The sequence below is a fragment of the Niallia circulans NBRC 13626 genome (genome assembly GCF_001591585.1).
In the GTDB taxonomy this organism is placed as follows: domain Bacteria; phylum Bacillota; class Bacilli; order Bacillales; family Cytobacillaceae; genus Niallia; species Niallia circulans.
Map to the genome: position 1 here is coordinate 1 of NZ_BCVE01000030.1, position 45,309 is coordinate 45,309.

Consider the following 45,309-nt stretch of genomic DNA (forward strand, 5'->3'; position numbering starts at 1 on the left):
TATTGAAAAGGAAGTCCGGATCGGCTTTTTTGTAAGCTTAGCATTTGTCCTAATTATCGCATCAGCAACTTTTTTCATGCGACATAAATTGGGAAAAAACAAGGCGGGTTGTGCAGAGTAAATCAGATTTAAATTTATATAACAGAATAAAACAAGGAAAAGTCAACGTTTAAGCTTTGACTTTTCCTTCTACACTGTCATTGATTCCGTTTGGAATATACCTTTTTTATACTATCACTAAGTTTTTGAACCGTTTTAGCATATGGTGTCTCTTTTACCTCTTGCATTAGGGACATTAATGTACTTTCCATTAAAAAATATCTTGGGTATTTGATCTCTACCTCTTCTTCGATAAATGTTAACAATTGTTCTATTTTCTCTTGACTAGATAGCAATTCTTTATCTTTTTTTAAATCTGCTTTAAACGCATAAAGCATACAAAGAATTTCCTTCTTTCCCACATCATCATCGTTCATGGATTGAAGTGCAATCCAATTATAAAGCGTATCTGGTTTTATAAGGACTTCATTAGATTTAGATAAATGGTTAACCATATCAAGCACCCGATTTACACAGTATTGAACAATTTGATGTATATTTGCGTGGTCTTGATAGATTAATGAATGTACAAAAATACTAGAATGAATCATTCCCATTAACATGATAGAGCAATCTAATAAATACGTTTTATTTTGTGCACCACATACATCAACTAATCGATTATAAATCCAGCTAAGCTCATGTATTCTTCTATTTTTAATATAATTTTTTAATTCTTCATCCTTTGTAAAAAGAATTTCTTCAAATAAAGAAATGATTTTATATTGGTTATTTGTTCGAATCAACATTTCAATTTGTTTGATAAACAGGGTGCTATCTGTTTCGTCTTGACCCATTAGTAATTGTTTTCTTTGCCATTCCAATTCCGTATAAATATTTTTAAAAATTGAAATTAACAATTCATTTTTACTGGAAAAGTAATTATAAAATGTACCTTTTGAAATATTACTTGCAGTTAATATATCTTGGATTGATGTCTGCTGAAATCCTTTTTCAATAAATAATTCATGTGCTTTATCCATTACTTGCTTTTTACGTTTATTCATTTAACCACCTTGAATATAAATTTAGACTACCGGTTCAATTTATATACTAGGTCATTTAGAACAGATTTACAATCATCCCAATAAAAAAGTAATGGTAGATTATTGTAATAGCAAGGTTTCAGCTAAAGAAAAAAAGTAGAATTATTAAGTAATTATTTTTTACTTAGGGATTCTAAACATTTTTATTGCATTATTTATACTACAGGTATATTATTATTTAAGCTTAGATCCAATGGATAAAAAGAACGTAAAGTTCATAGGGAGGAATTGTTTTAATGAACACAAATGCAACATCGAATGAAAAAAAACCGCCATATGGCATTATCGTTATTTTAATGGCAGGTGCCTTTGTCGCATTTTTAAATTCAACGCTTTTAAATATCGCTTTACCATCTATTAGTGCGGATTTCAAAATTGATCCTTCTGTTGGCCAATGGCTAATAACTGGATATATGCTTGTAAATGGAATTATGATTCCAACATCTGCCTTTTTAATTCAAAAATACTCAACAAGAAGATTGTTTATAATAGCAATGTCCTTATTTACAATCGGTACATTAATGGCTGGCATGGCTCATTCTTTCCCAGTACTATTGCTTTCGAGAATGATACAGGCTTCTGGATCATCCATTATGATGCCAGTTTTAATGAACTTCTTACTTACCAGCTTTCCTGTTGAAAAACGTGGAAGTGCTATGGGTGTTTTTGGTCTAATCATGACTTTTGCTCCTGCAATCGGCCCTACATTATCAGGGTATATTGTTGAACATTATGAATGGAGAATGTTGTTCTATGTTGTTTCACCAATTGCTATTATTGTGTTAATATCAGCGATTTTTAAAATTAAAGACAAAAAGGAAAAAGTAGATATTCATATCGATCTTTTATCTGTCATATTGTCTAGTTTAGGTTTCGGCGGATTACTATATGGATTCAGCTCTGCCGGTACAAAAGGCTGGAGTAATATTCATGTTTATGGAACTTTGATTATTGGTGCAATAGCCCTTATTTTCTTTGTTCTTCGTCAATTAAAAATGACTACTCCAATGCTAGAGTTCCGAATCTTTAAGTATCCGTTATTCTCCTTATCAGCAGTAATTACTGTTGTGGTAAACATTGCACTATTCTCTGCGATGTTGTTAATGCCAATGTACATTCAAACCGTGAGAGGCATTTCACCATTCCACTCTGGTCTCTTATTATTGCCTGGTGCTATTATTATGGGGATTATGTCTCCTATTACAGGAAGACTTTTTGATAAATATGGAGCAAGAACACTTGCCTTAGTTGGTTTAACATTGACTGCCATTACAACATATATGTTTAGTCAATTATCCATGACCACTACGACAACTACACTTGTTCTTATCTATTCCTTGCGTATGTTTGGTATGTCCATGGTTATGATGCCGATTATGACGAATGGTTTAAATGAATTACCATCTCGAATGAATCCTCATGGGACAGCTTTAAATAATACATTGTCTCAAGTTTCTGGGGCGATTGGTTCTGCAGTTATGATTACAATCATGTCACAACGTACCAAAACACATGGTGAGGAACTAGCAGCTAATGCAATGCAGCAAATGAGTAATACAACCACTCAGCCAACTCCTGAAGCAATTGCCACTATGAAGGAACAGCTGGGAATGCAGGCAATGCTGGAAGGAATTAATGATGCTTTCCTTATTTCTGTCGGAATTGTCATTGTAGCACTTGTTCTTGCAGCATTTGTAAAGCGGGCTGTTCCGCCAAAAGATACAGAGCAACAAACTAGTCCAGCGAAAATGAAAGAAGCAGTTGAATAAACTTACTTACAGTCAGCGTCAATCGCTGGCTGTTTTTGTATAAAAAAACAAGGATGTTCCTTTAATGGACATCCTTGTTTATGATCATTGCTTTGTTTATTCAGCACTTACTAAAATCTTTACTTGATTTTTTTCAGAAATCAGTGATTGGAAACCTTCCTCGATCACTTCATCTAATTTAATCTTTTTAGTCACCAATTTGTCTGCGGAAAAGTAGCCTTTTCGCATTAAATTCAACACACTTGGAAATACATCTCGATAACCAATAATTCCCTTAATAGTACGTTCTTTAATAACGATATCATTAGGAAGAATTTCCGCTCCTTTTTCCCAAATACTTACAATAACAGTTTCACCAGAAATAGTAGTGGATTGAATGGCTTGTCTTAGAACTACTGGAACGCCAGTTACTTCAAAGGAGACATCTACTCCACCATTTGTGCGGCGAACAAGTTCTGCAACAACATCTTCATAATTAGCTGGATTTACAACGATTGCACCAAGTTCTTCTGCTTTTGCCTGGCGTTCAGGAGAAAGCTCAACTGCATAAATATCTGTCGCCCCTGCTGCTTTTAAAGCTTCTATTACTAACAATCCAATTGGACCACAGCCAAAAACTGCTGCCGTATCCCCTGCCTGTATTTTACTTGATCTTACTGCGTATAAAGCAACAGCAGAAGGTTCTACTAATGCGCCTTGCTCATAGGATAACTCATCCGGCAATTTATGCAGTAATTCTGTATCAACAGAAACATATTCAGAGAAACCTCCTCCGCCTCCTGCTAAACCAAGAAATCCCATATTCTCATCTAAGTTATAAGCGCCTTGGTGACCATGTGTAGCAAAAATAGGTTCCACCACCACACGATCTCCCACTTGATAGTCGGTTACGCCTGCTCCAATTTCTACTATTTCTCCAGAAAATTCATGTCCTAATGTTACAGGAGCCACTTCATTTGTTAAAGGATGTGGCTGATCCACAGGTATAAAGATAGGACCTCCTAAATATTCGTGTAAATCACTCCCGCAAATTCCACACCACTTTACTTTAAGTTTTACCTTTCCTGGTGCTACTTGCGGTTCTTCTATATTTTCTAAGCGAATATCTTTTTGGTTATGCCATCTTAATGCTTTCATTTTTAACAAACATCCCCTTTGACCTTAATAGGTTTATAGCCGTATCCTTTTATTTTGAGCAACTTGTTATTTAAGGCCTTAAAAAACTTAAGTTTCAGAAACAATTTAATTATAGTACTTATATGATTAATTTAAAATTATATTATAATTAACTATAGTTAACGATTACTTAACTATATTCTTCTTTTTAAGAAAGGAACTACTTATGAATATAGAACAATTAAAATATATAGTAGAAATCTCCCATTCCAGCTCTTTAAAGACAGCTGCAACTAAGTTAAATATTTCTTTACCTGCCCTTAGTCAGTCTGTAACAAAACTAGAGAAAGAGTTGAACATTGAAATTTTTCATCGCTCTAGAAAGGGGACCTATCCAACTGAGGAAGGAAAAATACTCATCCAAAAAGCTACTGGTGTACTAGAGAAATTCCAAGAGTTTTTAGACGAAGCTGAAAGCTTTGCCCATATCCTAAAAGGTGAGTTAAAAATTGCCACCTTTCCTGGACCGCTGGATTTATTAGCTGATCAAATTACTTTATACAAAAAAGAGTTCCCTTACATAAAGGCATCTATTGAGGAAGATAACTCACAGCATATAATTGAAAAAGTAAAAAAAGAGGAAATAGATATTGGTTTCATTATTTATACCGAGGAGGATATCAAGAAAAACAGCAGCTTGCATTTCCATAAACTATATGATGGATGCATGGTTGTAGCAGTAAATAAAGACTCTCCTTTAGCAAACAATGAAAATATTACAGAGGAAATGTTAATAAACCAGCCTATTATTTTGTATAATGATCATTCTATTTTAGAATTCGTGCAAAACTTAGATATTGTCGATGATGACATGGAAATATTATTTACAACCAACAATGTGGAAACTATTCGGTATGCCTTAGAAAGAAATACGGCCATTAACATTGGCTATGATTATGCATTTAAAACAATAACTGGGTTAGCAAACAATGATAGCTATGTAACTCTGCCTTTCGTTGATACCATAATAAATTCCTATTACTTCGGATATATTTATCCAATAGATAAAGGTATTTCTAAGGTAGCTAAAGAGTTCTTAAATAGGCTGACATAAAGTTAGCCTATTGCCAGCTGCATTATTTACTATTCCTTCTAATGCCAGAATCTTTCCCTATATGAAAAAGATTCTGGAACATCTTATAAAGACCGAACCCAAACATAATTCCTACGGCATTTAATATAACATCATCAATATCCGTACTTCTCCCTATAAATAATTGAATTATTTCTATCAAAAGAGGAATACAGATAGCTATCCAAAATATGGAGGAAAACGTTCTAAATGCTTTCCATAATAATGGGAGAAAAATACCAAAAGGGACAAAAATAAGAATATTCCCTAATAGATTGAGCAGTGACACTTCATTCCAATTACTTACTTGATCATTTTCTAGGGCAAAATAAGAAATAATCGTGGCAAAAGGGATAAGATTAATGCTTCTTAGTCCCTCAGACCATTGAATATAAAGTTGCTGCTTACCTTCCTCAACTGTTATATACCAATGGGGAATAATAGTCTGGGATGCTACCCCTATGCAGAACATCACAAACAGGAAGAGGAGAGTTTCTTTCATCCAAACTATTGGTTGTGTTTTATATTTAACAGATAAATATCGACTTATCAGATAAATCGGTGCTCCAATCAATATGTAAATAACCATTGACTCAAGATACATTCTAATCATATCGTGCTCCCAAATATTATTGAAAGTTTTTTCTGCGCATAATACTTAAAATAAGACCAATTAATAAAGCATTAATAACGGTTGAAACAAGACCATAGCTTATGAATGGCAAGGATAATGAAATAACCGGTAGAAATCCTACGCACATTCCTAGATTATAAACAACTTGAACACTATACAGCGTAATAGATCCTATTAATAGAAATTTCGCATATGGATTCTTTATTTTTTTGACATTGCCAATCATCTTCAGAATAAGTGCTCCAAATAATAATACAAGAAACACAGCCAACATATATCCAAATTGATAGGTGAGTTGCAGAAAAACTGTGTCTGTATTATTAATAAAAGTTAACACTTCCATATCTGGTGAACCAACCCATTTTAAATCAGCCCACATTTTTTGTCGATATAAATAAAAATAACCAGCTTCTTCGGCATATCTTTCAGGAAATAGAAATGCCATTAGTCTATTTAATTGATAACTTCCTCTTGTAAGAAAAAGAAGCCATAAAAGAAGAATTGTTCCTATTCCATATGTAATAAAGACTTTCCGTTTAGAAAAGCTGCTCCAAAATAGCATGATTGCGACTGTAAAAATATAAATAAAAACAGTAGAAATACTATCAAATCCGAAGAGAAATAAGACACATGAAAAGAAAAATAAACACAAGAAAGAAACATATGTAAATTCTTTCTTACTAAAAAAGGAAGCCCAAGCTAATAAAAAAAAGGGGATGGCCATTATGCCTTGGAGTATAATTGGTCCAATTTTTATATAGTTCGCTCCATTAATCATATGATTGCTAAAGAAAATAATGGATATCAATAACGACGATCCTATTGCATAAAATAAAAATCCAAAATTAGCAAATTTGCGATAGTCCACATACATAAAGCCAATGACTATTACAATCCCCAAGCAAGTCATTAATAACTTAAGAATGATAAAATGATGAGAAGAAGATAACGTTGGCAAAATCCCTATCATTAACAGACTCACTGTTAAGGTAACAATAGCCCAATCAATCGTCGGACGGTAGATTTCACTTAATTCTCGTCCTAATTGGGAAGGACTTCCCATTTCATTAATTGCTTTTTCTTCTGCTTCACTTTCTGACAACCCTTTTTTTATCCATCCTTTTTTTGCAAGTTGAATATGATACTCCATTTCTAATTTAATCGATTCCTTTGCTTCTTTCGATTTCACTTGCTCTGTCACTTTATCTAAAAATAAATGTTTATTATTCATTTACGTACACCCAATCTATCAGTTCTCTAATATTTTTGCTGCGTCCCCCTTCTGCTTCCAACTTTTTTTCGAGCTTTTTTCCTTTGCGATCTATTTGGTAATATTTAACCTTGTTATTGTCCCACTCTGAAGCAATTATATTTCTCTGTTCCAATCGATGCAGAAAAGTATAGATAAATCCTTCTTGATTCTCAAACTTTTGAAAGCCGCGAGCACGTAACAACTCTGTTAATTCAAAACCAGTTTTTCTAGTATGAAGTAATTGCAAAGCTGCTAAAAGAATTTCCTCTTCCTTATTCTTTATTTGAATTTTTTTCATAATTTCTTTGCGATGCTCAGCAGTAAATGAAAGATGATTAAAATAAGTCTTTTTCAAACCAGCTTGTAGTTTTTTTAGTCGTTTTTCCATTTTTCTTCATCTCCAATCATTTTTAATAATTGCTTTGCTCTTCTTAATCGGGTTTTGATCGTATTTTCATTAACCCCTATTATCCTGGCAATCTCCTTTATCGTTAATTCTTCAAAGTAAAAGAGGAAGATAATTTCTCGATACAGAATAGGTAAACTCATCACAGCCTGCACAAGCCATTGTTCTTCCTCTTTTTGAACAATGGCTTGTGCAATATTTTCTTTACTGTCTTCTCCATAAATATATTCGTCATCCACTTTTATGACATTTTTTGTATACCAGCTTTTCAAATAGTCTTTACAGTGGTTAATAGCAATTCTCCAAAGCCATGTTCGAAAACTAGATTTTCCTTTATACTTATGGATGGAATAATATACTTTCACAAAAATATCTTGTGTTAATTCTTCTGCGACCGCTTCATTTTTGACATATGAAAAGACTAAATGTAATAGCTCTTGTCCATATGTAATCATAATTTCATCAAATATTTCTTCTTTATTGTCTATTTCTTTCCAGCATGCTGACAATTCTTCCAAAACAATAAACCTCCTTACCTAACAATTAGACGACACACAGGAGAAAAAGGTTTGGATAAATTCGTGTAAATCAATCTCATTATTAAAATAAAGCCTTTAAAAGAAAAACACCTTCCTAATTAGTTATAAAAATAGCCATTAGGAAAGTGTTATATTAGAAAATGATCAGATTATAAAGCAAACGTCCGAAGCTGGAAATCTCCCATACATTATACCTTTTATACTCCTCATAGTGGTTTCACTGTATTTAACTTTCTTTTTTTCGTTTCAAATTGTTTGAACATCACCTGATAAATGAACGCACTTATTATCGCTAATATAGCAATAATGAAGAATGTCCATTCAAATCCGAACCAGGCACTCATCGGAATGGATAATGGAGCAATCATTTTTGAAAAAGTGAACCGCAGACTTGCTGCAGCAAAATATTTACCACGCTGATCCTCTGGAGCAATCTCAGAAATAAAACTTTGTTGAATTCCTGCTGTCATCAATTCTGCAAAACTAAATAAGAGCATCGCGAACATTAACCCCCAAATTAAACTAGTTTGGCTAAACATGATAACTGCGATCGCATATATAAAGGAGGAAATAATAAAAACATTCTTCTCTTTAAATTTAGACATCCATCTTGTAACAATTATGGTAAATAAGGCTACGACCAATCCATTTTCTGCTAGTATTAATCCAAAAGCTTGTGTACTTTGAATTTCTAGAGACCAATTGCCAAGAGAAAATAAGTTTTGCGTAGCAACCATTTCATCTACATATACTGGTAATAATAAATCTAGCTGCATAAAGGTTTGCCCTATTAATACTCCCGCTAAAATAAACAGTAAAAACGTTCGGTCCCTTACTATCACCTGATAGTCTTTTAACTGTGCCCCAAGCGCCATAGCCCAATTCTTTTTCTTATCATCTAGTTCTTTATATGGCGGAGCTGTTTCAGCAATCCAAGTTTTTAAAACTATACTCAATATAATATTTAATAGTCCAGCTGCTAAAAGGAGGAAAAAACGATAATCTTTATAAAAGAATCCGCCAAGAATCGGACCAATTACTACTGCAATATTGGTAGAAGTATAAAAAATAGCAAAAACACTGCTTCTGTCTTTTTCGTTTACTACATCAGCTACCATCGCTTGGCTTGCTGGCCAATAAATACTAGTAAACAAGCTGATAACAGTGAAACAGATAAAACTAATAGCTGGGGAATCAAGCCACGGAGAGCTAGCAAAAGCAAAGATTAAATAGGCAATTCCTTGGGCAAGACTTGATATTACCATCATTTTCTTTCTACCGAATTTATCAGCATAATAGCCGCCAAGCAAATTAGCAACAACAGAAAAGGCTTGAGAAAGTATTAATAAGAATCCTGCAATTGATTTCCCAAAGGATTCTGTAAAGTATATTGCTAAAAATGGAAAAAACATCCAAAATGTTACATTAACAGTTGATTCACCAGCAAGACGAATCTTTAAATTCCGATCCCAATCTCTAAGTCGCATCGTCATGATAGTTGTCACTCTCTTTCTATTTATTTCCCCTATCATACCTTGATATTTCGGTTTAGGAAAGACTTTCTTCTCTATTATAATGATGTCTCTATATCCTTTTAAATAGATTTTATATTAGTTAGTCTATGGATAAGAGACATGTTTTCAATCCTTTCCTCTTTTTATCGATTATCTAAAACTACTTTTATCTTCCTTAAACTTTTTGTAAACCTGTAACCATGTTTGCGCCATTAGCATATTACCAGCAGAATTCATATGTACTCCATCTGTCGTTAATACTTGATGATTTTGTTTTTGTAAATATTCCATAAATACTTGATGTGTAGGCACAACTACTGCAGCATACTTGGCTGCTATATGATGAATGACTGATACATAATCTTTTAAAAGAATATTGCCTTCTGCTTCAATCGCTTCCTCAATTACGGTTGGCTCCATCAAAAAAATACTAGCATTTGTTTCCTTTTTTACTTTTTCTAATAAACGATTGTAAATAGTGCTAAATTTAGCTGGAGTAACCTGTTCTAGTTGAGGCTGGTCTAACTGTCTCCATACATCATTAATTCCAATTGATATAGAGACTAGATCTGGACGTAAGGAGAGGACATCTGCTTCCCAGCGTTGTTCTAAATCAGTGATTCTATTTCCATTTATCCCTTTATTAACAATACTTGGCAATGCTTCTGGTTGATTAATAGTAAAGTAGTCTTTAATATAACGAACATACCCATAACCAATGCCTTCCCTATCCTCCATTTTTCCCGCATGTGTAATACTATCTCCTATAAATACGAATCGTTGATTTGCCACCATCTCAATTATCCCTCCATAGAACGTTTTCATTTATACAATAGCATGTATTTCTTTCGCAAAGCAACCTTCCATTTCTTCCCATACAAAAAGCCTCAATCGGAAATTAAAAAACTCCAAGAGAGGCTGTAAGAAATTCAATTATTGTTGTGCCTGGACAATTTTTTCTAAATTACGTTCCATTACTTTAATATAATCCATTCCACTTTCTTCATCTTCTTTGCTTAACGCTTCTAAGGTGCTTAGTACTTCTGTTCTTGCCCCAATTTCAGTGGCAAGCGTATCTGCAACTTTTTGCGAAGCCGTTTCTTCAAAATAAATAACGCTAATATCATGTTCTTTTGCAAAATCTTTTAATTCAGCTAATCTTTGTGCATTTGGCTCTTGTTCTGGTGATATCCCAGAGATTGGTACTTGAGTTAGTCCATATTCACTTGCTAAATATCCAAATGCGGCATGTTGTGTAATCATTTCTTTTTTCGCTACTTTGCTTAGTTCATCCTGATATTTTTGGTCAAGTGCAGTTAATTTCGCAATATATTTTTCACTGTTCTTTTGATATGTTTCTTTATTGTCTGGATCCGCTTTAATCATGCTCTCTGTAATTGTTTCTACTTCTTTAATCGCTAGTGCTGGACTTAACCAGACATGGGGATCTTTCTCATGACTATGCTCATGCTCTGCTTCTTCACTTTCATGGTCATGGTCAGCTTCTTCCCCATTATGCTCGTGCTCTCCTTCTTCGCCTTCATGATCATGCTCATCTGTTATTCCCTCTTTTAATGTTATACCTTTACTTGCTTCAACAAACACTGTTTCTTTATTATCAACAGCAGATTTAATTGTATCTACAAAACTTTCCATATATATACTATTAAAAATAAATAAATCTGAAGTTTGCACATTGGCGATATCTTTTGGTGTTGGCTCCCATCCATGTGGTTCTTGATTCGAAGGAATAAGTAAGTTTACATCTGCCTTGTCACCAGCTATATTTTTGGTAAACTCATACATAGGATAAAAGGTAGTCATGATCTTCAGTTTCTCTTTATTTGCCCCGTTGGAAGCATTATTTTCTCCTTTGCCACATGCAGCTATCACCAATATTGCAAGTAACATAATAGTTACTAATGTAAATTTTTTCCCCATTTTTATCACCCTGCCTTTTATTTACTTTCTTTATGCATTTCTTTTAATATTAAACAATATAAGCTCCATTCGATCTGGATTATTCTGTTCTCCTTAATTTTAAATTTTAATTGCGATCTCTGTTTCTGTAAAAACTAGTGTTTTTTTACTCTCATAATGACCAAACCTTTGTTTGTTCATACCCAAGATATAATATAGCCCTGTAAGATCAAAGTTTAAATTATGTATCAAAACAATGGATATCGCATTTGTTCAAAAACTTCTATTCTCACTTTGCCTTACACCTATCCACCGAGCAACCTGAATGTCACTTATTCTCTCAACATGTTTTTTACCACCTGCCGGCGATTCATGCACGTCAAGGATTTACTAGGATTATATAAATTCCATTCCAAACAAACCGAAACTATTACGATTTATAAAATTACATTAAGATTAAAAGATTATTCCATCGACTTTCTTATATTAACCGTAACGATTACGATTTGTAAAGTGTTTTTTTATTTTTTATCCTAACTATTTAAAGAACCTGTAAATTGATTTTAAAAGAAAAAAGGCTATACTAACCCATAATTTGGAAGTAATATAGCCTTTCTTAAATACATCTACTGCTATTATTAGCTTTATTTGGTTTCTACCGTCGATTTAAAGTAAACACGTTCTTTTTTCTTTCCTGATTCATACACGGCACAAATCATTTTTTGGGTTTTTAGCGCTTCTTCCCCCGTGACATCTAAAGGAATTCCTGTTGCTAACGAATCGTAAAAATTATTGATTTGCTTTACATGACTTACTCCCCAATACCCTTTTACTCCATTTTCATAATGAAACGTTTCTTGCGGATTATTATCTGCGATGAATTCTCTTCCATCCATTAATCGAACAGTTGCCCGGTCAGCTACCATTTTGGCGATTCCCTTTTCACAATGCAGCTCAATTTCAACTGGCGCGTCATACGTATAATAATTTATAGCATGAAATGCAGTAACAATGCCATTCTTATATGCTATAACTCCTTCAGCTGCATCTTCCACCTCAATAATTTCATGTGCACGATTACTTATTGATGCATCTACATAGTTAATGTCGGCATTCACAAACCATCTCATCAAATCCATTGTATGAATTGCTTGATCAATTATAACTCCGCCACCTTCTTTCTCCCATGTCCCTTTCCAATCACTTTTTTGATAATACTCATCAGAACGGTCCCATGTAACAGATAGTTTTCCTGATTTGATTTTGCCAAGTTCTCCATTATCCAACATTTTCTTTATGAGCTGGGAGCCAGGATTATAACGATTTTGAAAAATTACACCAAGGGTAACCTTATTTTCCTTCGCTGTTTCCACCATTTCAACAGCATCATCATAATGAATAGACATTGGTTTTTCTGTTAATATATGAATCTGTTTTTTCGCAGCTTCAATTGTCACTGGTGCATGCAAATGATGTGGCAGACAAATATGCAACACATCTAAACTTTCCTGTTCAAACATTTCCTTATAGTCTGTATAAGCGGCACAGCCATAAATTTTGGCTTTTTCTTCTGCTCGTTCAGGCTTTAAATCACAAACTGCTACTAACTCTGCATCCTCTCTTGAGACAATTGATTGGGCGTGCATAGGAAAAATATTACCACAACCAATAATCGCTACCTTTAATTTGGACATGTTTCTCTCCCCCGTTTCCACTATTTAATGAATGTCTATTTATTCAAGTATTTCTTTATACTTAATAAACCTAAACCCACCACATTTGAGAAGGAACATCTTCAATTAAAACGGATTTCAAATTAGTAACCGCTCTTGTTAATCCTTCCCTAATAGACATAATTGGATCCTCATGTTCAATGCTGACAACATAATCGTACCCATATGTTCTTAAAGCACTCATCATATCTGACCATTCACTTACACTATGTCCACATCCAACGGAACGAAATGTCCAGGCCCTTGTCTGAACTTCACCGTATGGCTGCATATCTGTTAAGCCATACATATTAACATTATCCTGGTCAATATACGTATCTTTTGCATGAAAATGATGAATGGCTTTTTCCTTTGCTAAAATTTTAATCGCAGCAACCGGATTAATACCTTGCCACCATAAATGACTTGGATCCAAGTTTGCGCCAATCGCATCACAAGTTTCCTCTCGTAATTTTAATAAAGTATATGGAGTATGCACTAGGAATCCGCCGTGCAGCTCTAATCCAATCTTCACACCACTTTCTTTTGCAATATGCCCTACTTCTTTCCAATAAGGGATTAACTTTTCTTCCCATTGCCATTTTTTCACATCAGAATATTCATTTGGCCATGGCGTAACTGGCCAGTTTGGATATTTCGCACCATCATGATCCCCGGCCGTTCCTGAAAAACAGTTTACAACCGGAACATTCATCAAGGATGCTAGTTTGATTGTTTTAATCAATGTCTCATGCGATTCCTTTGCAAATGCTTCTTCTGGAGAGATTGGATTTCCATGACAACTGAATGCACTTATGATTAAATCACGTTCTGTCACCTTTTTTAGATATTCTTTTCTCTTTTCTTCTGATTCTAATAATTCATCTACATTACAATGATTGTTTCCAGGATAGCCGCCGGTACCTATTTCAACTGCTTGAATACCAGCCTCTTTTACTGCATCAAGCATTTCTTCAAATGATTTGTCTGCAAATAATACGGTAAACACGCCTAATTTCATGAGAGCTCCTCTCCATTCCTTCTAATTTTCCTATATTCTTTCCTTCTATATGCCTATATTTTGGTAATAGTCTTCGATGCTTGTGATTCCAAGGCTGCAAGAATGATCGCCAAAGATTTTTTTCCTTCTTCTCCGCTAATAAGCGGCTCTTTATCTTCTAAAATACATTCCACAAAATGATCTATAACACCAGTCTTATTTTGTCCACCATCATTATTTGATTGAATTCTGCCTAATTCATAATTTACTTTTTCCCCATTGGTATATTGGATAATTAACGAATAGTTTGGATCATCTTCTAGACGAATGACGGCTTTTTCTGCATAAATAACAGTTGAATTATCTTCTTTTCCACGATAAGCCCAGCTCGCAGTCAACGTTCCAATAATGCCGCTATCTGTTTTTAATATACAAACAGCATTATCATCTACAGTAGAGAAGTCTTTTGCATTTGTTTCTACAAATGCTCCTACCTCTGTAAATTCCTCTCCTAATACAAATCTTAATAAATCTGCTTTATGAACACCTAAATCTCCCATAGCACCAATAAATGCTTCTTCTTTTTTAAAGAACCAGCTCTCTTTACCATCAACACTCCAGCCTTCTGGACCACCATGACCAAATGTTGTGCGGAAGCTGTACACTTTACCAATTTCTCCGCTTTTAATTAATTGATGTGCTTTTTGATGGGATGCAACAAAACGCTGGTTATGTCCAATCATCAATTTTTTCCCACTTTTTTTAGCAGCTTGTATCATTTGCTCAGCCTCTTCTTTTGATGTTGCCATTGGCTTTTCACAAAGAACATGTTTGCCAGCATTCAAAGCATCAATAGAAATAGGGGCATGAAGATAGTTTGGTGTACACACACTAACCGCATCTAACCCATCCATTTTTAATAATTTTTTATAATCGGTAAATGCTTGCGCTTGATATTTTTCCGCAATTTCAGCTGCTCTTTCCTCATTGATGTCACAGACGGCTACCAATTCCACTTGTTTATTCAACAGATATTCAGGAATATGACGATGCTGTGCGATACTTCCACATCCAATTACGCCTACTTTTAATGAAACCATTATATTTTCCCCCTCTATATTATTTATCTGAAATTGTCTCTAAAGGCTGGGCGTTGCCATAAACAGGCTTCTCTCTTTTCACTGGTGCTGCCCACTTTACTGCATTAATAATAACTTGCTGAATTTCTTGATGGTGATAGGTTGGATACGTTTCATGTCCTGGTCTAAAATAAAACACTTTTCCATTCCCTCTTGCATACGTACAACCGCTTCGGAATACCTCTCCACCTTCAAACCAGCTTGTGAAGATCAATTCATCTGGTGCTGGTATATCGAAATGTTCGCCATACATTTCTTCCTTTTCTAATTCGATATATTCATTAATTCCTTCCACAATTGGATGATTAGGTGCTACTACCCATAAGCGTTCGCGATCATCTGCTTCTCGCCATTTTAAATTACAGGTTGTGCCCATTAATGCTTTAAAAATTTTCGAAAAATGACCGGAATGTAAAACAATTAACCCCATCCCATCTAAAACACGCTGTTTTACTTTTAACACAATTTCATCTTCTACCTCGTGATGTGCTAAATGTCCCCACCATACTAATACGTCTGTATTATTCAAAACTTCCTCCGTTAATCCATGGTCTGGTTCATCTAATGTTGCAGTATGTGTTTCATAACCTTCTTTCTCCAAAAACGCAGCAATCGCACCATGAATGCCATTTGGATATATTTCTGCTACGGTTGGATTTTTCTTTTCATGCCGGTTTTCATTCCAAATTGTAATCATTATGTAGCCACTCCTTCTCCCTTACAATATGATGGCTTCATTATATGAAATGTAAGCGTATAAAAAAAATGCTTAATCTTGTCATTTTTTTATGCAATTATGTCATTTACTTGCTTGCTTTTTGCTAAAATAGAAAAGAGCACCTAACCATATAGTCTCGTCGAATAGGAGGGGAACAAAAAGTGGAAAGGGAGACAAAGCACACCTTTAATCAACCAGTAAATGAAAAAGTAGTTTATCAAAACCCTCTATTGTCTTTAAAAGTGTGGGAGATAAATGATGAGAGGGAAGATGTAATGACTCCAGTTGATGATTACCCTTGGCATTACCATAAAGAAGTAGAATTACTTGCCATGATTGATGGAGATTTGGCGGTACAAACAAAAGAAAGGTATCTATCGATTACTTCAGGGGACGTTCTTATTATGGGAGCTTCACAACCACACAGAACAAGTAAAGTGAAGAAAGGCAAATTGCGTTATATTGTCTTACAAATTGATCTACATAAACACTTTGACCAAAGTATCCTTCCTTATTTCTATTGTTTTTCAGAATTAACACATCCATTAGACAAGATAAATTACATATTTGAAGATAATAAGGAAATAAAACAAGAAGTACATTCCTTAATAAATGAGATTCATAGAGAAAGTCAAACGAAAGAAAAGGGCTATGAGATAGCTATCAATTATTCCATCAAACGACTTCTTCTTTTATGTGTACGAAACGATACTAAAAATATGCTCCAATATTCAGAAGAACAAGACCTTGCCAAACTTAAACCTGTTTTAGATTATATTGACAGCCATTTAGAAGAAAGAATACTTGTCGAAGATGTCAGTAAGCTACTGAATTTCAGCTATCATTATTTTATCAAGTACTTTAAAAAAGTAATGGGATTGTCGTTTGTAGATTATATAAATATAAAGCGAATAAAAAAAGCTGAATTATTACTTTTAACAACTGACAAAAGTATATTAGAAATAAGCTATGAAGTCGGCATAACAAATATGGCGCAATTCTACAAACTGTTTAAAAGAGAAAATCAATGCTCGCCTAAAGCCTTTAAAAATAGAATGTTAAATGCAAGCGCCTTATAATATATAATAAAACCCGCCACCTAGTGCACCAGCACTTTTTTCTCCGTAAAAATTATTCTGAACCATTATACACCTCCATATATTTACTGTATGGAGGCGTACTATTTACAAAGGAAAGGGTGCAAAAAATTGAACGAAAATCATGTATTATTAATCATCGGCGGGGACTCTAGACAGCTCGAAGTAATCCGCCTTCTTGCACCAAAGCTAAACAAAATTTATTTGATCGGTTTCGAAGATGCTTCTGTTTCTTATAAAAATGTGCGGAAAATAAATTGGCAAACAGCTCCACTTCATGAAGTGGATACTATTCTACTTCCCATTCCGGGCATTCAAGAAGATGGAATTGCTGAATCGATATTTTCTAAAGAAAAGATTGTTCTAACAAAAGAGTTGATTATTAAAACAAAATCTAATTGTACTATATATTCCGGTATTATCACTCCTTATTTAAAACAATTGGCTGCAGAAACAAATCGAAACTTGGTTGCTCTTTTTGCAAGAAATGATGTGGCTATCCATAATTCTATCCCAACTGCAGAGGGAGCGCTAATGCTCGCCATCAAGCATACGGATATTACAATACATAATGCCCAAGTGCTAGTACTCGGTTTTGGCAGAGTCGGTAAGACTGTGGCTCGTCTATTTTCTGCTGTCGGTGCAAAAGTAACTGTTTTAGTTCGAAAAAAAGAGGATGAGGCAAGAGTGATAGAAATGAGGTTAGCTGCAATTTTTGAATCTTCACTAGAATCAGAAATACCTCTTCAGCAGATTGTTATCAATACGGTTCCAACACTGCTTTTAACATCTAAGCTTATAAAGAATTTATCGAGCAATGCTTTAATTATTGATTTAGCCAGCAAACCAGGGGGAACCGATTTTGCAGCTGCCAAGGAACACAATATCCAAACCCTTTGGGCCCTTGGTTTACCGGCAAAAGTTGCACCAAAGACGGCTGGTACAATAATTGGCAAAACACTGCTGGAATTGCTAAAAATAAATTAAGGTACAACTTTCAGGGGATAGTTAATAGCTATCTCCTTTTTTATGAAAATTTCAGCATTAATCGTTTTACAATTTTATACAAAAGTGATATCATAATTATATCAAATTGAAATTATAGGAGTGATTTAGTTGAAAGAAAAAAATGCGTTTCATTTTAATGGATTTATTGGCGTTTTACTTATTGCCATATCCCTTTTTCTCGGTGTCTATTTTCTTGTGCAGGAAATTCCAGGTGCTGCCATTCCCTTCTTCCTTATAGCTGTTCTTCTAGGCAGTGGGATAACAATTATTCAACCTAATCAGGCTGTTGTTGTAACCTTTTTTGGAAAATATCTTGGTACGATTCGCAGCAGTGGATTATTTTTAACCATCCCTCTTACTTTACGAAAAACTATTTCCTTACGCGTGCGTAATTTCAATAGTAAACGTTTAAAAGTAAATGATGTTGATGGAAATCCAATTGAAATTGCTGCCGTTATTGTTTTTAAAGTTATTGATTCTGCAAAAGCCATTTTTGATGTAGATAATTACGAAGAATTTGTTGAAATCCAAAGTGAAACAGCTATCCGCCATGTTGCAACAAAATACCCATATGATACATTTGAAAATGTAGAACTAACTTTAAGGGGAAATGCAGAGGAAGTCTCCAATGAACTTACGACCGAATTACAAGCTCGTCTAGACCTCGCAGGAGTGGAAGTAATTGAAGCTAGATTAACTCATTTAGCTTATTCTACTGAAATTGCCCAAGCGATGTTACAGCGTCAGCAAGCCTCCGCTATCATTTCTGCTCGTCAGAAAATCGTCGAAGGAGCAGTTGGAATGGCACAAATGGCCATTAATCAACTGGAACAGGATAAAATCATTGAATTAGATGATGAAAGAAAGGTACAATTAGTAAATAATTTACTAGTAGCGATTGTTTCTGAAAATCCTACGACTCCTGTAATTAATACAGGTACTTTATATTAATGAGTGGTATAAATGACGAAGAAAAAAAGCTTTCCATTACGCATTGATCCAGAGCTATACGAAGTCCTGCAAAAATGGGCTGCGGATGATTTTCGCAGTATAAATAGTCATATTGAGTATTTACTTCGTGAAGCTGCCAAAAAAGCCAAGCGGTATCCAAAACAAAAAGAAAATTGATTTACATGAAAAAAAGAGGCCCAAATAATGGCCTCCTTTTTTAATGGATTAACTTAACAATTCTCTTAAGTCCTCTTCTGTTAGAGAAGAAATTACTTTATCATCTGAATCGATAATTTCATCTACTAAAGTCTTTTTCTTTTCCTGCAATTCATATATCTTCTCTTCAATTGTGCCTTTAGAGAAGAGCTTAATTACATCCACTACATTCTCCTGTCCTATGCGGTGAGCACGATCCGCCGCTTGTTCTTCGACCGCTGGATTCCACCAAGTATCATACAAAATAACAGTATCTGCAGTCATTAAATTAAGGCCTGTTCCCCCTGCTTTTAAGCTTATTAAAAAATAATCTCGCTCTCCTAAATTGTAGCGATGACATAATTCCACTCTCTCATCTGAAGGAGTGCTCCCATCTAAATAAAAATAGGCTAATCCCTTTTTTGCTAATTCTTGGCCAATTATTTCAAGCATACTTGTAAATTGAGAAAAAATCAGCACCCTGCGATTAGATCGCTGTGCTTCCTCAATTAGTTCCATTAGATGATTTAGTTTAGCAGACTTTCCATGATAATTGTCAACAAATAGGGCTGGATGACAGCATATTTGCCGCAGTCTCGTTAATCCAGCAAGAATTCTAATTTTATTTTTTCGAAGGGTTTCTTTGTTTAAATGCTTTAAGGCATCATGTCTTAATTTCGCGAGATAGGCTGCATACAATCTTTTCTGTTCTGGTAATAATTCCACTATTTCGCTCCATTCCCTTTTCTCAGGAAGTTCGGCCAATACATCCTCTTTTAAGCGGCGCAGCATAAATGGTCTTATTTTTTTCGCAATTTGTTTATTGGTTAAATTCGCATATTCCTTCAGGCCTTTGAATAATTCAGGAAATACAATATGGAAGATAGCCCAAAGTTCTTCAATGGAATTCTCAAGTGGAGTGCCGGTTAAAGCAAAGCGATTAACTGCTTTTAGTTTCTTCACTGTTTTTGCTGTTTGTGATAGTGGATTTTTAAAATACTGTGCTTCATCAAAAAACACTGTATGGAAAACTTGCTGTTCATACCATGAAATATCCTGTCTAACTAATGGATATGACGTTATGATTACATCGATGTTTTCTAAATCCTTTTGCAGCGCAGCTCTTTCCTTTTTAGCTCCATCAAGTATAAGGCACTGAATTTTCGGAGCAAATTTCATGATTTCTCTTTGCCAGTTGTATAATAAAGAAGAAGGACATACAACTAACACCGGTTGTTTCGCTTTTCTCATCACAGGCAATTCAGATTGAATAAAGGCAATACTTTGCAATGTTTTTCCTAATCCCATATCATCCGCTAAAATGCCGCCAAATTGATATTGCGCTAATGTTTTCAGCCATTTATAGCCATCTATTTGATACGATTTCAAGACATTGTTTAAATCCGCAGGAACTTTAATATTTAGCTTTTCTGGATGCAAGAAGGAATCAAACAGCTGCTGATACGATTCATCTAAAGCAAAGATTTTTCGATCTTCTTCTATAAAAGATAAGCTTTCTAAAAGTGTCAGCTCAAACCCACTTATAAAGTCCTTGTCCTTTATTTGCGGAGATTGAAGATACCTTTGCACTTCCTCCATCTCCCTTGTTTGCAGAGCAAAAAGAGAGCCATCTTGCAAGCGATAGTATTTCCGCTTTTCTTCCAAAGCAGCTAACAAGCCTTTGATTTCTCGCTCTGGAAAACCTTCCATCTCAAATTTAAATTCAAGCCAGTTAATACGGTCTTTTTTTAATTTCACCGTAAACCTTGGCCATGTTTTTTCCTTGAAAATTCGATTTCTAATAGCTGTTGTTGCGTAAACTTTTACAAGCTTTTGCAGTTTTGGTAATACATAATATAAAAAGTCAAACTCCAATTCCTCGTTATAAAGCATATAACCACTATCTGTTTTCGCAAATGAACTGCTATCCATTAACTCTATAATTTGTTCTTCTTTCTTCCAATCTCTAAGTAGCACTGCTTCTACTTCTTTGTTCCGTTCTTGAACTGGATTGATGACAATATGATCATAGCGAAATTCTACGCTTGCCAGCAATCGATTGTTTACTCTATCTAAATAAAGCTCAGCTTGCAGGGGAGTCTTACCCATTTTTTTGGAAAGCTCTCTCTCTAATTGAACCTCCCCAAATTTTTTTAAGCTTGGGGCTATCTTTTCTAAAAAGAAATCCAATTGATTGAGTGCAATAGGAATAAAGCTCTTGCCCACTTTTTCCATCATTTTCTTTATCTCAATAAGTCTTTTAAAGTCTTCTGCTTCCAATTGCCGCACATTTCCCTCTACCAGAACAGCATAATATTGATGCAGGAACTGAATGGATTCCATTCCATGTACATTTAATTGATAGCTTCCAGTTTCATGCTGATATAAATGAAATCTTAAAGGCAGGACTTCATTTGAAACATTTAAGGGCACCATAGTCCCTTTATTCGGATCATAATAACCTAATTCCTTCCAATGAGAACGAAGAGGAATCCAAGAGGAAGGGGGAATTAACAAAATACTGTCTCCCCATATATTACTTACTCCCTGGTGATGATTCAAAAATATCCTTTCATCCTCTATTACTTTTCCTAACTCTTGTAGAATTGCTTCACTTTCTTCCTTTACACAATGAAGCTTTGGATTAAATTCTAATTCTGAACTAAATGAATAAGCTTTTCCACTCTTTATTCTTTCTAAAAACAAGCGAATATCTTTTATTGGATGGGATAATAGCTGAATTTCTATTCCAAACAGATTGGTTTCCGAGTCGATTGGAATGACTTTTAGCATAAATTCAACTGGAATCACTTCTCGCTTTTCAAAATGGCGCTGCTTTTTTGTTGATAGAGTTTCACTCTGATTAAATAATGCAAAAAAATCTCCCGATACATCCATGTTTTTTTCAACGGTAGTGGAAGGAGCTTTTCCGTTCATTTGAAATTTTTTTATTTCCACTAATACAGCTGCAATATGCTGACATTCTTTTTGAAAAGAAGCTAGTTTCGGACAAGAACATGTTGCTTTTATTTCTTCCCCTTCGATTGCAACCATTACCGCAAAATCTTCAGATGCTTGAACGAAAGCTTCACAATAATTATCTCTATATTCTTTAAAAATCACCTTATGATTTTTCGAGAATGCTTCCCCTCTTTTTAAAGAAACAGGACCACACATTTCCAAAATCATTTTTCGTGTAATGACAGTATTCAACAATTTATTCTCCTTCTATCAAAATCCAGTTTCGCACAATTATCCTCTTTCACTTTACTACTTTTTTTAAAACATTTCTATTGTCTTGTTACGGTAAAATTATGTAGCTCCCTCTCAGTAATGGAATTTTATTATTCCTATATTCATAAGCCCTGTCACATCTTCTCTTTTATAAGAAAAGTGGACAAACCACCCTTTTAGGAGTTTGTCCACTTTTTTATTAACAAGGATGTTCTTCTTATAAACTATTAGACACAAGTAATTGAACCGTGGATTGAAGTTTTTCCATCAAAGCTTCCGGAGCTGTTAAATAGAGAATCCCATTCCCTTCTAAACTTGGTTTATTTCCTAATGGAATCGTTCTCTTAATTAATTGGGCATACAATTCTGGCTCTGTTAAATTTCTTTCAAAAGCTTTATTACTGATTATTTTAACTAATGCTAAAGCCCCACTCACATGAGGGGCAGCCATAGATGTTCCTGTTAATTTAGCATATTTTCCATCTAAAAAGGTAGACAAAATTTCCTCGCCAGGTGCTACTAAATCAACTTCTCGATTAGAATTAGAAAAGCGAGAGCTATTTCTCTGTAAATCTACTGCTCCTACACTAATTACCTCATTGTAAGCAGCTGGATAACCTAATTCTTCTGTTGAATCTAAACCATCACCTTCATTTCCAGCTGCACAAACGACTAAAATTTGCGCTTCAACTGCCTTTTTCACTGCCTCATGCAATTCTTTCACATCTTCTGGTCCGCCAAGACTCATGGAGATAATATCTGCTCCCTGCTCAATTGCATAATAAATTCCATTTATAATCCATTCATACTGCCCTAAGCCTTGTCCATTTAAAACTTTTACAATTAAAAGGGATATTTCTGGTGCTACTCCCGTTAATCCATCTTCTTTTCCTGATGCTCCAATTGTTCCAGCTACATGTGTTCCATGACCGTTATAATCCATATATATAGCTGGATCGCCATTATCATCATCGGTAAAGTTTTTTCCACCAATGATTCGCTCTTGTAAATCTGGATGATTGATATCACAGCCAGTATCTAATATGGCAACTGTAATCCCTTTTCCCTTTGTTTTATTCCATAACTCAGGTGCCTGAATTAGCTCAATTCCTTTTGGAACTGCTGCAGAAACGTCCATTACTTCTTTCACTTGATAAGGAATTACTCTGCATTCTTTTTTCATAAACAGCCTCCTAATATAATAGAATGGATATCACTAAAATAATTTTAACAATTCTGAATTATTAAAGTAAGAGGCTTAAGACTCAATTTAGGAACATCTGTTCTATTTAACTAGTTCTATTAAATTATTTATATTTTTTTAAATGTAGTGGATAATTTCTAATTTTTCTATAAGAGGAGGTAAGTGCTTTTTCTAATGCAATTCAAAAAAAAACCAAACAATTATACGATTTTTATCGGCATCATCGTATAACTGTTCGGTTTCAGAGCGACTGAAATCCTTTATACACTAGTCTTTTATATCCGTCTTCTATTGTAGAATTTTTCTCATTCCTAAACTACTTGATAGACTAGCTTATAGACTTCTTACCATATTTTTTTATACTTAATAAATAAAAGGCCGTGAATATTAGCAATGACCAAATTATTGAGTATTGTGGACTTGTTTCAAGGATTTGAAATAGACTTGGAATATTTCCTGCCACAGAGTCATCATATGTAAAAAACAAGAAAATCATGATATTATTTGCAGCATGTGCACCAATCGATAATTCTAAGCTTCCTGTTTTCACCGCAATAAATGTTAAGGCAAAACCAGCAAGTAAATAATCTAAACCTACTAAAATGGCCGAATCATTCATTTCAGGATTGGAAAAGTGTAACGATCCAAAAATTAATCCCACTATCAGTGCTAACAAAATGGGATTTTTTATTTTTTTACCAACCAATTGTAACAATAATCCTCTAAATAAAAGTTCTTCTACTGTTGTTTGAATGGGGACAAACAATAGAACCACAAGGAATAAAAAGAAAAATTGGGCGAAAGATACGTTATTCCATGCATAATCGTCAGCATTAAGTAGGAAATCAATTGCTGATGTAAGTAGGAAAAGTCCTGAAAATATAATAAATCCCCAGATTATCTTCTTCCAATTTACTCTGTCTTCTCCCGTAATTAATGTTCGAAATTTTCGTTTGTGAATAAATCTTACTCCAATCCATAGACCAATTAAAGCGACAATATAAATAATATGTGTCATTAATAAACTAACTGTACCGTTTCCGCCCATCACCATGCCGGTATCTAAATCAATATAGGTGGCTTCGTTCCCATCTAGTTCTACGCGTATGAATTCTACAATAAAATAGACGATAGAACCAGCAATCATAAAACCAACAGCTAATAAAATAGACGCTAAATAACGCGGCCAGCTATTTTTTCCTTCTTTTATATTCAAATAATGTCTCAAGCGACTTTCTCCTTTTATAGATTATTTTCCCCTTGAAAGTGCCTCTTCCAAATGGAAGTTGGCTCTTATTTCACCTATTTTTTCTTTTCTAGCATTCAAAACTGGTGCATGTACATATCTAGCTAAATTTGTAAATAGGTTCTCTTCTTTATATCCTAGTTGATTTAACACTTCCATTGCAGCGACATTTACAGCACGTGTTCCGCCATCTTCCACCTTAATGGCAATTCCGATTCCTTCTTGGATAAGTCCCATACATTGAACAGCCTCTGCACCTGCTTTCGATACAATTCGCCCCTTATAAGCTTTCATTAGGTCTGTATCAAACCTATTTGTTCCTCCAACCATTTCTGGAAACTCCATCATGCTATCCCTAATTCGTTTTACTATATCTATTCGGTTTACCGACTTAATAGAATCAGGGTTTGCTAATCTAGCATAGCCAAGTGCTGCATTATAGAGGGGCAATTGATGTACTGGCACCCCGCAGCCATCTACACTCAGCTTTATTTTTTCTTTCGGAAAATCACATATTGTTTCAATTGCTTCCAATATACGCTGTTGATGAGGATGCTCTACCTCCCGATATGTGGCAATGTCCTCCTTCATATGAATCGCCGCAGCAAGCATACCTGCATGCTTACCAGAACAATTACTGTATACGGGGGTGACGTCTTTGCCCTTTCGCAGCAGTTCCTTATACCTTTCTAAATTCCATGGAGTATGTGTACCACATTGCAAGTCATCTTCTTGAATCCCCAATCTTTCTAATAAGCGCAGGATTGTCTCCTGATGAAATGACTCCCCAGCATGAGAAGCACACGCAATTGCAATTTCAGCATTATCATAAGAAAAGGAATCTGCCGCTCCTGTCTCTATAAGTGGAATGGCTTGAAAGGGTTTCATGGAGGATCTAGGAAAGGTCATTCTCTCCGGATCCCCATAGAAATATAGTAATCTACCATCTTTGTCTACAACAGCTACATGAATAGAATGGCTGCTTTCAAGATATTGTCCACGGTAGACCTGTATAGGCTTCATCACTTTCATCTACTCCTTTTCCAGTTCTATCTTGAATGATGCTATTAACTCATAGAACTTCGTGTCTAGAAATTTTCTTTTAACGCTTCATACTGAAATCCTTGTTTTTGATAGTTCTGTCTTTGATACATCTCTCTCGGAGTATCTTCTCCATCTGCCAGCAAAATAATTGTCTTATTAGGAAATAAATCCATGATCTGTCTTTGCATGCGAGCAGCAATCCCTTTGCGCTGATATTCTTCAATTACAAAGATTCCGTCAATTTCAACCGTTTTATCTGCAATAATTACTTCTAAAGCACCAGCTGCTTGCCCTTTATAGTAAGCAATGACTTGTAAAAATTGCGGATTTTTGAAATTTTCCCGATAGATTTCCGTCTTCCCTTTTGCATAATCTATACCATATTCTAAGTCTTGATTATATTCTAATTGTAAATAATCCTCAAAATCCTCTTCTGTTACACTCTGAATAAGTATGTCCTCGCTAGGATATAAAACCGGAAATTCGTGAGGATCAATGGCATAAAGCTCAGTCATTCCTACTTCATAATGAAGATTTTGCACAATATGCTCCAATAACTCCTTCGTGAATTTCTCATTTTCTGGAAAAACAAATTTAAGATGTTTCTGACCAGTTTTTTGATGAAATGTTTTTAAATAATTTTCCACTAGCTCAAATTCCTGAATAGAGGGCATCTTTTTAAATTGGATATAGTTACTGTCATATTGAAGCAGCATTTCCTCATTATGAACATGGAACCAATCGCTACGCTCTTTTATTCGTTTTCCTTCTTTATGAATGTTCTTATAGGTTACTTTTTCCATGATGTTTCTCCTACCCTTTCCAATAACTTCTTACCATTTTATATCTATAATAAACGATTCATTCTTATAAATCAGTAGATTAATAGAAAAAAATGACATTAAGCAAATTTAAACAAAATAGGACTGCCCATCTTTGGAACAGTCCTGCGCCTCTGAAATAGAATATTTAAATTGCTTTCGCATCTTCCCTTGTTTCTCTCCATAGAATTACTTCATTCCCCGTTTCATTATATTGTACTTTTTGGAAAATTTGCATCATCATTAAGATTCCTCTTCCTCTTTCCTCCAACACAATATCACTCATAAGCTTTTCCGTACCATACCTTTCGATATCATGAAATTTCTTCTTCACATCAAATCCATTGCCGTGATCCTTGATTCGCATATCAAGTGTATTCTGGTTATACTGCAGCTCTAATATAACGGGATAATTACCATGTTCTATTGCATTATTAACAGCTTCTCCTATTCCAACACTCAGCAAAAAATCCTCATCCAATAAATCTCTAAATTCTTTATTCAGCTTTTCTTTCCATTCTTTTTCCGTATGATCTTGTATTACTATTGTTTGATAAGTAATAAGCCCACTCATAAGCTGCCCCCCCAATTTAAAAAAGCACAAACTCCTTATTAAATCGACAAAATAGTAGAATAGCTTCATTTGAAATAAATGAAACACCAATGGAATAAAACGGATGTTAAACTTATATGGAAGCGGGAATCTTAAATTGCCGGTTGCTTGCTGCTGGAGTTATACATTCTTTAAAATTTATTTAAAGATTTGTTTTTGAATAAAAAAAAGCTAACTAAACAAGCATGTTTGGTTAGCCGGTTGCGCTAGTAGCTCATAATCAACAAAGCGCCCAAATAAGTTGATTAATCATAGCTTTCTACCTTTACATTTCCCTTACTATCTATAGGATTTTTAAATTATATAGTATTATATACCCATATCATTTAAACATAAACCTAATGTTAAGAAATCTCTTTTTAATTTCGATAATTTTTTTAAAATTCCTCTAATTCCATAGAAAATATCTGGAAAAGAAAAAAACTCGAGCAATCATCCGAAATTTTCTTTTCGCATGATTGCTCGAGTTTAACTTTAAATAGGATGCTCATAAACTCTTATTTTATCTTTATTTCATATTTTCTATTTCTATACTGAATCATGACACACTCTTGTGCTAGACTAACGATAGGCTGAAAAGAAATCTCCTCTACTCCTCTATCCGTTCCGAGAATACTTGAAACCAATAAATGCTTTCCAGGTGCTAAACGCGACGTTAATGTCGGCAATACTGTTTTCGAATAGAGTAGATTGGTATTAGGCTCAGGTATTATTAAGTCTGCTTTACGTTTTCCATCGATGTCAATAATCCCTGTAGTTCCTACTTCCGATGGGTAAAAAAGACTATGTTCATCTTTCGTTACATAAGCAGCCCCTTCAGTTACAGGTGCAGAAAATCCACCTTCTGCTGTCTCTAGCTCTCTATTTGTATGAATGCGATGAATGCGAACATGCCAAGGAGTTAAAGGAATTAGATACGTATCAATTATTACATCCTTCCAAGGCTTCCATGTAGATACAATATAATCATCATGTATTTCATACGACTCACAGCCACTACGACTTCTATAGCGATTATCACATTCAGACAGTGCCAGACAATTGTCAAATGCTCCTTGCTTTAATAAAACATTCCCTTTAGGTACACTAAAGCCAAAAGTGGTGGAATACACAAGTTTTTCATATTTTGCATCCGCGTGGGCGTGTTCATGAGAATGCTGTCCGGAAGTGAAAGCTTGCACTTCTTTTCCTTCAGAATCATGGCGAATGATCATCCTTGGACTTTTTTGCACGCTTTTCTCCAGGAACTTTACTGGTTCTTCCTCTGCCTGCCAAAAAGGATGATTCTCTGGAAGAGCTAACAGCAGAAATGTCTTTAGAGCCCAATAAGGAGAACCTGGAGCATTATAGCCTTCCGCCATATTTAAGTTTTGGTAACCATAGCCAATCGTTAAAAGACCTTCCGGAGAAAAAATCGACTGCTTAAACCAATACCGTAAATTATTTAATACTAACTTTTTAATTTGTCCCCAAGGCAATGCTTCTACATCTGCAAATGCCAATGCAGCCCAAAAGGAGGATTGTGCAAATCGATAGGTTAAACTTCTGCCAAATGGAATAGCAGATCCGTCTGAAGAAAACCATTCTTTAAAATCTTGAGCAAACTGAATAGCCCTCTCCTTATAAATCGCTGCCCTTTCTTGATCTTCATCCTCCATCACTTTTGCATAAATTAATCCGTAATAATGCATGGCAAAAGGAATATAGTAATCAATTTGATTCTTATATCCATCAAAATACCAACCGTTTTCTAAATAATATTGATCTAATTGTTGAAGATCTGCTTCTAATTTTTCTAAACTATAAATTCTACCGCATTTTTTTAATGCTATGTTTACTAATACGCGGAAAAATAACCAGTTATTATTCGGGATTGTATGTTCATTGATTTGATACAGCCAATTAGCTAAGTTTTCCTTTTGCACTGTTGATAGACTATCCCAGAAATCAACTTTACAGTGAATAAGCGTACAAGAAAGTGCTGCCATTTCAACAAATCGTTGATCATACTCTCCGGTAATCCCCCAATAAGAATCACTTGTTGGCGTTGTTCCCTCTATCATCCCTTTTACTAATTGTTGTTTTATTGCTGGATATTTATTAGGTGTTACAGAAAATAATGGCCCCCAGCCCCAAAAGGGACGCAAAAACGCTTCTAATTCTCTTGTTTTTTGCCCATATACGGAGCCATTTGTACCAAGATTCAATAAACCAGCCTTCTGTTCATTCCCTATTTTAAATAAGGGTTCGTATAAGTCATATAAAGCACGTTCTAAATCCTCTCTTGTTTTTAATGGATTCTTTTTTACTTTCACATTATATTGATTCAACCGATCCATCTCCTAAAGGACATTTTCTTACTCCTTTCAATCTTACTGCCAGAATAATACTCCCTTTTGTCGCAATAAATTTAGTCCCTCCACAAAATAATAATCCCCATAAATTAATGGGACGTCTATATTTTTTTGCTCGGGAAAGTGACTTGTTCCGTGTCCTAATAATCCTTCCTCTTCTTTATCTGCATGAGTAGCACAAGTTATATATAAGGTTTTTAATAAAGATGCGCCTGCTTCCTGATAAACCGGCTTTTCAAAGTCGGCTACCAGTGTTCCAAGCAGGAGTAAGCCACAGGCTGCAATGGATCCTGCTGATGAATCAGGATAATGGTATTTGGTTTCGCCATCTTCAGGGATGCGAAAATCCCAAGCAGGACATTCATTAGAACGAAGATTAGAAAGAAAAAAGTGGGAAACTGATTTTGCTGCATGTAAAAATGCGCTCTTACTTGTATGTAAGTAGGATAGTGTCAGGCCATACAAAGCCCAGGCAGTTCCCCTTGACCATGCACTATCTGGTGCATAGCCTTGACCACCAAGCTTATCTACTACTTCTCCAGTTTCTGGATTAAAAACAACAATATGATGTACAGAACCATCTGGTCGAATAAAATGTTTCAAGACCGTTTCGGCATGCTTTTCTGCAGCTATTTTAAACCGTGGATCTCCCGTTTCTGCTGTAGCCCAGTATAGCAGCGGAAGGTTCATCATACAATCAATGATTGCGACACCGCGATTATCATCCTTCTTAGACCATGCATTCCATGCACGAATATAATTACCTTGGACATTAAATCTTCCTAATAATAAATTGGCTGCTAATAATCCTCTTCTTCTTGATTCTTTATTGCCCGTAAGTTTATAGTTTGCTAGACTTGTCAACGTCCACATAAATCCCATATCATGATCTAATTTCTCTGAATCTGACAATAAATAATCCAGTTTTTCTTCACACTGTTCTGCTGTTTTTCTAAGTGCTTCCACTTTATTATCTTGATATACTTGCCATAAAACCCCTGGCCAAAAACCAGCCGTCCACCATTCCGGACTTTCTAATACATATCTTTTCTCTATACTGGCATGGGGGAAATTAGCACCAATCGTTTCATTATTCCGTACCGTTTTCTCTATGACAAACCCCCACGCTTCATCCACCCATTGCTCCTTTTTACTCATCTAATCACCCAACTCCTTCCAATAGTTTTCTAATACACACAAAAAGAAAAGGCTTTCATTTTTTTAAAAAATATCCAGCCTTTCTTTTTAAAAAGTAATGATATAATCATTATATGGAGTCTATATTCCCTCAACAAGGCATTATTTTTACTACTTTTCCAAATAATTTTACTCGTATTGCCTTCTTAGCTAACTTTCCCACTTCTATATTCTATTGGTGTTGTACCAGCATATGTTTTAAATAATTTTATAAAATAGCTCTGATTATCATAGCCCAGTCGTTCGCAAATTTTCCCAACCGATTCATCTGTTTGTTCTAACAGTTCCTTTGCACGATTAATTTTCATCCGTGTTACATATTCCACAAATGTTTCTCCTACTTCCTTTTTAAACAATCTACTAAAGTAACTAGGATTTAAGAATAAATAACTAGAAATTTCATCTAATGTGATTTTTCGCTCTAAATTTATCGCGACAAATTTAAAAGCTTCAATAATCTCTTTTCTTTTCGTCTGATCATTCGTTTCATGATAATGAATGATTTTCTCAAAATAATGCTTAAGCCAGTCCTTTAATTGATACATATACTCCATCAAAAAAATCTCTTGATGTTTGGATTCAAAGCAATATTCTCCCGAAAAGTATTGGAGCGCTTGTAACTTGACATTTAAATCCAATAATAATTTCCAAAACCAATCCTTTACTACTTCAGGTGGAAATTCGTTTTCCATGATATAGATCGTCCATTTATGGATGAAATTACTTATTTGCTCCACCTTTTTATTCAGAACAATCATTCTCATCTCTGTTGCTGCTTCATCATACTTAGCAAATAATTCCTCCGTATTCTTTACAGACTCCTTTAGAGATGACACAGTTCTTGGGAGCATATAAAACAGCTGCTGTCGATTATTTAACAATCTGTTAACTGTGTTTTGATAGTCAAATAAGCTTTCAGATGTTTCACCAATAATGGATGAACTGTGAATATTTAATCCTTTGTCAATCGAAAGCTGAATCATTTTCAACGTTTCTTTTGCATTTGATAAAGCGTTCATCTGGTATCCTAAGTCTCTTGGAAAAAAGATAAAAACCCTATTGGAATGATTAAGAAAGTGAACAGCTAAAGGATTTAGTCTTTCTAATAATTCACCCACAATATTAGAAACTGCAAAATATAGGGTTTCTTCTGGAAATAAATCTAAAGGATGATGATGGATTGATAACAGTGTTACAATATATCCTTTGTCCGCTATTAAGCCAAATTTTTTTCGATCACTTTCCCATTCAGCTTCCTTTTTATAATAGCCATTATTTATTAATCTTTTTATGAATGCAGTCTTTTCTTTTTCGATATTTTTATGAAGGATATGCTGTAATTTTTGTTCTTTTTGTTTATTATTTTGCATGGTGTCGAGTTGTATTTTAAATTTCTGAAGTAATTCATATAGCTCTTCTAGTTCAAATGTATCCTTTACTAAATAATCGCTGACCTGTAATTTAAGTGCTTCTCGGGCATAATTAAATTCTGTATGGCAGGATAACAAAGCAACTTGCAAGCTTCCATTCATCGACTTCAGTTTTCTTGTTAATTCAATTCCATTCATCTTAGGCATGCCAATATCAGAAATTAGCACATCAGGCATTGATTCTGCTGCCTTTTCTAAGGCACTTAGTCCATTATCATGGGTACTCATCACTTCAAAGCCAAGGCTTTTCCAGTCAATTGTTTTCGTCAATAGCTCTAATACCGGATAGTCATCATCTACAAGCATCACTTTATACATTCTTTTTTCCACCTTTCATTGGGATTTTCAAAATGACTTTTGTGCCATTTCCAAGTTCGCTTAAAATATCCATATTAAAAGCTGGTCCAAAGGTAATTGATAATCTTTCATAGACATTGGCTAAGCCTAACGACGAGAATCCTTTCACTTGCTGCTTTCTTTGCGGATTCTCCAGTGATGCGGCCTGAAAAGTTTTTTTCTTTAATTGTTCTAAATTCTCTTTGTTCATTCCTAGACCATTATCTTCAATCGTAATGATTAACATCTCATTTACTATCGCTGCATGGATTAAGATTAATCCATCAGACTGATTAAATCCATGAATAATCGAGTTTTCAATAATAGGCTGGAGAATAAACCTTGGAATTTCAAATGAATAAGCATCTGGATCGACATCCATCTCTAAGGAAACTTTTCGATTTTGTCTCCTATTCATAATGTGCACAAAATCGACTAGAATTTCTATTTCCTCTAAAAATGTGATTATTTCTTTATTCTTATCAATAGTTATGCGCAGTAACTTTGTAAGAGATGTGATCATATTAGCACTTTCTTTGTCTCCCCTTATCATTACCTTCATGCGAATGGAATTTAATACATTAAACAAAAAGTGAGGATTTATTTGCGCTTGCAGCATCGCAAATTCTGCTTTTCTTTTCCTAGCTTCCGTTTCCGTTATTTCTTCAATTTTTGTATTAATATGGTCTAGCATCAGATTAATTGATTTACTTAGCCTGCCTATTTCATCCTTCCCTTTAATTTTTGAACGGACAATCAAATTACCTGCCTGAACTTTATCAGCCAGTTCTGCTAAATATTCCAGTGGTTTCGTAATAGTTTTCATTGAATAGGTAAGTAAAAGCAAGAAAAGTATAAATGATAGTACTTGTATAAGAAATACTTTCTGAAATATCCCATTTATTTTATTTATCGATTGTTCATACGGAATAAATGACACTAATCTCCAATTTGAAAAAGATAAAGAACGTTCGGTGACGATATATTCGTTATCTTTCATTTTCAGAACTTCTGATCCATCTCGATTGAATAACTTAGACCGATAGGTGAAAACACTTCCTATTTTCTCGTCATCACTATGCGACAAGATTTTACCAGATGGATTAAGCATCATGACATCGTTATATCCATCCATTTTATTAAATACTTCACTTAGTTTATTTTCCATGATGGTGACAACGACATATCCATAGATTTGGATGCCCTCATCCCTTAAGGTGCGGACAATTGAAATTTGATAAGGATTATTCTTTTTTTCCAATTCAAAAATCGTTGGCTGGGATTCAATCCAAGTAGATTCATATCCAACCGCTTCTTCGATGTCTTCATACCACTTTTCTTTAAATAAATCTCTTGGATCAAATTCAGCGATATTATAGTTTGTGAAGTATTTCCTATTTTTCAATAATATGGTGACATAGGATTTCTCTCCTACTAGTGTGATATTCTCAATGGTACGGTTTATTTCATTTTCCAATAGATATTGATCATAGCCATCCTTGTCAGCAGCACTTTTCGCTAATCCTTTTAACACCGTATTCATTTTCGGATCAAGCTGCACGAAGTTAGCAACATAAAGCATATCGCTAAATAGCTTTTCTATATATTCACTTGTAATATTCAGCTCTCTATTCGCATTAGAAAGTGCCTGTTCCTTCACTGTATTTTTTGTCATATAATTATAAATTAAAAGCGAGATAACTGCTGGAATAACCAAGCTGATGATAGAAATTAAAAGGACCTTATAACGAAAAGAACGGGGAGTCCACATATTTTTTAACCAAATAAGCAATATGTTTCCTCCCCTCATCTTGTTTTTTTATTTATTGCTATCGATTAATTCTTGTACTCTTTCATTTGTCACCTTTATTGTTTCATCGATATCTTGTTCATCAAAAATTAATTTTTCATATTCTTCATTCACTACTTTGTAAATTTCAGCCTGATAAGATACTGGTGATACTAGTTTAGAAGATTTCGCATTTGAAAGAACATTCGTTAAAGATTCTTTGTCCACCTTTTCTGGGTTTAGCGTATCAGCCAATATATTGTCAATTATTTCTCCAAATTGATCATTACTTACATTATTCCAAGATGGAATATTTTTTCCTTGTAAAATTTGTCCTTCCGTTGTATACCAACGAATAAATTTATAGGCTTCTTCTTTATGTTCTGAGTTATTGGCGACTGCCATAAAGTCAGTAGTTACCGGAGTATATCCTCCTTCTGCGTCACTCGTGTTCTTTGGATAAGGAGCAACTGCGACGTTAAACTCCAATGGGAATTGGTCCGTTCCCCCCAATTCTGTATTCATCCAGCTGCCAATTAGTACTGTACTAGCATCCTGGTTAAAAAATTGATTTCGATAATGAAGTTTTTGAGACATGATATCGGTATACGGGACAGCTGATTTATCGACTTTTTCCATTTGATAGCGTATTTCCAGTGTCTTCTTAAAGAGCGGATTTTCAAGATTGGAGCTGCCATCTTCTTTAATAAATTCTGTATTTTCTGCTTCACTTGCTAATGCTAGTTTCATAAATTCTAACCATCCGCCATTTTGCGGACCAAAGAAAAATGTTCCATAATGATCATCCGTTGTTAATTCTTTCGCATACGTTTGAAATTCATCCCATGTCCAATCTGTCGGAACTTCTAAGCCTGCTTTATCTAAATGGTCTTTATTTAATAAAACATACCATGGATTAAATTTACCTGGTAAAGCATAATATTTATCACCAATTTTGGTATCTACTTTATATTCATCCGTGACTGTGTAGCCCTCTTTTTCAATAAATTCATCAATGGGAGCCACCATTCCCATACTCACACGCTGTGCATAGCTTGCTGTATCACTAAACATTAGTACATCTAGCTGTTCACCAGAAGCAGCAGCTAAATCTAGCTTTTTTATTGCCTCTTGTGTATCGCCCTTTTCACTTAAGATGACTAAATCCACATTTATATCTGGATTTGCCTCTTCAAAAGCTGCAATTGTCTTTTTCCAGTTATAAGATGCTTCATTACCATGGGTGTGGAATTTAATTGTTACTTTTCCATCTTCATTGCCAGAAGCTTTTTCTGATTCTCCACTACTGCATGCTGTCATGACTAAAGTAAGAATGAAAACAAAAATTGATAGCTTCCAAAATTTTCTTTGCATCTGTTTATTCCCCCTACGTATTATATCATGTAAACCCTTACAGGAATAGATTAACAGAAGTTCCCATGTTACCAATAAAAATAATTTTACTTATCCGGCAACAATTTTTACTTTTAATTTTAACACTGTAGGAGGAATACAATTTTCTACTTCGCTCTATTAACTTTGAAACCTCCCTTCCTGTAATTTAGTTATTCTTATTTCAGCCATCTTCGTAAAGATCGGATTAGAGAAATATAAAAGAATAGTAGCGAGTCCACTACCTATAAAAAGCAAACCAGCACCTGAAAATACTACGCCTAAAAAAAGCATCGTAAAGACACCGATGATCATGGACAACGTATGGAGTGGATGAGTACATGCAAGCAGAAAGGCTACTTTAAAATATTGAAAAAGCTTCAATTCATAATGAACATATACAGGAAACAGATAGAGCAACGTCAATAAGAAAAGAAACACTCCGCCAACTAACATTCCTATTAATCCAACATTTATTGATCCTTTTAGCGACGCGATGATTTTCCAATCGATATAAAGGAACATGATAAAAGCAAACACAACTGCTCCTAATTTATTTGCTTTACCGAATTCTTGCTTAAATGTCTGCCAATACGTGTGCAATACTGGAATATCTGTTTCCTTTTGAAGCCATTTACGAATAATAGTCATCATTGCTACAGTAGAAGGGAAAAGGCCCCCAATAAAGAGGCCCATCGCACTGAAAATAATCCAAAGTAAATTAATATAAGCTAATCTCGTAATCCATTGACAGACATCATATACCTTTCCAGACCATCCTCCAATTTCTGCTTTCATGAATCAATCCCCCATCTCATCCTATAACTTAATCTAAATGAAACACTTCCTCCAACTTATGTGACACAGGACTATAATCTTCATTCGTCTCCATAATTGGCGCCATGTACTTCCACCATTTTCTGCATATTGCCGTTTGGGATATCGCATCATATGCCGCCTCGTCCTCTACTTCTAAATAAGCAAATAACACTTGGGATTCATGATGAAGGTAAATGGAATAATTGGAAGCGCCATGTTGCTTCAGCGCCTCTTCCATTTCTGGCCAAAGCTCATCATGCCTCTTTTTGTATTCGTTTTCATATCCAGGTTTAATAAACATAATCGATGCTAATCTTTTCATTGTATCTCCTCCTATTTTTCAGAACTAAATTCAAATTCTAGATATACACGAAAATTCCTGCTTAATTTCTTAAGAGAGAGATCAAGTAATAGCACTTCTTCTCCTTTATTAAAATGGTTAACAAACGAATCTCTTTGTATACTTACCTCATAGTAATTGGAATCAAAATAAATATGGATGCAAGATTCTCCTTTGATACTTATTCCACCATCAAATCTTTCAACCGAAACATTGGGCAATATAAAGCGTTCAATGATGGATTTTGGCTCTTCAGAAAACTTAAAAATGTCTTCCACGATTAATTTTGGAAACTCTGTTTTAATCCAGGTGAATTTCCGCGAGACATTTAATAGAGATGGATCTCTATAAGCTTTTGTCATATCCAATTCAAACAAATCTCTCTTTCTATCAGAATTGGCAGTGACTAACCGAGCATAACTGGCTTTTCCTGCTTCTTGGTAAGAATGATTGATAATAGGGACGGAATGGCCTTTCGAACTATTACATAAATAAGTGTATCTATTCTCATTAAAATAGTCCTTCGTATATAAGCCACTTCCCAAATCCTGCAGCATAGTTGTCTTATTGGCTTGAAGGATAAAATGTCCGATATCATTATGATTATGCGGCTCATTGTTGCTTCCCCCTTTAGCTGCAAAAGTAAAAGACCCTGCATTTGATTGAACTCTAGAGATTAACCACTGGGAGTCCTCAGAAATAAACGTTCCTTCTTCCCATTTGCTTGGTGATAACGACGAATCAAACCATAATAACGCGCGGATGGCTGGTGCCCATCTGCTGCAATGATCATCTTGATAACGCGCATATAATGAACGTTCTGGAACGATAACATCCTCATACTGATTTGCTAAGAAATGACTCATCCCTATATGTACTTTTGCTTTGGGCGGTGCATCAGAAAAATTCACCACTAAATCCTCCTCTAAAAACGATCGTTGTTGAAAAAGGGCAATTTGGTGAACTTTTTTCTGCATAAACAAGTTAATCATTCCATCCGATCTCTGGTTTATTAGGTCGGCAAAATAGGAATAAAATCCATATCCATATTGCCAATATAAATATCCTTCCATACATATTCCGTCTTCTGTAAAACCATTTAAATAACTTTCCATTACAGGGAGAACTTTTTCTAAAATAAGCGCAAGTTCTTTGGAATCTTGGATTAAATGGATGGCAGCTGAACCGATAGAACCCCCACAAACAGCAGCCCAATTATGGGTTTCTGTTTCCCATTTGAAATTCCCTTCGAGAAAAGGAATAAACGTACGATTATATACCTCTTCATAAATTCTTTTCCCTATTAATGGATCTAAATATTCTTTTGTCAGTGTATATATTTCACTTAATGCAAAGGCTGTTTCAGCTGAAAATAAGTCAATTGTATAAGTAGAATCTTGTTTTTCTGTAAGTGAATATAACTGACCACAATCAGTTTCTGGACTATTTATAAGATGAGCAGGTAAACACCATGAGAATTCATTACAAATAGACCAAATAATATCTTGCAGTACTTTACGAAATTCTTCCTTCTCTGGTTCAAGAAGTAACATGATTGCATATGTATTCAATTTTCTTCTTTTCCGAAAATATGCTGTTTCATATTCTATTCGAGTACCTGTTGTTCCATATAACTGAAACAAAGAATACGGCAGTTCTTCATCATTTATTTTTTCTTGTTGAATCTGCTTTAATGTCTCTCTTACTTGTTTTAGAATATCAGCAAAATCAGCATTACGTTGAATGGATTTCCACCATGCTTTTTTGACTTCAACATTTGGAAAAAACAAAGAATAATTCCCATTTAGCTTCTCCAGCAACTCTTCGAAAGTCAATAATAACCCCTCCCTTTAGCCTTTTACTCCCCCTAACGCTATCCCCTCAATTACTTGTTTCTGCCCAATAATAAATACGATTACGAGCGGTAAAATAGCTGAGACTGCTGCAGCCATAATCAAGGAGTAAAATTCGCCATTGATTGTCGTAAACTTCTGCATTGCAAGCTGTATCGTCAATAAATGATCCGAGCGAAGGAAGATTAATGGGTTTTGATAATCATTCCATGTCCAAATAAATCGAAGGATGGCATAGGTGGCTATGGCTGGCTTTACAATCGGAAGAACGACTCGCCAGAAAATCTTCCAGTGTCCAGCTCCATCGATTTTTGCAGCTTCAACAAGCTCATTCGAAACGCCCATAAAAAACTGTCTAAGCATAAAAGTACCAAGCACACTAAAGCTTCCTAATAAGATTAACCCTAAATGACTGTCAAATAGCCCGATTTTACGGTAAATAATAAATTGCGGTACTAAAATTGCCTGTGCAGGTACCATGTAAGTAGCTAATACAATTAAAAACAAGAAATTACCTAGCCGAAAATTCACTTTTGAAAAACCATAGGCTGCCAGCGCAGAAACAGTTACTGAAATAGCAGTAGTACATACTGTCACTTTTATGGTATTCCAATAATAAATGTAGAATGGATTTTCCCCAAACCAAACTTCTCTATAATTGTTGAAACCATTCCATCTTTCTGGAATCCACTGTATGGGAAATTTAAAAACGTCTGCTTCTATCTTAAATGATGTAGAAAGCATCCACACAAACGGAAGAAGAAACATAATACTTATCATTAACATGACGACTGTCATTATCGCTTTATTTATTGATAGTGATTTAAGCATCCGCAAACCCTCCTTAATAATTCACCCATTTTTTCTGTCCTAACCATTGAATGAGTGTAATAGCAAAAACAATAAAGAATAAAATAACGGCCATTGCAGAAGCGTGACCTATATCTAAATTAACAAAAGCAGTATCGTATAGGTTCCATACAATCATGCTTGTAGCGTGCATTGGTCCTCCTTTTGTTAAAACAGATATTAAATCAAATACTTTAAAGGTTGAAATAATACCAGTAATCAACAAGAAAAAAGTAGTCGGTGAAACCATTGGTAGCGTAATGTTCTTAAATTTCACCCATGCGCTTGCTCCATCAATATCAGCGGCTTCATATAGGTCTCGTGGAATAGACTGCAGTGCAGCTAAATAAATGATCATATTAAAACCAATCGAAATCCAAATTTGTATAAACATAATGGAAACTAATGCAAAGCTTGGATCTGCAATCCATTTGGGAGGATTATCAATGCCGAGTGACATAAGCACTTGATTAATCGGGCCTAAAGATGGGTGAAACAATACTTGCCATACTACTGCAATTGCCACCACACTTGAGATATACGGCATAAAGAATGCTACTTTAAAATAACTCTTAAAATAAACATTTCGATCGATTGCAATAGCTAGAAACAAAGAAATAATCATACAAATTGGTACCGTTAACATAAAAATAGCATTGTTCATTAAAGAGCGTATAAATATCTTATCTTGAAATAAATCAACAAAATTTTGTAATCCTACCCATTTCAATTGCGAAATATTAGTAATAAAACTCCAATCCGCAAGACTTAAAATGAAGGTTGCAACAATTGGCAGTAAGACAAGGATGGAAACACCAATTAACATTGGTGAAACAAACGCAATCCCCGCCCAGTTTTCATTTTTCACATTTTTACTTTGCCGTTTTTTCTTAGCTGGCTTTACTATATCTGAAGTCTTAACCTCTGTGCTAGCACTCATGGTACTCACCTCTATCATCTTATTTTCTTTCATTATAGTAAAAATGATAGCACTTACATTAACGTTATTTTGCTCTATACAGAGACAATATTTACTTCTTTCATTTGGTTTGTAACAATGGAGGGTGTTATCATGAGGATGAATGAAGGTATAAAGAAAAGGTTGGTTTGTGACAAATTTATAATGGTCGTCTCCTTTGCAGCAAAAAAAGAGGAAAAACCATTCCAGTTGATTTTTTCCTCTTTTCGTCTTTTTCTACTCCGTTACTCGGAATTTCAGTTTTGTTTCAGCATGATATGTTTCTCCTGGCTTTAAAACAACGGATGGAAATTGAGGATGATTGACTGCATCGGGAAGCCCCTGCGTCTCCAAGCATACCCCTAAATACTTTTTAGCTATTACCCCATTGAAACGATATTGATCCTCTAACATATTCCCTGTATAAAGAACGACTGCAGGCTGATTTGTAATTAACGACATTTCCCGTCCACTTTCTCGATCTCGCAAAATAGCAGAATGAGAGCCGTTTTCTGCAAACACAAGTGGATGATCGTATCCATTTCCTACTATTCTATTTTGTTCAAAATCATTGTCCTTTCCTTCTTTCAATGCCTTGCCTTCTGCAAAATCAAATGGAGTGTTATTTGTTGGAATCATTTTTCCGGTCGGAATAAAATCTTCCCTAAGCTCTAGAAAGCGATCGACATCTGCAATCAGCTCGTGCTCTAAAATATCTCTTTTGTTATTACCGCTTAAATTAAAATAAGAATGGTTAGTTACGGTAACAGGTGTTTCTTTATCCGTTTTCCCGCTATAAGATAAGATTATTTCATTATCATTTGTTAATAGATAATCTACAGTTAAGTCAAAATTACCTGGATATCCTTCTTCTCCGTCTGGACTATGATATGTATAACGGATGCCTATTGCATCATCCTTTTCTACTATTGAAGATGCAAAGACTACTTCACTCCATCCTATATTTCCGCCATGCAAATGATTAGGAGGGGTATTGGTATTCAAGCGGTACTCTTTTCCATTAAGTTCAAATTTTCCTTCTTTAATTCTTCCGGCAACTCTTCCTACAATGGCACCTAAATATGGCCCTTTATTTTCTCGATACTCTTCTAATGTTTCAAAACCAAGCACTACATTTTCCTTGTTTCCTTCTTTATCAGGTACGATTATCTTCGTAATAATGCAGCCATAATTCATACTAGAAAAACTCATTCCGTTATTATTTGTAAAAGTAAATTCCGTTACATCTGCTCCATTTACTTCTCCCATTGATCTTTTGCTGTAATTCATATGAACCTCTCCTCTTTAAGTATATTCTCTACATCTTTCCTATTACTCAAATGAATATCTTTACCCTAAAATCTAAATCTGAAATCGCCTTCATTTCACTTTTCAAAAAAAATTTCATGACATTAGTAGTATCTAATGTAGTTTGTTTAACATATTAACTATTCTATTTATCTATTTTACTTTATTTTATCAAACTTGATAATATCTTTTTTTACTAGGAAGACAGAATTTCACAAAAAAAAGCTGCCAACACCTCTGGTTGTTAACAGCTTTCTACTATTATTAATGGACTCTTACGGCGAATGTTTCATATGGCTTTAACTGTAATTTCGAAAAGTCAGCATGCTGTCGGTGATAGTTGCTAATGATGATATCCTCACTCTCGCCAAACACAGGCATATTTAGACTTCTTTCTTGCGCACTAAAGTTAGCAATTACAATCCATGTCTCTCCTTCAAACTTGCGAGTATAGGCAAAAATTTCTTCTTCTGTATCTTCGATTAATTCGAAATCTCCCCATACAATGATTGGGTTATCCTTTCTTAATTGAATCAAAGATTGATAGCAATAAAAGACAGAATTAGGATCTTCTAAATTATTTTTCACATTTATCTCCGTATAGTTGGGATTTACATGAAGCCAAGGTGTCCCTGTGGTAAAACCGCCATTTTCCGTATCATCCCATTGAAGAGGCGTTCTTGCATTGTCTCTACCTTTTACATTAATAGAATGAAGAATCTCCTCTTTCGTATATCCTTTTGCTAATCGCTCATGATACATATTAATGCTTTCAATATCATTTACTTGACTAATATCTGTGATCGGGCAATTGGTCATACCGATTTCTTCACCTTGATAGATGTAAGGTGTTCCTTTCATTAAATGCAAGAGAATGGCAAACATTTTTGCACTTTCTACCCGATATTCTTTATCATTCCCCCAACGCGAAACAATCCTTGGTAAATCATGATTATTCCAGAATAAGCTGTTCCAGCCCTCATTTCCAAGCGAAGTCTGCCATTTAGCAAGAATGGTTTTTAATTGATTGATTTCTAATGGCTTGAGATCCCATTTTTGTTTGCCTTCTTGCTTATCTAAACCAATATGCTCAAACTGAAAGACCATCGAAAGCTCTTTTCTAGCTGGATTGGAATATAATTTAGCAATCTCCGGTGTTGCTCCCCATGTTTCTCCTACTGTTAAAACATCATAATTGCCAAACGATTTTTCATTCATTTCTCGGATATAATCATGAAGCTTTGGACCATTTCCAGTAATACCGATATCAGGTTGTTTTCCTACTAAATCAATCACGTCCATTCGGAAGCCGCCGATTCCTTTGTCTAACCAATAGTTCATCATTTTCCAAACTTCTTCTCGGACTTTTTTATTTTCCCAGTTTAAATCTGGTTGTCTTTTACTAAATAAATGTAAGAAATATTGGCCGCTTTCTTCATCATATTCCCAAGCAGAACCACTAAAAGTGGATTTTAAATCATTGGGAGCTTCGCCATTTACTGGGTCACGCCAAATATAATAATCGCGGTATGGATTGTCTTTTCCTTTTTTTGCTTCTATAAACCACTTATGTTCATCGGATGTATGATTGACTACTAAATCCATGACAATTTTAATTCCTTTTTCATTCGCCGCAGCAATTAATTCATCCATGTCTGCCATTGTGCCAAACTCATCCATAATATCTTGATAATCACTAATGTCATAGCCATTATCATCATTTGGTGATTTATATACAGGGCTTAGCCAAATTACATCAATGCCTAGCTTTTGCAAATAATCCAAACGATTAATGATTCCTCTTATATCGCCAATTCCATCCCCATTACTATCTTGAAAGCTTCTTGGATAAATTTGATATACAACCGATGTTTGCCACCATTTCTTTTCCATTTCGTTACCCACTTTCTATTCATTATTCGTCTAAGCGTAAACGTTTACGTTTAACTTAAAAAAATTTAATGCTTCCAATGTTTTACTGATGCTCTTTCTACTATATTAAATGGAAGCATTTCTGTTTTTACTGCTGCCTTTTGCTGAATTGCCTCGATTATTTTGAAACAGCCCTTCTCTCCCATTAATCGGAATGGCTGCTCAATGGCCGTTAAGGGTGGTACAGCCATTTCCGCAACTCTCGTATTATCGTAACCTATGACGGAAAGGTCCTCTGGTATTTTTATCCCTAATTCATAAGCCGCTGAAATGATGCCAAGTGCTACCTCATCACTTACACAAAATACTGCTGTAATTCCACTCTTTTCAGTACGAAAAGCATAAAGGGCTTCTTTTCCTGCCGTAAAACTATAGTCTCCTGCTTTTATGTCGTTAGCAGAAAAGCTTAATCCATGATCTTTTAATGCTTTTTTATATCCTTCGATTCTTGGAGTCCCAGCTACTCGATCGGAGTAATCAACACCTGCCAAGCCGATTTTTCGATGACCATGATTTATTAGATACTTTGTAGCAGCATAAGCAGCTTCATAATCATCTACTTTTATAAATGGTATTTGTTTATTCGGTGTATCTGTTGACAATAACACATATGGAATACTCAATGATTCAATAGCTTGAATTTGGTCTTCCATTAATGGAATGGATACAATAACAAGCCCATCCACTTTTCTTTCTTCCAGCATCTTCAAGCAATGAATTAAACGATTACCTTTAACTCCTGCATGAGATAAAATAACACTAAAACCTTGTTTTTGTGCCACCTTCTCTATTCCATTAACAATATCTGCATAAAAAATGGTTGATACACTCGGCATTATAATACCAATTAAATTACTAGATTTTTTTACTAAGCTTCTCGCCATTTCATTTCTTCGGTAACCTAGTTCTTCTGCGATTTGGAGGATTTTCTTCTTTGTCTCTTCGTTATAACCACCTGCTCCATTTAAAACTCGCGAAACAGTTGCTGTAGACACCTTTGCAGCATTTGCTATATCTTTTATCGTTATCGTCATTTTTTTCATCCTTTACGTAAACGTTTACGTTGCTTCCAATATAACATAAAAATATACTGCTTACAACACCCGAATGATTAAGAAATAGTTAGTTTGATAGCAGGGATTATTCTTTTTCTATTATGTAGTCAGTTAAACAGATCGGTAAATTTATGCAAGACAACGCTATCTATATAAAACCTTGATTAATATTTTATTCTCAGATATATCTTCGTGAAAGGACAGTGAAATACACTGAACAAAACTATATAAAATCAACGACAAAACAATAAGGATACGGAAAAGCACAATAAAAAACCACCTCAAAAG

The 45,309-nt window shown here is 34.7% G+C and carries 38 protein-coding genes and 1 riboswitch; of the genes, 6 read left to right on the top strand and 32 right to left on the bottom strand.

Annotated elements, in window-relative coordinates; translation table 11 throughout:
- Positions 1-197 precede the first annotated feature (197 nt).
- Positions 198-1,106 carry a TetR/AcrR family transcriptional regulator gene (locus BCI01S_RS22695; RefSeq protein WP_047942914.1) on the bottom strand — a complete coding sequence of 303 codons (909 nt, stop codon included), beginning with the start codon at positions 1,104-1,106 and terminating at the stop codon, positions 198-200.
- A gap of 275 nt (positions 1,107-1,381) precedes the next feature.
- Here BCI01S_RS22695 and BCI01S_RS22700 point away from each other — a divergent pair, with 275 nt between their 5' ends.
- Positions 1,382-2,914, top strand: a complete 1,533-nt coding sequence (locus tag BCI01S_RS22700; protein ID WP_047942913.1) for a DHA2 family efflux MFS transporter permease subunit — start codon at positions 1,382-1,384, stop codon at positions 2,912-2,914.
- Positions 2,915-3,010: 96 nt separating this feature from the next.
- Here the strand turns inward: BCI01S_RS22700 and BCI01S_RS22705 are convergent, their stop codons facing one another.
- A complete protein-coding gene (locus BCI01S_RS22705) occupies positions 3,011-4,051 on the bottom strand; it encodes a 2,3-butanediol dehydrogenase (protein WP_047942912.1) in 1,041 nt (346 codons plus the stop codon).
- A 205-nt stretch (positions 4,052-4,256) separates the two neighbouring features.
- Here BCI01S_RS22705 and BCI01S_RS22710 point away from each other — a divergent pair, with 205 nt between their 5' ends.
- The gene (locus BCI01S_RS22710; protein ID WP_047942911.1) at positions 4,257-5,144 is read left to right on the top strand and encodes a LysR family transcriptional regulator; all 888 of its coding nucleotides are present in this window, start codon (positions 4,257-4,259) and stop codon (positions 5,142-5,144) included.
- Positions 5,145-5,166: 22 nt separating this feature from the next.
- On the opposite strand, the gene BCI01S_RS22715 is transcribed toward BCI01S_RS22710, so the two are convergent.
- The 11 genes from BCI01S_RS22715 to BCI01S_RS22765 all read right to left on the bottom strand — a co-directional run bounded on the left by BCI01S_RS22715 (position 5,167) and on the right by BCI01S_RS22765 (position 15,975).
- On the bottom strand, positions 5,167-5,775 hold the full coding sequence (locus tag BCI01S_RS22715) for a VanZ family protein (RefSeq protein ID WP_047942910.1): 609 nt from the start codon (positions 5,773-5,775) through the stop codon (positions 5,167-5,169).
- Positions 5,776-5,791: 16 nt separating this feature from the next.
- Entirely contained in the window at positions 5,792-7,027 is a 1,236-nt protein-coding gene (locus BCI01S_RS22720) for an FtsW/RodA/SpoVE family cell cycle protein (RefSeq protein ID WP_047942909.1), read from the bottom strand.
- Entirely contained in the window at positions 7,020-7,436 is a 417-nt protein-coding gene (locus BCI01S_RS22725) for a PadR family transcriptional regulator (protein ID WP_047942908.1), read from the bottom strand. The genes BCI01S_RS22720 and BCI01S_RS22725 overlap by 8 nt, the downstream gene beginning before the upstream one ends.
- Entirely contained in the window at positions 7,421-7,972 is a 552-nt protein-coding gene (locus BCI01S_RS22730; protein ID WP_061801176.1) for a sigma-70 family RNA polymerase sigma factor, read from the bottom strand. The genes BCI01S_RS22725 and BCI01S_RS22730 overlap by 16 nt, the downstream gene beginning before the upstream one ends.
- A 227-nt stretch (positions 7,973-8,199) precedes the next feature.
- Positions 8,200-9,480 carry an MDR family MFS transporter gene (locus BCI01S_RS22735; protein WP_047943007.1) on the bottom strand — a complete coding sequence of 427 codons (1,281 nt, stop codon included), beginning with the start codon at positions 9,478-9,480 and terminating at the stop codon, positions 8,200-8,202.
- 177 nt (positions 9,481-9,657) lie between these two features.
- Positions 9,658-10,302 (bottom strand): SGNH/GDSL hydrolase family protein, encoded by a 645-nt coding sequence (locus BCI01S_RS22740; protein WP_047942906.1) that lies wholly within the window; start codon positions 10,300-10,302, stop codon positions 9,658-9,660.
- A gap of 138 nt (positions 10,303-10,440) precedes the next feature.
- Entirely contained in the window at positions 10,441-11,448 is a 1,008-nt protein-coding gene (locus tag BCI01S_RS22745) for a metal ABC transporter substrate-binding protein (RefSeq protein ID WP_047942905.1), read from the bottom strand.
- A gap of 623 nt (positions 11,449-12,071) precedes the next feature.
- Complete coding sequence (locus BCI01S_RS22750) at positions 12,072-13,121, bottom strand: Gfo/Idh/MocA family protein (RefSeq protein ID WP_061801177.1); 1,050 nt, start codon at positions 13,119-13,121, stop codon at positions 12,072-12,074.
- A 70-nt stretch (positions 13,122-13,191) separates the two neighbouring features.
- A complete protein-coding gene (locus BCI01S_RS22755; RefSeq protein WP_047942903.1) occupies positions 13,192-14,160 on the bottom strand; it encodes a sugar phosphate isomerase/epimerase family protein in 969 nt (322 codons plus the stop codon).
- Between the two features lie 53 nt (positions 14,161-14,213).
- Entirely contained in the window at positions 14,214-15,239 is a 1,026-nt protein-coding gene (locus BCI01S_RS22760) for a Gfo/Idh/MocA family protein (protein WP_047942902.1), read from the bottom strand.
- Between the two features lie 19 nt (positions 15,240-15,258).
- Entirely contained in the window at positions 15,259-15,975 is a 717-nt protein-coding gene (locus BCI01S_RS22765) for a ThuA domain-containing protein (RefSeq protein ID WP_047942901.1), read from the bottom strand.
- A 182-nt stretch (positions 15,976-16,157) separates the two neighbouring features.
- Here BCI01S_RS22765 and BCI01S_RS22770 point away from each other — a divergent pair, with 182 nt between their 5' ends.
- The 4 genes from BCI01S_RS22770 (at position 16,158) to BCI01S_RS25005 (ending at position 19,229) form a co-directional block, all read left to right on the top strand.
- Entirely contained in the window at positions 16,158-17,075 is a 918-nt protein-coding gene (locus BCI01S_RS22770; protein WP_047942900.1) for a helix-turn-helix domain-containing protein, read from the top strand.
- Between the two features lie 129 nt (positions 17,076-17,204).
- On the top strand, positions 17,205-18,080 hold the full coding sequence (gene dpsA, locus BCI01S_RS22775) for a dipicolinate synthase subunit DpsA (protein ID WP_235844560.1): 876 nt from the start codon (positions 17,205-17,207) through the stop codon (positions 18,078-18,080).
- Positions 18,081-18,209: 129 nt separating this feature from the next.
- Positions 18,210-19,052, top strand: a complete 843-nt coding sequence (locus BCI01S_RS22780; protein WP_047942898.1) for an SPFH domain-containing protein — start codon at positions 18,210-18,212, stop codon at positions 19,050-19,052.
- A 12-nt stretch (positions 19,053-19,064) separates the two neighbouring features.
- Positions 19,065-19,229, top strand: a complete 165-nt coding sequence (locus tag BCI01S_RS25005; RefSeq protein ID WP_047942897.1) for a type II toxin-antitoxin system antitoxin — start codon at positions 19,065-19,067, stop codon at positions 19,227-19,229.
- Positions 19,230-19,277: 48 nt separating this feature from the next.
- On the opposite strand, the gene BCI01S_RS22785 is transcribed toward BCI01S_RS25005, so the two are convergent.
- The 19 genes from BCI01S_RS22785 to BCI01S_RS22875 form a co-directional block, all read right to left on the bottom strand.
- Positions 19,278-22,460: a DEAD/DEAH box helicase gene (locus tag BCI01S_RS22785; protein WP_061801178.1), complete on the bottom strand. Its 3,183-nt coding sequence runs from the start codon at positions 22,458-22,460 to the stop codon at positions 19,278-19,280.
- A gap of 238 nt (positions 22,461-22,698) precedes the next feature.
- Positions 22,699-23,664 carry a S8 family peptidase gene (locus BCI01S_RS22790; protein ID WP_061801179.1) on the bottom strand — a complete coding sequence of 322 codons (966 nt, stop codon included), beginning with the start codon at positions 23,662-23,664 and terminating at the stop codon, positions 22,699-22,701.
- Between the two features lie 349 nt (positions 23,665-24,013).
- Entirely contained in the window at positions 24,014-24,913 is a 900-nt protein-coding gene (locus BCI01S_RS22795; RefSeq protein WP_047941606.1) for a CPBP family intramembrane glutamic endopeptidase, read from the bottom strand.
- Between the two features lie 21 nt (positions 24,914-24,934).
- Positions 24,935-25,954, bottom strand: a complete 1,020-nt coding sequence (locus tag BCI01S_RS22800) for an asparaginase (protein ID WP_235844561.1) — start codon at positions 25,952-25,954, stop codon at positions 24,935-24,937.
- A gap of 65 nt (positions 25,955-26,019) precedes the next feature.
- Positions 26,020-26,778 (bottom strand): GNAT family N-acetyltransferase, encoded by a 759-nt coding sequence (locus BCI01S_RS22805; protein ID WP_061801180.1) that lies wholly within the window; start codon positions 26,776-26,778, stop codon positions 26,020-26,022.
- A 166-nt stretch (positions 26,779-26,944) separates the two neighbouring features.
- On the bottom strand, positions 26,945-27,370 hold the full coding sequence (locus tag BCI01S_RS22810; protein WP_047941603.1) for an ATP-binding protein: 426 nt from the start codon (positions 27,368-27,370) through the stop codon (positions 26,945-26,947).
- Positions 27,371-27,596: 226 nt separating this feature from the next.
- A riboswitch (cyclic di-GMP riboswitch) is annotated at positions 27,597-27,678 on the bottom strand.
- 228 nt (positions 27,679-27,906) lie between these two features.
- Entirely contained in the window at positions 27,907-29,739 is a 1,833-nt protein-coding gene (locus BCI01S_RS22815; protein WP_167555747.1) for a DUF2264 domain-containing protein, read from the bottom strand.
- A gap of 42 nt (positions 29,740-29,781) precedes the next feature.
- Entirely contained in the window at positions 29,782-30,921 is a 1,140-nt protein-coding gene (locus BCI01S_RS22820; protein WP_047941601.1) for a glycoside hydrolase family 88 protein, read from the bottom strand.
- Positions 30,922-31,106: 185 nt separating this feature from the next.
- Complete coding sequence (locus BCI01S_RS22825; protein WP_061801182.1) at positions 31,107-32,708, bottom strand: response regulator transcription factor; 1,602 nt, start codon at positions 32,706-32,708, stop codon at positions 31,107-31,109.
- Positions 32,701-34,518 (bottom strand): cache domain-containing sensor histidine kinase, encoded by a 1,818-nt coding sequence (locus BCI01S_RS22830; protein ID WP_161798390.1) that lies wholly within the window; start codon positions 34,516-34,518, stop codon positions 32,701-32,703. Before BCI01S_RS22830 ends, BCI01S_RS22825 begins: the two co-directional genes overlap by 8 nt.
- 27 nt (positions 34,519-34,545) lie before the next feature.
- Positions 34,546-35,889, bottom strand: coding sequence for an ABC transporter substrate-binding protein (locus BCI01S_RS22835; RefSeq protein WP_047941599.1), 1,344 nt, complete (start codon positions 35,887-35,889; stop codon positions 34,546-34,548).
- A gap of 159 nt (positions 35,890-36,048) precedes the next feature.
- On the bottom strand, positions 36,049-36,705 hold the full coding sequence (locus BCI01S_RS22840; protein WP_061801183.1) for a YesL family protein: 657 nt from the start codon (positions 36,703-36,705) through the stop codon (positions 36,049-36,051).
- A gap of 28 nt (positions 36,706-36,733) precedes the next feature.
- The gene (gene rhaM / locus BCI01S_RS22845) at positions 36,734-37,048 is read right to left on the bottom strand and encodes an L-rhamnose mutarotase (RefSeq protein ID WP_047941597.1); all 315 of its coding nucleotides are present in this window, start codon (positions 37,046-37,048) and stop codon (positions 36,734-36,736) included.
- 11 nt (positions 37,049-37,059) lie between these two features.
- Entirely contained in the window at positions 37,060-38,901 is a 1,842-nt protein-coding gene (locus BCI01S_RS22850) for a heparinase II/III domain-containing protein (protein ID WP_053215634.1), read from the bottom strand.
- Positions 38,902-38,916: 15 nt separating this feature from the next.
- Entirely contained in the window at positions 38,917-39,750 is an 834-nt protein-coding gene (locus tag BCI01S_RS22855) for a carbohydrate ABC transporter permease (protein WP_047941596.1), read from the bottom strand.
- Positions 39,751-39,763: 13 nt separating this feature from the next.
- Entirely contained in the window at positions 39,764-40,708 is a 945-nt protein-coding gene (locus BCI01S_RS22860) for a carbohydrate ABC transporter permease (RefSeq protein ID WP_047941595.1), read from the bottom strand.
- A gap of 255 nt (positions 40,709-40,963) precedes the next feature.
- Positions 40,964-42,016 (bottom strand): aldose epimerase family protein, encoded by a 1,053-nt coding sequence (locus tag BCI01S_RS22865; RefSeq protein ID WP_047941594.1) that lies wholly within the window; start codon positions 42,014-42,016, stop codon positions 40,964-40,966.
- 282 nt (positions 42,017-42,298) lie between these two features.
- Complete coding sequence (locus BCI01S_RS22870; RefSeq protein ID WP_047941593.1) at positions 42,299-43,927, bottom strand: glycoside hydrolase family 13 protein; 1,629 nt, start codon at positions 43,925-43,927, stop codon at positions 42,299-42,301.
- Positions 43,928-43,992: 65 nt separating this feature from the next.
- Positions 43,993-45,000: a LacI family DNA-binding transcriptional regulator gene (locus BCI01S_RS22875; RefSeq protein WP_061801184.1), complete on the bottom strand. Its 1,008-nt coding sequence runs from the start codon at positions 44,998-45,000 to the stop codon at positions 43,993-43,995.
- Between the last annotated feature and the right edge of the window lie 309 nt (positions 45,001-45,309).

What these genes read in the sequence shown, in the direction of transcription:
- BCI01S_RS22695 (WP_047942914.1), bottom strand. Translation starts at nt 1,106, where the DNA reads ATGAATAAACGTAAAAAGCAAGTAATGGATAAAGCACATGAATTATTT.
- BCI01S_RS22700 (WP_047942913.1), top strand. Translation starts at nt 1,382, where the DNA reads ATGAACACAAATGCAACATCGAATGAAAAAAAACCGCCATATGGCATT.
- BCI01S_RS22705 (WP_047942912.1), bottom strand. Translation starts at nt 4,051, where the DNA reads ATGAAAGCATTAAGATGGCATAACCAAAAAGATATTCGCTTAGAAAAT.
- BCI01S_RS22710 (WP_047942911.1), top strand. Translation starts at nt 4,257, where the DNA reads ATGAATATAGAACAATTAAAATATATAGTAGAAATCTCCCATTCCAGC.
- BCI01S_RS22715 (WP_047942910.1), bottom strand. Translation starts at nt 5,775, where the DNA reads ATGATTAGAATGTATCTTGAGTCAATGGTTATTTACATATTGATTGGA.
- BCI01S_RS22720 (WP_047942909.1), bottom strand. Translation starts at nt 7,027, where the DNA reads ATGAATAATAAACATTTATTTTTAGATAAAGTGACAGAGCAAGTGAAA.
- BCI01S_RS22725 (WP_047942908.1), bottom strand. Translation starts at nt 7,436, where the DNA reads ATGGAAAAACGACTAAAAAAACTACAAGCTGGTTTGAAAAAGACTTAT.
- BCI01S_RS22735 (WP_047943007.1), bottom strand. Translation starts at nt 9,480, where the DNA reads ATGCGACTTAGAGATTGGGATCGGAATTTAAAGATTCGTCTTGCTGGT.
- BCI01S_RS22740 (WP_047942906.1), bottom strand. Translation starts at nt 10,302, where the DNA reads ATGGTGGCAAATCAACGATTCGTATTTATAGGAGATAGTATTACACAT.
- BCI01S_RS22745 (WP_047942905.1), bottom strand. Translation starts at nt 11,448, where the DNA reads ATGGGGAAAAAATTTACATTAGTAACTATTATGTTACTTGCAATATTG.
- BCI01S_RS22750 (WP_061801177.1), bottom strand. Translation starts at nt 13,121, where the DNA reads ATGTCCAAATTAAAGGTAGCGATTATTGGTTGTGGTAATATTTTTCCT.
- BCI01S_RS22755 (WP_047942903.1), bottom strand. Translation starts at nt 14,160, where the DNA reads ATGAAATTAGGCGTGTTTACCGTATTATTTGCAGACAAATCATTTGAA.
- BCI01S_RS22760 (WP_047942902.1), bottom strand. Translation starts at nt 15,239, where the DNA reads ATGGTTTCATTAAAAGTAGGCGTAATTGGATGTGGAAGTATCGCACAG.
- BCI01S_RS22765 (WP_047942901.1), bottom strand. Translation starts at nt 15,975, where the DNA reads ATGATTACAATTTGGAATGAAAACCGGCATGAAAAGAAAAATCCAACC.
- BCI01S_RS25005 (WP_047942897.1), top strand. Translation starts at nt 19,065, where the DNA reads ATGACGAAGAAAAAAAGCTTTCCATTACGCATTGATCCAGAGCTATAC.
- BCI01S_RS22790 (WP_061801179.1), bottom strand. Translation starts at nt 23,664, where the DNA reads ATGAAAAAAGAATGCAGAGTAATTCCTTATCAAGTGAAAGAAGTAATG.
- BCI01S_RS22800 (WP_235844561.1), bottom strand. Translation starts at nt 25,954, where the DNA reads ATGAAGCCTATACAGGTCTACCGTGGACAATATCTTGAAAGCAGCCAT.
- BCI01S_RS22805 (WP_061801180.1), bottom strand. Translation starts at nt 26,778, where the DNA reads ATGGAAAAAGTAACCTATAAGAACATTCATAAAGAAGGAAAACGAATA.
- BCI01S_RS22810 (WP_047941603.1), bottom strand. Translation starts at nt 27,370, where the DNA reads ATGAGTGGGCTTATTACTTATCAAACAATAGTAATACAAGATCATACG.
- BCI01S_RS22820 (WP_047941601.1), bottom strand. Translation starts at nt 30,921, where the DNA reads ATGAGTAAAAAGGAGCAATGGGTGGATGAAGCGTGGGGGTTTGTCATA.
- BCI01S_RS22825 (WP_061801182.1), bottom strand. Translation starts at nt 32,708, where the DNA reads ATGTATAAAGTGATGCTTGTAGATGATGACTATCCGGTATTAGAGCTA.
- BCI01S_RS22835 (WP_047941599.1), bottom strand. Translation starts at nt 35,889, where the DNA reads ATGCAAAGAAAATTTTGGAAGCTATCAATTTTTGTTTTCATTCTTACT.
- BCI01S_RS22840 (WP_061801183.1), bottom strand. Translation starts at nt 36,705, where the DNA reads ATGAAAGCAGAAATTGGAGGATGGTCTGGAAAGGTATATGATGTCTGT.
- rhaM (WP_047941597.1), bottom strand. Translation starts at nt 37,048, where the DNA reads ATGAAAAGATTAGCATCGATTATGTTTATTAAACCTGGATATGAAAAC.
- BCI01S_RS22855 (WP_047941596.1), bottom strand. Translation starts at nt 39,750, where the DNA reads ATGCTTAAATCACTATCAATAAATAAAGCGATAATGACAGTCGTCATG.
- BCI01S_RS22860 (WP_047941595.1), bottom strand. Translation starts at nt 40,708, where the DNA reads ATGAGTGCTAGCACAGAGGTTAAGACTTCAGATATAGTAAAGCCAGCT.
- BCI01S_RS22865 (WP_047941594.1), bottom strand. Translation starts at nt 42,016, where the DNA reads ATGAATTACAGCAAAAGATCAATGGGAGAAGTAAATGGAGCAGATGTA.
- BCI01S_RS22870 (WP_047941593.1), bottom strand. Translation starts at nt 43,927, where the DNA reads ATGGAAAAGAAATGGTGGCAAACATCGGTTGTATATCAAATTTATCCA.
- BCI01S_RS22875 (WP_061801184.1), bottom strand. Translation starts at nt 45,000, where the DNA reads ATGACGATAACGATAAAAGATATAGCAAATGCTGCAAAGGTGTCTACA.